Here is a 56,911-nt window from a genome sequence, read left to right as displayed (position 1 = left end):
TTCCGGCCGGCGGCAGACCCGCTGCGGGTGCTGCCGCCGTACGGACGGGACGTCGAGAAGGGCCGCACCGGGGCGCACCACAGAACCCACGGCGCAGCCGCCGGCACGACCGCCACACCACGTACGCCGGCCGGGACGCCGCCGGAAAGGCACCGTGGTACCTGCCGTCCGCGCTGTGCACGGACGCTCTCGGGGCCGCGCTGCCCGTCCTGCTGCTCTTTCAGGCCACCGGCCAGCCCCGGCCGGTGGCCGCCGCGGCCGTCGCGGCCGGGACCTGGCTCGGCGTCCAGGCGGCCCACCGCCGCTACACCCGGCGCACCCTGGGCGAGTCCCGCGGCCTGCTCGCCGTGGTGCACGACTGGCTGATCCTGCTCGGCCTGCTCGCCGTGTTCCGGGTCTTCACCGGGGAGAGCTCGGCCCCGGCGTACGCCCTGCTGGCGCTGGTGCCCGCGCCGCTGCTCGCCGGGCTCTGCCGGGTCCTGACGCACCGGCACCTGACCGCCGAACGACGGGAGGCTCACGCGGTCTGCCGGGTGCTGGTGGTCGGCGAGGCCGGCCCGCTGGACGAGGTCGTCGACCAGCTCGCGGCACGTACGGACCATCCCTACGTGGTCATCGGCGCCGTCACCGTCGGCGGTGCCGAGCCGCGCAGCGGGGTGCAGCGAACCGGTGTGCTGGAGGCGCCGGCCGGTGCCGCACTGCCGGGCGGCGGCTCCACAGCGGACGGCCGGGCCGGCCAGACCGGCCCCGCGCACCCCGCCCCTCCGGACGACGGCCCGGCGGTGCTGGAGGCGGCCCGTCGGACGCGGGCCGAGATGGTGCTGGTCGCCCCGGGCGCCGCGCTCACCGGGGAACGGCTGCGGCGGCTGACCTGGTCCGTGCAGGACGCGGGGCTGTCCCTGGCGCTGGCCTCCGGGCTGGCCGGGGTGGCGCTGCGCCGGATACACCCGGCCAGCGTGGGCGGTCTCAACCTGCTCCATGTGGCGGCGCCCACCCGGCGGGGGCCCCAGCACGCGCTCAAGACGGTGCTGGACCGGGTGGGCGCGGCCCTGGGCCTGGTGCTGCTGGCACCGGTGTTCGCGCTGCTGGCCGCGGTGATACGGCTGGACTCGCCCGGCCCCGCTCTGTACCGGCAGACCCGGACCGGACTCGACGGCCGGCCGTTCACGATGTGGAAGTTCCGCTCGATGGTGACCGACGCGGACCGGATCCGCCCGCTGCTGGCCGCCGCGGACGAGCAGGACGGGCCCACCTTCAAGATCCGCCGCGATCCGCGGGTGACCCGGGTCGGCCGGGTCCTGCGCCGGACCTCGCTGGACGAACTGCCCCAGCTCCTCAACGTGGTGCGCGGCGAGATGTCCCTGGTGGGCCCGCGCCCGCCGCTGCCGGACGAGGTCGCCGCGTACGACTCCGTGGCGCTCCGGCGCCTCCGCGTCCGGCCCGGCCTGACCGGCCCCTGGCAGGTGGGCGGGCGGTCGGACCTGTCCTGGGACGAGAGCCTGGCACTGGACCTGTCCTATGCCGACAACTGGTCCCTGACCACCGACCTGGACGTCCTGGCGCGGACGTTCCGGGCGGTGGTCGACGGCCGGGGCGCGTACTAGGGGGTGGGGGCGTCGTGAGCCGGGGTCCGCTGTCTCAGCCACCACGTGTAGGTCTCCCGGATGCCCTCGGCGAGCGGGATGCGGGGGGCGAAGCCCAGCGCCCGCAGCCGGGAGACGTCCAGCAGCTTCCGCGGGGTGCCGTCCGGCTTGCCGGTGTCCCAGGCGATACGGCCGGTGAACCCGGTGACCTCCCGTACGGTACCGGCGAGTTCCCGGATGGTCAGGTCCTCACCGCAGCCGACGTTCACCGGGGACTCCTCGTCGTAGTGACGCAACAGCAGCACACAGGCCCGCGCGAGGTCGTCCACGTGCAGGAACTCCCGGCGCGGGCTGCCGCTGCCCCAGAGCACGACCTCCTCCCGTCCCTCCTCCCGGGCTTCGTGGAAGCGGCGGATCAGGGCGGGCAGGACGTGCGAGGTCTCCAGGTCGAAGCTGTCGCCGGGGCCGTAGAGGTTGGTCGGCATCGCGGAGATCCAGGCCGCGCCGTACTGCCGCCGGTAGCCGCGGATCTGCGCGATGCCGGCGATCTTGGCGAGCGCGTAGGGCTCGTTGGTGGGCTCCAGCGGGCCGGTGAGCAGGGCGTCCTCGGTGATGGGCTGGGGCGCGTGCTTGGGGTAGATGCAGGACGACCCGAGGAAGAGCAGCCGGGGCACGCCGGCGGCGTGGGCGCCGGCGAGCACGCTGAGCTGGATCCGGAGGTTGTCCTCCAGGAAGGGCACCGGGAGGCTCTGGTTCGCCAGGATGCCTCCCACCCGGGCCGCCGCGAGCACCACCGCGTCCGGCCGGGTCTCGCGCAGGAACCTCTCGGTCGGCTCCGCCTCGCGGAGATCCAGCGCCGAGCGGTCGCGGGTGAGCACCTCGTGGCCCTCGACGTGCAGACGGCGGGTGACCGCGGAGCCGACCAGGCCCCGGTGTCCCGCGACGAATATCCGGGCACGGGACGGCAGCAGGTGCTCGTGTGGCGTCATGTCGCACGATTCTGCCATTTCCCGGTCGTTTCCGGGGCAGAACGCATCCGCGGACGTCTCCAGGGGGGCCTCACATGACCAAGAGCGCACTGATCACCGGCATCACCGGGCAGGACGGCTCGTACCTCGCCGAACTGCTGCTGTCGAAGGGCTACACGGTGCACGGGCTGCTCCGCCGCTCCTCGTCCTTCAACACCGGGCGGCTGGACCACGTCTACCAGGACCCGCACGAGGCGGAGCGCTCGCTCTTCCTGCACCACGCCGATCTCACCGACGGCGTCGCCCTGGTGAACCTGCTGCGGGACCTGACGCCCGACGAGGTCTACAACCTCGGGGCCCAGTCGCACGTGCGGGTCTCCTTCGACTCCCCGCTCTACACCGGGGACGTGACCGGCATGGGCACCGTGCGGCTGCTGGAGGCGATCCGGGCCGCCGGCATCGACACCCGGATCTACCAGGCGTCGTCCTCGGAGATGTTCGGCTCCGCCCCGCCGCCGCAGCACGAGGGGACGCCGTTCCACCCGCGGAGCCCGTACGGCTGCGCCAAGGTGTTCGGCTACTGGTCGGCCGTCAACTACCGGGAGTCGTACGACCTGTTCGCCGTGAACGGCATTCTCTTCAACCACGAGTCGCCGCGCCGCGGCGAGACCTTCGTGACCCGCAAGATCACCCGGGCCGTCGCGCGCATCCGGGCGGGGCTGCAGCACCACCTCTATCTGGGCAACCTCGACGCGGTGCGCGACTGGGGCTACGCGCCGGAGTACGTGGACGCCATGTGGCGGATGCTCCAGCACGACCACCCGGACGACTACGTGGTGGCGACCGGCGAGGCGGCCTCCGTACGGGACTTCCTCGGTGCCGCGTTCTCGGCGGCCGGGCTGGACTGGCGGGAGCACGTGCGGTTCGACCCCAAGTACGAACGTCCCGCCGAGGTGGACGCGCTGATCGGCGACGCCGCCAAGGCCGAGGAGACGCTCGGCTGGAAGCCACGGGTCCGCTGGCCGGAACTGGCGCGGATCATGGTCGAGGCCGACATCGACGCGCTGGACGCGGAGCTGTCGGGGGCCTCGGTACGCATCGACCGCTGACGCGGCCGGTGCGCACCCGCTGCGGGGAGGCGGCGGGAGGAACGGCCGGCGCGCGGGCGCCGGTGCACAGGGAACAGAAGAACGAGGTGCGGTTCGATGGGCAGTGGCATGGCACGACTGATCAGACGCCCGGGGAGACCCCCGGGCAGGCGTGGACGAGGACGACGAGCGGCGGCGCTGGGCGCCGCCCTCACCCTGGCCGTCACCGCGTGGACGGGGGCCCAGGTGGGCTCCGCCCCCGAGGCGGCGGCGACGACACCGCCCGTCGGCTTCACCGCCGACGACCTGCCGACCTGGCAGACGAACGGCGTGGTCTGGGCGCTGGCCCAGTCCGACGGCGTGGTCTTCGCCGGCGGCACCTTCTCGGCGATCCGGCCGCCCGGTGCGGAGGCCGGCACCGACGAGGACCCGGCGCTCAACTTCGCCGCCTTCGACGCCGCCACCGGGCAGCCGACCGGCTGCTCGCTGGACTTCACGGTCGGCAGCGGCACGGCCACGGTGCGGGCGCTGGCCGTCTCGCCGGACGGCGGCACCCTGTACGCGGGCGGCCGGTTCGGCGCGGTCAACGGCACCGGGGTGAGCAACCTCGCCGCCATCGACCTCGCCGACTGCTCGGTCGACACCGGCTTCCGGGTGGCCGTCTCGGCGACCGTGCGGGCCCTTGACGTCACCGCCGACACCGTCTACCTCGGGGGTGACTTCACGACCGTGGAGGGCGAGAGCCGCGGCCGGTTCGCCGCGGTGGGCACCGACGGCACCCTCAAGCCCTGGGACCCGCGGGCGGACAAGCCCGGCCGCGCCCTGGAGGTCACGCCGGACGGCGAGGACGTCATCCTGGGCGGCGACTTCGACTACCTGGGCTGGTCCTACTCGCACGCGCTGGCCGTGGTGGACGCCGGCGACGCCTCGCTGACCAAGCGCTACGGCTGGGGGTTCATCGACCGCACCTCGGTGGTCAAGGGCCTGGCGACCGACGCCACCGGCTTCTACACCGCCAACGAGGGCACCGGCGGCGGCGTGTTCGACGGGAGGATCGCCCTCGACCTGGACGACTTCGGGCAGCGCTGGCGGGACACCTGCCTGGGCGCCACCCAGGACGTCGAGGTCCACGGCTCCGTCCTCTACAGCGCCTCGCACGCGCACAACTGCCGCAGCATGGGCCAGTTCCCCGAGCTCAACGAGCGGCAGCACCTGCTCGCGGAGCACGTGGACGACCCGACCCCGCTGCTGAGCTGGTTCCCGGACACCGACGACGGCCCGTCCGGCACCGAGCAGATCGGCCCCCGGGCGATGGTCGCCTCCGCCAAGGGCGGCACCGACTACATGTGGGTCGGCGGCGAGTTCACCCGGATCGTGACACACGGCAACATGAAGCAGCAGGGGCTGGTGCGGTTCGCCGGCGGCCCGGACACCGGCGACCCGTCCGTGCCGGACCAGGTGACCGCCGCCAACGTCAGCGGCGGGGTGAAGGTGAGCTGGCGCGCCTCGATCGACGAGGACGACAGCAGGCTCACCTACCGGGTCTACCGCAACGGCTCCGGCACGCCGGTGCACACCATGACCGCCGACTCCCTCTTCTGGGACCGGCCCACGCTGAGCTTCACCGACACCACCGTGGACGGCGGCACCGACTACACCTACCGGATCACGGCGAGCGACGCCGGGGACGCGAACACCAGCAGTCAGTCGGACGGCGCCTCGGTCACCACACCGGGCACGCCCTCGCAGACCACCGTGGAACGCGAACCGGTCGCCGACGCCTATGTGAACGGCGCCGCCACCTCCGCCACCTACGGCACCCACCAGCAGCTCGCGGTGCGCGGCAGCTCGGCCTACGAGAGCTACCTGCGCTACGAACTGCCCGCGGCGCCCGGCGGCATGACGCTGACCGAGGCGAAGCTCACCCTCACCACCAGCGGCGAGTCCTACGCGGGCTCCGCCGACAGCCACCGGGTGGTGCCGGTGACCGGGAGCTGGTCCGAGCCGGACGTCACCTACGCCACCCGGCCGTCGCTGGGCGGCACGGTGCTGGGCACCCTGCCCGAGGCCCCCGCGCTGAACACCGCGTACACGGTGGAGCTGGACACCGCGGCGGTCGCCGCCGCGCTGAACGGCGACTACGACATCGCGCTGACCAGCGAGGGCACCGACAGCCTCTGGCTGTGGGCGCACGAGGCGGGCTCCTCGCGCAGCCCGAAGCTCTCCCTCACCTTCGAGGCGCCGTGAGCAGCCGGATCACCCGGCTCGCCGTGGCGGCCGTCGCTCTGACGGCCGCCACGGCCCTCACGGCCGGATGCAGCAGCGGCGGCGACGAGTCCGGCGCCGCCCGGAAGCCGGACGGGACGCGGACGGCGAGCGCCGCGCCGCAGGAAGCCCCGGGCGACGACCGCGGGTCCGGGAAGCCGGACCGGGACGGGGCGTCCCCGGCGGGGCAGGAGAGCCCGCAGCGGCCGGGGAAGAAGGAGCGCGGTGGGGCGGACGACGGCACGGCCGGCGGAGGCCCGAAGGTGCCCAGAGCCGAACTCACCCCGGCCACCGGCACCTTCAGCAAGCCGCAGAAGGAGTACCTGGTGGACCGGGTGCCGCGGGGCATGGACCCGGCCGCCGTGCTGGAGGCGGGCCAGGCCGCCTGCGACCGCATCAGGCAGACCGCGGACGTGGACCGGAAGGCCGCGGTCAGCGCGCTGCGGGGCGGGGAGATCCCGCACGCCGAGGACGCGGTGCGGCATCTGTGCCCGCGCTTCGCACCGCTGCTGAAGGAAGCGGGCCTGGACGGCTGACCGGGCCGCCGCCGAAGACCGACCGAAGGACACCGGGAGAGAACGCTTGACCAGACTGCCCATCGTCGTCGCGATACCGACCAAGGACGAGGCGGAGAACATCACGACGACCGTACGTTCCGTCATCGACCACTTCCGGGCGGTCGTCGTGGTGGACTCGGACAGCACGGACGACACCCGCGCCCTCGCCGGGGCGGAGGGCGCGGAGGTCGTCCCCTACACCTGGGACGGCCGCTACCCGAAGAAGAAACAGTGGTGCCTGGAGCACGTGCACCCGGACACCGACTGGCTGCTCTTCCTCGACGGCGACGAGACCCCCAGCCCCGAACTCCTCGACGAGCTGCGGCGGATCTTCACGCCGCCGCCGGGGAGGACCGTGCGCCCGGCGGCGTTCGACATCCCGCTGGGCTACTGGTTCGGCGGCCGGCGGCTGCGGCACGGGCACACCATCGTCAAGCGCGCGCTGCTCGACCGTACGCGCTGCCGGTTCCCGGCGCCGGACGACCTGGAGGCACCGGGCATGGGCGAGCAGGAGGGGCACTACCAGCCGCTGGCCGACCCGGTCGTCCGGCTGAGCGCCCCCATCGAGCACCGGGACCTGGACCCGGTGCGCACCTGGTTCGACCGGCACAACCGCTACTCGGACTGGGAGGCGTGGCTGGAGGTGCACCCCGAGGTCCGCGAGCAGATCCGGCAGGCGAAGACCCGGCAGGGGCAGCTCTTCCACCGGGCGCCGTGGAAGCCGCTGGTCTCCTTCGCCTACGCCTACCTCTACCGGCGCGGCTTCCTGGACGGCCGCGCCGGCTTCGACTACGCGCTGGCGATGAGCTTCTACCGCTGGCAGATCGCGCTCAAGGCGCGGGAACTGCGGCAGGCAGACCCCGGGCGGCCATGACCTCGCGGTAGACGCCCAGCAGCGTCTCCGTCACCGCCTCCAGGGTGAACCGCCGCTGGATCAGTGCGTGGGCCGCCGCCGACGCCTCGGCGTTGGCGGCGGGGTCCAGCAGCTCCAGCACGGCCTGGCCCACCAGCGGGCCGTTGTCGGCGTCCGGGCGGCTGTCCACCACCCGCCCGGCGCCGGCCTCCGCCACGTCCGGCGAGAGCCCCCCGGTCCGGGTCACCACCACCGGGAGGCCGACCGACATCGCCTCCAGCACCGAGACCGCGAACGGCTCCACCACGGCGGGCAGCACATAGACGTCCGAGCCGCGCAGCCGCTCCAGCACGGCCGCGTGGTCCAGCGGACCGGCGTACTCCACCGCGTGCCCGGCACCGAGCCGCCGGGCGAGCGCCAGCATGTCGTCCGCCATGGCCCCGGTGTCCGGCCCGGCCAGCACGAAGCGGGCGTCCGGGTGCTTGGCCAGCACCGTGGGGACGGCGGAGACGAAGTCCTGCGGGCGCTTCCGCTCCTGCACCCGTGCCAGGTAGAGCACCGTGGGCGGCCGGTCCCCGGCGGCGGGGCGGCGCTCCTGCGGCGTCACGCCGTTCACCAGCCGGTAGGCGGGGGCCATGGGCTCCGGCGCCACCACCGCGGCGGTGTCCCGGCGTTCCTGCTCCGTCAGGTGCAGGACGGCGTCCGCCCGCTTCAGCACCCGGCGCAGCCCCAGCACGTCCACGAGCTGCGCGACGCGCTTCGCGGTGGGGTCGATCATGCCGTGGGTCTGGAGCACCAGGGGACGGCCGCACTGCAGGGCCATCAGCGCCATCGGCAGGGTGACCAGATCCCGCATCAGATGGACGTGCACCACGTCGGCGGAGCGCACCAGGCGCCGGGCGCGGGCCAGCAGGGCCGGCGAGGTGATGCCGCTGACCTCGAACCGCGGCAGCACGTGCCGGGCCTGGAAGAGCCGCGACGGCACCCCGTCCACCTCGCGCGGCAACGGCCCGTCGAAGCCGTCGCCCAGCGCCACCATCGCGGAACGCACGCCGCGGGCCCGCAGGCCGCGCGAGAGATTCAGCGCCACGCGGGTGGGCCCGCCGAAGTCGTGGGTGGGCGTGTGCAGCGTGACCACGTGCAGAACCTTCACCGTGTCCCCTCCCCGGCGCACCTCCCCGAGCGCGCCGGTACCAGGGTATCCGCGGCCGTACGGCGGCGTCCGGCACTCGCTAGACTGCGGGAGGCCGCGACGGCCGGCGAGGGGAGGGCGACGCCGCCATGACGACGCCGCGATGACGACGACCACGCACGTCCGTCCCGGCTCCCGCGGCCGCGCCGAAGGCCCCGGCGTGGCGCAGCCGCCGGACCCCGCCGCTCCGCGCCTGGCGCTCTCCCGCGCGCTCAGCGTGCCGTTCGTGCTGGCCATGGTGGCCGTGCTGCCCGGCTGGGTGGCCACCCAGCCGGGGCCGGGTGCCCGGGACGCGGTCTTCTGGCTCCAGCTCACGCTCTGCTGCTACGCCGGGGCGCGGCTGAGCGCCATGGTGCTGACGGCACGACGGCGCCTGATCCAGGGCTCGTTCTGGCTCTTCGTCTACATCGCCATGGGCATCGCCCCGCTGGCACAGGCGGTGCTGGACCGGGTGCCGACGCCCGTGGTGGGCCCGCGCTCCGACACGGTGCTCGCCACCGCCCTGGTGCTGCTGGGCGTGGTGGCCTTCGACGTGGGCGCGCTGCTGGCCCGGCACCGGCCCGCACCCCGCGGCCGTTCCCGCACCGCGACGGTGCACCGCACCCGGCTGTACGTGCTGATCGCCTTCGCCTTCGCGGCGAGCGCCCTGATGGTCGTGCAACTGGGCGGCCTCGGGGTGTTCTTCAGCAGCCGCCAGGAGATCAGCGCCAGCGTCGCGGACGCCACCGGCACGACCGGCGCCGGGGCCGCCGCCTCGCAGGCCGGTTCCGCCTTCCTGCGCGGCTTCGGGACCGTGCCGGCGCTGATCGCGCTGCTCTTCACGACCCGCTGGCTGGTCACCTCGCGGGTGGCCCGCCGCAGGCCGCTGGTACTGGCGCTGTGGACGGGGCTGCTGGCGCTCAACGCCGTGGTCAACAACCCGGTGTCCAATCCGCGCTACTGGTTCCTCACGGTGCTCTTCGCGCTGCTCTTCACGGCCTTCCCGCGGAGCCCGGTGATGTACCGGAACGCGCTGGCGCTCGGCGCGGTGATCGCGCTGGTGGTGTTCCCCTTCGCGGACCGCTTCCGCTACGCGGAGGACGGCGGCCCGGACCACCAGACGGAGTCGGTGCTGGTGCCGCTGACGCTCAAGGACTACGACCAGATCGGCATGTTCGCCAACACCGTCTCCTTCGCCGAGGCGGGCGAGGGCCACACCTACGGCCGCCAGCTCTCCGGCACCCTGCTGTTCTTCGTGCCGCGCTCGGTGTGGGACGGCAAGCCCGAGGACTCCGGAGTGCGGGTGGGGAAGTGGATGGGCATGCGGAACACCAACCTCTCCTCCCCGCTGTGGGCGGAGCTCTGGCTGGACTTCGGGCCGCTGGGCATGGCGGCCGGGCTGGCCGGGGCGGGCTATCTCGCGGCGCGCGCGGACCGCCGCTACGTGCGCCGGACCGTGGACGACACCGGCCCGGGCAACGTGCTCGCCGTCGTCGTGCCCATGGTGGCCGGCTACAGCTTCATCCTGCTGCGCGGGCCGCTGCTGCAGGCGACCGGACGCATCGCGATCGCGGCCCTCTGCCTGGCGCTGGTCACGACGTTCCGCCCGGATCCCCGGAAGCTGTTGCGCTGACCGGCGGCTGCGGAACGGGAGCGCGGGCCGCCCGGGCCGCCCGCAGCCAGCTCGCCGCCGCCTTGCAGCCGGAGCCCGCACAGAGGCCCCAGGCGGCGCCCAGGACTCCGCCGGCCGCGTACCCCAGGAGCAGGCAGCAGACCGAGAACAGCGAGAAGACGAGCTGGAGCGGGAGCGTGCTGCGCGGGGCCAGCACCCGCAGTGTGAGCAGCGCGCAGGTCCCGAACGCCATCAGCACGTACTGGCTTCCGGTGGCGGGCAGCAGCCCGGAGGCGGCCGCCCAGGTGTCGCCCAGCAGTTCCCGCCCCCAGTGGGCGGGCAGCAGCACCAGCACGGCCGCCCATCCCCCGGCGACACCGGCGAGCACCCCGCCCGCCAGGGCCGCGGTCCGTGCCGTACGGGCCGGGCCGCCGGCCCGGGTCAGCAGCGGCGGACCGAACCCGGTGGCCGCGTTGAACAGCACGTTCAGCGGTCCGAAGAGGGTGGTGGCACCGCGCAGCGCGCCCACGGCCAGCGGGCTGGCCCACACCCCGAGGCCGATCACGGCGAGCTGGGTCCCGGCGTTGCCGACGGAGAACTCCACAGCGAACCGCCGCCCCAGGTGGCCGCGGCGCAGCAGCCGGACCGGCTCGGTACGGGCGTCCCGGAGCAGCGGGGCGAGCAGCGCCAGCCCCAGCAGCAGCGCCGGCAGCGCGGAGAGGCCCCAGACGACGACCAGCCGGGCGGGGCCGGTGCCGGCCGGCTGGAGGGCGAGGGCGGTGGCCGCGACGGCCAGCCGCACCAGGTCGGCGGCGAGCGCCCGGTGCGGCTGCCGCAGCACCGAGCAGACGTACCGCAGACAGTCCTGGGTGAGCAGCACCGGCAGCACCAGGCCCAGGGCGGCCAGCCCCGCGGCGAGTGCGCCGTCCGCGCCGGGGACGGCGGCCGCCACGGCGGCCGCGAGCAGCCCGGCCCCGGCCGCGGCGCAGGCGGTGAAGGCCACCGCGGACCGGCAGGCGGTGCGTACGGCCCGGGGGGCGCCCTTCTCCAGCACCAGAGCCTGGCCGACATGGGCGGTGCAGAGCCCGAGCAGTACCGCGAAGACCGTGTAGACCACGGAGAACACCGCGAAGCCGGCCGCGGTGGACTGCCGGGCCGCCACCAGCACCACCACGATGTTGGTGAGCGCCGCCACGCCCTGGTCCAGGACGGAGCAGAGCACGGCGGTGCGGGTGCGCAGGGGACGCGGCTCCCGCGGCGGGCGCGGTGGGCGTGCCGCCCGCGGCGGGCGGGTCACGGCCGGACCGGGCGGTCTTCGATCTCCTCCGGGTCGACGATGCGCAGACCCAGCGTCTCCGAGCCCACATCACGGTGCGGCACCGGCTCCGCCGCGCCGGCCCGCTCACCGGCCGCGGTCTCCTCGCCCTCCGCGTCCCGGGCCGCCGGGATCTCGGCCGGCCGCTCCGGCGCGGCGGTGCGGCGCGCCCGGCGGCGCCCGTCCCCGCCGTCGCCCTGCGTGTGCAGCACGGCGCCGAGCAGCACGCCGCCCGCGCCGACCACCAGTTCCCGGATGCGGCTCAGGTCGTCACGGTGCACCTCGCGCGGGTCGCAGACCACCAGGACGCCGTCGACCCGGTCGGTGAGCGCTATGGCGTCGGCGTAGGAGAGGACCGGCGGGGCCAGCACGACGACCACCGCGTTGCGCGCGTCCGCCTGGGACACCAGTTGAGTGGCGGCGGGTGAGGTGAGCGCGCGCGGCACGTTCCGCACCCGGCGGCCCGGCACCAGGTCGAACACGCCGGACTCCCCGGCGTCGATGGGCACCCGGCGGCCGGTCGGCCAACCGCTGTCGCCCTGCTCCGGGGTGCGGGCCCACTTGGGGCGCACCCCGTCGGCGTGGTGCAGCACGTCGGTGAGCGTGGGGGTGCGCAGGTCCGCCTCGACCAGCAGGACGTCCTTGCCCATCTCCGCGAACGACGCCGACAGGTTGACGGCGGTGGCGAGCGCCGTCGCGATGCTGCCGCGCGGCGCGCACACCAGGACGCGGCGGCGCTGCGCGAACCACTCGTCGTAGGCGAGCCGGAAGGCCACCGAGCGGTACTCCTCGGCGAGCCGGCCCTCGGCCAGCAGTGCGTCCGGGTGGCTGCGCCGGGTGCGCGGCAGGGTGCCCAGCACCGGGGCGCGCAGCGCCCGTACCACGTCGCCCGGTGAACGGACCGTGGGGTCGAACACCAGGCGCACCCAGGCGGCGAGCATGCCCAGGCCGACACCGACCGCGGCGCCGAGGCCGAGCAGCAGCACCGTGCCCGGTCCGTCCGGGGAGACCGGCGGCTCGGCGGCCGAGACGACGCTGCCGGGCGTGGTGTCCAGCGCCTCCAGCTTGCTGATGTTGCTGTTGACCTCGGCGATCCGGCTGACGATGGAGGCGTGCGCGGAGAGCGCCGCGTCCAGGGCCCGGCCCTCGGGCAGGGAGGCCATCTCCTCGTTCAGCCGGTCGCGTTCCTCGACCAGCGGCTCGCGCTGCTTGGTGTAGGAGCCGACCATGTGGTCGATGAGGTCCTCGGTGTTCTTCCGCCGGTTGGCGAGATAGGCCTCGGCGAAGGCGTTGGCACGTCGGGCCGCCGTGCCCGGGTCGGCGGCGGTGTAGGAGAAGCGCAGCAGCACCGTGTTCGGCGGGTTGGTGACCTGGAGGTCCTTGGCGAGCGTGCGCGCCTCGCCGGGGGCGTCCAGCGCCCGCGCCGCTCGCTTGGCGACGACCTTGCTGAGCGCCGTCCGGCGCTCGGAGCCCATGCTGATGTCGTCCTCGCCGCCGGACTCCGCGAGCGGGTCGGCGGTCGCGGTGCGCAGCGTCACCTCGGTGGCGGCGGTGTAGGTGTCGCCGCGGGAGAGCGCGAGCCAGCCGCCGCCGAGCATGCCCGCCACGAGGCCCAGCACCAGGAGCAGCCGGTAGCGGAGGAGCTGGCGGAACTGCTCGCGGAGCAGGTCCGGTTCGTCGTACGTCGGGGTGCCGCGGGTGTCCTCGCGTGCCGTCCCGTCCCTCATGCTCCGGCCCTCCTCGGCCCCTGGTGATGCGCCAGTGCCTCGTCCAGCAGCGCGGTGTGGCGGGCCAGCCCGGCGGCGCGGCCGAGCTCCCGCTCCGCGTAGACCGGTCCCACCGCGCCCAGCGCCGCGGCCCGCTCCGGGTCCGCGGCGAGTGCGTGTACGGCCGCCAGCAGCGCACCGGGGTCCTCCGCGGGCACCACGACGCCCGCGCCGCTGCGGCGCACCTCCTCGGCGGTGCCGCCGCCGTCGGCGACCGAGGCCACCACGGGGCGGCCGGCGGCGAAGTAGGAGGTGAGCTTCGAGGGCACGCTCATGTCGAGCACCGACGCCCGCTGGGTGACCGCCAGCACGTCGGCGGCGGCCAGCACCTCGGGGAAGTCGGCCTGGTCCGCGGGCGGCAGGAAGTCCACGTTGGGCAGCCCGGCGGCCAGCTCGTGCAACCGTTCCCGCTGGTTGCCGTCGCCCATCAGCACCACCAGCAGCTCCGGGTCCCGTCGCGCCGTCTCCACCAGCACCTCCAGGCCCTGTTTGAGGCCCATGTTCCCGGAGTGCAGCAGCACGGTGCGCCGCGGCGACCAGCCCAGGCCCTCCCGGGTCGCGGCGCGCGGGCGCCGCGGCGCCGCCACATGCGACCAGTTGGGCACCAGCCGGACGCGGTCGCGGGGCACGCCCATCGCGGCCACCCGCTCCACGAAGGTCCGGTGGATGACGCCCACCAGCGCGGCGCTGCGCAGCACCCGGCGCTCCACGGCGGCCGCGGCGGCCGCCGCCCGGTCGCCGCCGCTGATGCCGCTCTGCGCGGCGGCGGCGCCCATCAGGTCCTGCACCACGGGCACGAAGGGCACCCCGTGCCGGCGGGCCAGCCGGGCGCCGAGCACGCCGCCGGCCAGGCTGGGGAGCTGGGCGAAGACGGCGTCCGGGCGCCCGGTGCGGGGCGGTGCCAGCAGCCCGTGCGTCAGGACCGACGCCTCGAACAGGGCGCGGCGCACCGCCGTCTGCCGGGGCGGCACGGTGTGGCGGCGCCGGTGCACCCGTACGCCGTTGTGCCGCTCCTCGGTCCGCCACACCCGCCGGTACGCCGGGTCGAGCCGCCAGGCCGGATAGTGCGGCAGCCCCGCCAGCACATGCACCTCCGTACCGGGCAGGGCGGCCCAGTGCTCGGCGATCTGGGTGGCGTACGGCCCGATCCCGGCCTGCTCCGGCGCGTAGTTGGTGGACACCATCAGCAGGCGCCGCGCCGTGTGGTCCTCCGGCTGCCCCGGCATCGCCTCAACCCCTTCCCCCACAAGCCCCCGTCACTTCCCCGCGGCAGCACCTTAGCCGTGATGAGCACATCATCCGCACAATACGGCCCCGATCCCTTCGCGTTGTGGTTGTATCGGGACGGCGCCGCGGGCGGTGCCCCGGCGGGGCGGCCGGTGCAGGCCGCCCGGGAACAGTCGTGGGGGGAGCACGCATGACACACACCGTGGGGTACGCGCCGGGCGCGTACGACCTGTTCCACGTGGGCCATCTCAATCTGCTGCGGCACGCCCGCAACCACTGCGACTACCTGGTCGCCGGGGTGGTGTCCGACGAGATGGCGGAGCGGGCGAAGGGCCGCCCGCCGGTGGTGCCGCTGGTGGAGCGGCTGGAGATCGTACGCAGCATCCGCTTCGTGGACGCCGCCTTCGTGGAGACCGTGCCGGACAAGCTGGAGACCTGGCGGCAGATCCGCTTCCACGTGCTCTTCAAGGGCGACGACTGGCGGGGCACGCCCAAGGGCGACCGGCTGGAGGCGGACTTCCGCACCGTCGGCGTGGAGGTGGTGTACTTCCCGTACACCGTGCACACCTCCAGCACCCAGCTCCGCCGGGCCCTGGACGCGCTGACCGGACCGCCGGCGCCGGCGGTCAGCCGGCGGGCCGGGCGGCCAGCTCCCGGTACCACCTGATCAGGAAACCCGCCAGGAAGACGAGGTGGGCGGCGAAGAGGAGCGCGTACGCCCAGCGGAACGTCTCTGCGCCGCCCAGCAGCAGGAAGACCAGGCAGAAGACGCCGTAGTCGACCGGCAGCAGGGCGACGGCGCGCACCCGGGACGGCGGTGCCGCGGCGGCTCCGGGCGCCGCGGCGGCGTCCCGGGGCCGGAGCTTGTCGGTGAGCAGCCCGCCGAAGAAGATCAGCACCGCCGCGAGCTGGAAGCCGAGGGGCAGCAGCAGCCACCCCTCGGAGGGAAGCTGGGCGAAGCGGTGGAAGGAGACCAGCACGGCGGCATGCAACGCGGTGATCTTGGCGCAGTCCACCACGTGGTCCAGCCACTCCCCGGCCGCGCTGCTGCGGCGCAGCAGCCGGGCGAGCTGCCCGTCGGCGGAGTCGAAGGCGAAGCCGGCGGCGAGCGCCGCCCACACCGCCGCCCCCAGCGCCCAGGACGGCGGCATCGCGGCCAGCAGGCCGACGCCGGTGAAGGTGAAGCCCGCGCTGATCAGCGTGACCTGATCCGGCGTCAGGTCCAGCCGGTACGCCGCCGCGGCCAGCACCCGGCCGGCCGGCCGGTTGACGTACCGGGAGTAGAGCGAGACGCCCCTGGCCTTCTTCTGTGCGCCGCGCAGCTCCCGCAGTGCCGCCCGGAAGGCGAGACGGCGCCCTGCCGCCCGGTCCGCGGTGCTGCCGTGCGGGCCGCCCGCGCCGTGGGCGTCGTCGGCACCTTGGGTTCCGCCGGTTCCGGCGGCGCCGTCCGGCGTGGTCGTCCGTGTCATGAGAGCCCCCCTGGGATCCGCCCCCGCTGCCGCCGCATGATGCCACAGCCGGGCCCGCGGGCCGGTGCGTTCCCCGCAGCGGTAGGGTGCCGCCTGCGAAGGCCGTGGATGGGGAGGACTCAGGATGAGGGCCCGGGTGCTGGCGGCGACGACCGCTGCGGTGCTGGCGACGACACTGTCCGGATGCATCACCGTGCACGGCGAGACGGCCGTGGTCCCGGCGGTCGCGAAGGCTGAGGCCGAGAAGGTCCTGAAGCGCTTCCAGCGGGTCAACAACAAGGCCACCGAGGCCTACGACGCGAAGCTCAACGCCACCGTGGAGGCCGGCTCCCTGGGCGCGATCGACCAGGCCGGGCTGCGCGCCCGTAAGAAGGTGCACCCGGAGGGGGACGAGGACCACACGCCGCTGCGGCTGACCGACGCCCGCTTCCTCATCCCGGAACAGGCGGGCTGGCCGAAGTTCTTCGTCGCCGACGCCGAGAGCAACCGCAGCGACGGCCGCTGGCTCCTCGTCTTCTCCCGCAGCGGTGTGGAGGAACGGTGGAAGGCCACCTACCTGGCCGTCGTGGCGGAGGAGGAGATCCCGGAGATCTCCGTCGGCGAGGACGGCCTCGCCGAGGCGGTGCCCCCCGGCAAGCAGGCCGGGCTGACCGTGGCACCGGGAGAACTGAGCGAGCGGTACACGGACTATCTCCAGGAGGGCGGCGAGGGCTTCGCCCCGGGCCCGCACACCAGCGACTGGCGCGAGCAGCGCGCGGAGAACGCGGAGAAGCCGGGCGTACGGACCGAGTGGGCCGACCTGCCGGCGGAGCCGCCGCAGTACCCGTCCTTCGCGCTCCGTACGGAGGACGGCGGGGCCCTGGCGTTCTTCACCACCCACCACCACAAGAAGCAGACCGTGGCCAAGGGCTACACGCCGCAGGTCGACGACCCGTATGTGAAGGCGCTGCTGACCGGCACGCCGGAGAAGTCGGTGACGTATGTGCGGATCTCCGGGCAGGCCGTGACGGTGCCGCCGCGCGCGGGCGGTGATGGTGGCGGCGGGGAGGCCACGCAGACCACCTTCCTCAGCCGCAACTCCGGGCTGACCTCGGCGAAGGGGGAGTGACGCCGGCGGGCGGGCAGGGCGGCTCCCACAGGCGCTCGAACGGGCCGGATTCCGGAGGTCCCGCCGCCGGGCTCCGGCCCGGGCTCAGCGGGAGCGCCACCGCCGGGGCCACCCCGCGGACAGGCCACCCGGCGGGGCGGCCCACAGAGGCCGACCACCCGGCCCGGCAGGCCCCCGGCACCCCGGGGCCGCTCGGCGGACCGGCGATCCCCGCAGCTACCCGTCAGCGGGCAGGCCAGGGAGCGGAGGGCTCGTGGTCCGCGGCGTCGCCCACATGCGCCGCGCAGGCGTCCGTCAGCGCCTCCAGCAGCGTCAGCGGCTCCGGCAGCGTCTCCCCCGGCACCGGCGGCCGCAGCCAGCGCACCTCCGTGTCCGGCCCCTCGCCGGGCAGGGTCGCGGGCGGCACCAGCACATAGCTGCCGCGGCAGTGCCAGCGCAGCCCGGGGTGCTCGTCCATGGTCTCCGGGTGGCAGTCCAGCTCGCACGGCCACCACTCGTCCTCGTCGTCGGGCGTGCCGCGGGTGGCGGTGAAGAAGAACATCCGGTCGCTCTCGGCGACCGCGACCGGGCCGGTGACGACACCCTCGGCGTCCAGCCGGTCCAGCGCCGCCCGGCCCGCTTCCAGCGGCACGTCCAGCACGTCGTGGTTGCGTCCGGTGGCGGTGACGAAGTTGGCCCGGGGCTCGCCCTGCGCCCAGCGGGCCACCTGGTCGGGGTCGGTGGTGGCCTGCGTCTGCCAGGCGAAGGAGACCGGGTGCCGGCCGGGCGTGGGACAGCCGATACGGACGCAGGAGCAGCCGTACCCCTCGGGGTGGGCGGCGGGCGCGAGCGGGAAGCCCGCCTCGGCGGCGGCCCGCAGCAGATCCTCGCGGGCCTGTGCACCGCCCGCCCCCGAGGCGTCGCCCGATCGGGGGCGCCGGCGCAGCCACCGGGGGAATCTGCTCGCGCGTTCCATCTACCGCCTCACTCTCACGACCGTGGCTCCTGGACTCACTGGCCCGCCGGGCACCGGAGGTCTCGCCGTCCGGCGGTGCGCGCGCACGACCCGACACCGTCGAGGGTACGAGGCGACGCACCGTCACAGGACCGCATCCGGGGATGACGGGTGTCCCCGCACCCCACACGGCCCCCCTCCATCCTCCCCCGGAGACCCCGGTGGCGCGCACCCGGGGTGGCCCCGCGGCGAATCCGCGGGAACTTCTCCGCCGGAAACCCGGCAGAAGCGGCTCCGGGAAGGGACCATGAGCTCACCCTGTCCACGGCGATCCCGTGAGGAGCACGCGTTGTTCAGAGCCCGTCGCTACCTGATGTGCCCACCCGTGCACTTTCGTGTCACCTACTCCATCAACCCCTGGATGGACCCGGAGAAACCGGTCGACCTGCCACTCGCGATCACCCAGTGGGAGGACCTGCGGGACCGCTACCGGTCGCTCGGCCACACCGTGGAGGAGCTGGAGCCGGACCCGGACCTGCCGGACATGGTGTACGCCGCCAACGGCGCCACCGTGGTCGACGGGCGCGTGCTCGGGGCCCGCTTCGCCCACCCGGAGCGCGCCGCCGAGGCCGCGGCCCACCTGGCCTGGTACCGGGAGCACGGCTTCACCCGGGTGCGTGAGCCGGAGCACATCAACGAGGGCGAGGGGGACTTCGCCGTCACCGCCTCCTGGCTGCTCGCCGGGCGCGGGTTCCGCAGCAGCCCGCTGTCGCACGGTGAGGTGCAGGAGTTCTTCGGCCGCCCGGTGATCGGTCTCGACCTGGTCGACCCGCACTTCTACCACCTGGACACGGCACTGTGCGTGCTGGACGACGCCGTCGACGGGGAGGTCATGTACTACCCCGGCGCCTTCTCCCCCGGCAGCCGGGCCGTGCTGGAGCGGCTCTTCCCCGACGCACTGCTGGCCGGCGAGGAGGACGCCCGCGCCTTCGGGCTGAACGCGGTCAGCGACGGGCACCACGTGCTGCTGCCGCAGGCCGCCGTCGGGCTCTTCGAGCCGCTGCGGGCCCGCGGGTACGAGCCGGTGGGGATCGACCTCGGGGAGCTGCTGAAGGGCGGCGGCAGTGTGAAGTGCTGCACCGCGGAACTGCGCGCCTGAGCCGGAAGGGCCGGGCCCCGGCTCGGGGCCCGGCTCTGCGGCCGTCAGGCCCCCTCGCCCTCCGGGGGCCAGGCGTCGCCCCAGGAGGTGTCGCGGGCGGCGCGGTAGCGGGGGCCCTGCCGCTTGCTGACCGTGGTGCGCCGCAGCCCGTCCTCCCGGGTGCACAGGTCGAGCAGCACCTGTCCCTTGCGGAGCTGCGGCTTCCGTACCACCCGGGAGGGCGCGGGAGCGCCGTCCGCGGTCAGGGCGGGGGCGACGGCGGCGACGTAGGAGAACTTCTCGTCCTCGTACGGCAGCGAGCCTCCCTTGACCTGCCGGTGCACCGAGGAGCGGGCCACCCGGGCCGCGACGTGGCACCAGTCCTCCCCGGGCACGATCGGGCAGCGCGCGGAGTGCGGGCAGGGCGCGAGCACCGTCAGTCCCGCCTCCGTGAGCTGGTCGCGCGCCTCCCGGATGCGCAGATACCCGTCCGGGGTGCCCGGTTCGATCAGCACCACCGCGTCGCCCGCCCGGGCGGTGGCGGTGACCAGCGCCCGGCGGTCGTCCGCGGGGAGCTCGCCCAGCAGGTAGGAGGCGGTGACCAGGTCCGCCGGGGGCAGGGCGGGGGCGGGCCCGTCACCGGTGGCGCCCCCGTGGCCGGACGTACGGACGTCACCGGCTCCACCGGAGGCACCGGCTCCGTGGCCCCCGGTCAGCCGTGCGCACCGCCATGCGGCGGCGCGGAGCGCGGGCCCGCCGGAGGCTGCGGCGAGCTCGCCGCCGAGGGCCAGCGCGGGCTCGGAGCGATCCAGCACGGTGGTCGCCCGGGTCGCCCCTCCGGGGCCGTCGCCCCACACCGCCTCGGCGGCCCAGACGGCGGTACCGGTGCCGCCGCCCACGTCCAGATGGACCGCGGGCGACCAGCCGGGCAGCCGGGTGGCGAGCGCGCCGAGCGCCGCGGCGGCCGCGGCGAAGGTGGCCGGCATCCGGTAGGCGGCGTAGGCGACCACGTCGGCGCGGTCACGCAGGATCGGGGCGGTGCCGGTGATGACGCCGGCGTCGGTGCTCGTGCCGCGGTAGTGGGCGATCAGCCGGTCCACGGCTGCCGCCGCCCGGCGCGGAGGCAGTCCGTCGACGAGGGCGCCGAGGGACTGCCGCAGACGCTCGCCGGCCGGCGCGGGGCTCGTGGGGTGGTGCACCGCGGCAGTCTACGGCCTCCGCCCGCGGCGACCGGCCGCCCCGGGGCGCCCCGCGAGCGCGCGGGCGCCATCCCGGCGACCGCCCGGGAAGCGCCGGCCCGGGGCGACCAGCCCCCCGGGGGCTCGGTCCGGCGGCCGTCCTGCGGGCCCGGCTACCGGCGGGTGGGGCGGGCGCGGACGTGCATCCGTTCGCCCTGCGGCCCGAAGAGGCTGAGCAGCTCCACGGGCCGCCCGTCCGCGCTGCCGAACCAGTGCGGCAGCCGGGTGTCGAACTCGGCCGCCTCCCCCGCCTTCAGCACCAGGTCGTGGTCGGCCAGCAGCACCCGCAGCCGCCCGCTGAGCACGTAGAACCACTCGTACCCCTCGTGGGTCTTGAGGTCGGGCGGCCGCTGCTCCCCGGAGAGCACGAGCTTGAACGCCTGGAGGGAACCGGGCTGCCGGGTCAGCGGGAGCACCGTCATGCCGTTCACCCGGCGCGGCTCGGCGCGGACCCGCGGGTCCCCGGTCGGCGGTGCGCCGACCAGTTCGTCCAGCGCGATCCCGTGCGCCCGGGCGATCGGCAGCAGCAGCTCCAGGCTGGGGCGGCGCTGCCCGGACTCCAGCCGGGAGAGGGTGCTGGTCGAGATCCCGGTGGCGCCGGAGAGCGTCGCGAGGGTGACGCCGCGCTCGTTGCGCACCCGCCTGAGCCGGGGGCCGACCCCGGCCAGGACCTCGCTGAGCTCCGGCGTGTGTTCCACCCCGTCATTGCACCGTCGCCCCGGCATGGCGGCAACCGCCGTTGCCGTTCCGGCAACAGCCGGCCCGCCCGGCCGCCCGGGCGGTCAGCGCACCGCACGGGCCACATGGGTGGCCGCCACCGCCCGCGGGCGGGAGTCGGCGGGCCGGCGCACCGGGTGCACGGTGTTCGCGAGCAGGACGAGGAAGGTGTCCGTGGCGGGGTCCAGCACCAGGCTGGTGCCGGTGAAGCCGGTGTGCCCGGCCGCGCGCCCCGCGCTCGGCGGCCCCGCCAGCTCGCCCATGAACCAGGGCTGGTCGACGGCGAAGCCCAGCCCGGGCGGCGTCAGCAGCAGGGCGACCGAGGAGGGCGCGAGGATGCGGGCCTGCCCGTAGGAGCCGCCGGTGAGCAGGGTGCGGCAGAGCACCGCGAGGTCGCCGGCGGTGGAGAAGAGCCCGGCGTGCCCGGCGACGCCGCCCAGCGCGTAGGCGTTCTCGTCGTGCACCTCGCCGTGCAGCGGGCCGCGGTCCAGCTTGGCCCAGGGGCGGCGCTGGTCCTCGGTGGCGGCGATCTGCCGCCGCCAGCCGCGCGGCGGCCGGTAGCGGGTGCGGGTCATGCCCAGCGGCCGGGTGATGCCGTCCCGCACGAGCACGTCCAGGGGCCGCCCGGCGACGCTCTCCAGCACCTGCTGGGCCAGCAGCAGGTTCAGGTCGGAGTAGCGGTGGGCGCTGCCGGGCGGGGTGCCCGGCCGCTCGGCCCAGAGCAGGTCCAGGCGCTCCTGCCGCCCGGCGCACCGGTAGAGGGGCAGCTCGGGACGGAGCCCGGAGGTGTGGGCGAGGAGCTGCCGCACGGTGATGCCGTGGTCCGGGACCTCCCGGCCGCCGCCCGCCCCGCCCGTGGTGCGGGCGCCGCGCCGGCCGCGCTCCCGCACGTACCCGGCGATCGGCGCGTCCAGGTCCAGCGTGCCGCGCTCGACCTGCTGGAGCACGGCGATCGCCGTGAAGAGCTTGCTCAGCGAGGCCAGGTCGAACACGGTGTCGGCCCGGGCCGGTGTCCAGCGGTTCCGGGGCAGCTCCCGCCCGGCGTCCCGCACCGGGTCGTACGCCGCGTAGCGCACCGCCCAGCCGGTGGCGTGCTCGACCACCAGATAGGGGCCGCGCCCCACCAGCACCACGGCCCCGGCGCACCACGTCCCCGGGAGGGTGTCGACGTCGTGCACCAGGGCGCTGAGCTCGGCGGCCCGCAGACCCGCGCGGCCGGGCGAGGCGGTCCGCCTCAGTCTCGGGTACGCCACGGCCGGCACAGCCCGAGGAAGCTCACTGCGGCGACGAGAAGCGCGCCGAGCTGGACGACGGCCATCGGCACCGCGGTGTCCTCCCCGGCGACGCCCACCAGCGGGGAGGCCACCGCGCCGACGAGGAACTGCGAGGTGCCCAGCAGCGCGGAGGCGGAGCCCGCCGCGTGCGGGGTCCGCATGAGCGCCTGGGAATTGGCGTTGGGCAGGATCAGCGCCATGCCGGACATCAGGGCGAACAGGCCGCTCGCCACCGGCACCAGCCCGACCCTCCCCAGGACGCCGCTGGTCATCAGCAGCAGCCCGGCGGCCGCGATGAGCACCAGGCCCAGTCCGGCGCCCATCACCTTGTCCAGGGCGACGCGGCCGACCAGCAGCCTCCCGTTGACCTGGCCGACGGCGACCAGGCCGACGGAGTTGGTCATGAAGAGCAGGCTGAAGGTCTGCGGCGAGGCTCCGTAGATCTCCTGCATCACGAAGGGCGAGGCGGCCACGTAGGCGAAGAGGCCCGCGAAGCCGAAGCTGCCGGTCAGCAGGTACCCGGTGAAGACCCGGTCGGCGAAGAGCCCCCGCATGGTCCGCAGCGCCTGGGGGACGCCGCCGCCGTGCCGGCGCTGCGGGGGCAGCGTCTCCGGGAGCTTGAGCAGCAGCACCACCATCAGCACCGCGCCCACCCCGGCGAGCACCAGGAAGACCCCGCGCCAGTCGGTGAAGCGCAGCACCTGGCCGCCGAGTACCGGCGCGAAGACCGGGGCCGCGCCGGAGATCAGCATCAGAGTGGAGAAGAAACGGGCCATGGCCAGCCCGTCGTAGAGGTCGCGGACCACCGCGCGGGCGATGACGATGCCGGCGGCGCCGGTGAGCCCCTGCACCAGGCGGAAGGCGGTCAGCGCCTCGACCGTGGGGGCGACCGCGCAGGCCGCGCTGGCCAGCACGTATCCGGCCATGCCGATGACCAGCGGACGGCGCCGCCCGAAGCGGTCGCTCATCGGGCCGACGAGGAGCTGCCCGACGGCCAGGCCCAGCAGGCAGGTGGTCAGGGTGAGCTGGACGCCGGCGGCCGGGGTGTCCAGCGCGCCGGCGACCTCGGGCAGTGCCGGGAGGTACATGTCCATCGACAGCGCGGGCAGAGCGGTGAGGCTGCCGAGGATGAGCGTGAAGAGGAGCCCGGCCCGCTCCCTGCGGGTCGGTGGCGCGGGGTCCGCGGCGACCGGCGGGGCGGGCTCGGGCTCGGGGTGGTGGGCGGGGCGGGCGGCGGCGGGTATGGCGCCCGGGGACGGGCGGCCGGGGTCGGTCATGCACCTCTCCAGGAGAATGTCAACGGCGGACACATTCTCCCAGGGATCCCGTCCCCGGCCCAGCGGGTTCCGGTGGACCGCGTCAGGTGCGGCCGCGACAGGCGGCCGCACCGGGCCGCCGGGACGCCGCCGGGCGGGCCGCCCGTACGGCCGCGTCAGAGCCTGACCAGGCCGGGGCGGCCGGCGTGGGAGACGAAGCTGGCCGCGGTGCTCACGGTGCCGCCCGGCGAGGTGACATGCGACACCGTGCGGTAGTCCGCGCGCAGCCGGGTGCGGTCGAGGGTGACCACCACATAGCCGCGGCGGCCGTCGTAGAACTTCAGATGCGGGTTGGCGGCGAGCATCAGCTCCCAGTTGCCGGGGTGCTCGGCGCCGTCCCGGCCGCTGGAGACGGAGCTGGTGACGAGTTCCACACCGATCGTCCGGGAGCCGGGGTCGTCGTAGTCCTCCTTCAGGTCCAGCGCGTAGTGCACGTGGACGTCGCCGGTGAGGACGACGAGGTTGGCCACCTCCGCGGAGCGGGCGCCCGCCACGATCCGCTGCCGGGAGGCCGGGTAGCCGTCCCAGGCGTCCATGGAGACCGGGAAGGGCCCCTCGGTGCGGTTCCGGCGGCGGGCGAAGACGACCTGCTGCGGCACCACGTTCCACACGGCCCGGGACGTGGCCCAGCCGTCCAGCAGCCACCGCTCCTGGGCCTCGCCGGTCATGGAGCGGGCCCGGTCCTCGGATTCGGGGGTGGGGATCTGCCAGCCGTCGCCGTTGGCCTGGTTGTCCCGGTACTGGCGGGTGTCCAGCACGTCGAACTGCGCCAGCCGGCCGTAGTGCAGCCGGCGGTAGAGGGGGAGGTCCGGTCCCTGCGGGCGCTGGGGACGGCGCAGCGGCATGTTCTCGTAGTACGCGCGGTAGGCGGCGGCGCGGCGGACCAGGAAGTCCTCCGGGGGGACACCGTCCTCGGAGACGTCGTCCGCGTAGTTGTTCTCGGTCTCGTGGTCGTCCCAGGTGACGACCCAGGGGTGGGCGGCGTGCGCGGCCTTCAGGTCGGGGTCGCTCTTGTAGAGCGAGTAACGCAGCCGGTAGTCCTCCAGGGTGACCGTCTCGCGGTCGAAGTGGTCCGGGAGGACGGTGTCGGTGTAGCGGCGGTCGCCGCCCGCGGAGTCGACCGGGTACTCGTAGAGGTAGTCGCCGAGGTGGAAGACCAGGTCCAGGTCGTCCTCCCGGGCCAGGTGCCGGAGCGGGGTGAAGTAGCCCTGGTGGTACGCCTGGCAGGCCACCAGGGCGAAGCGCAGGCTGCCGGGGTCGGCGTCGGCGGCGGGGGCGGTCCGGGTGCGGCCGACCGGGCTGGTCCAGTCGCCCACGCGGAACCGGTAGTGGTAGCGGGTGCGGGCCCGGAGGCCGTCCACCTCGGCGTGTACGGCGTGGTGGAACTCCGGGTGCGCGGTCACCTCGCCGCGCGCGGCCGGCCTGCGGAAGTCCGGGTCGCGACTGATCTCCCAGGTGACGGTGACGGGCTCGGCAGGGAGGCCGCTGTCGGCCCGGAACGGCTCGGGGGCGAGCCGGGTCCACAGGACGACCGAGTCCGGCCGGGGGTCGCCGGAGGCCACGCCGAGCGTGAAGGGGTCCCGGCGGATTCTCAGGGGGTCGAGTGCGGGCACAGCGTGGGCGGTGTGGGGCAGGTTCGTCCCGAAGGCCAGTGCGAACGCGGCGCCGGTGACGGTCAGGAACCTGCGGCGGCTCAGGTGACGGGCCGCGGACCGCAGTTCGCGGTCTGCACTCGCTGTGTGCGTCATGGGGACGAGTGCACCGCCCCCGGGCGGCCTGGCGTCGGCGCGTACGCGACAGTCGCATGACGACCGGGTGGCCGGTGCCGCGCTGCCGGGCGTCCCGTACGCTGCGCCCATGGCGACCTCCCCCGACGCCCCCGGGCCCGGCGCTCCGGCGGCCCGTACCGCGCTGGTCACCGGCGCGGGCTCCGGCATCGGACGCGCGGTCTCGCTGGCCCTGGCGGAGGCCGGCTGGTCCCTGGCCCTGGCCGGGCGGCGGGCGGAAGCGCTCGAGGAGACCGCCGCGCGCACCGGCCGCCCCGCCGCACAGGTGGTCGTCGTTCCCACGGATGTCACTGATCCAGCATCAGTCGATGCTCTCTTCGCCGCGATTCGCGATTCGTACGGACGGCTGGATCTGCTCTTCAACAACGCGGGCGCCTTCGGCCCCGCGAAGCCCCTGGAGGAGCTCACGGCGGCGGAATGGCGGGCCGTGGTGGACGTGAACCTCACCGGAGCCTTCCTCTGCGCCCAGTCCGCCTTCCGGGTGATGAAGGATCAGCGTCCGCGCGGCGGACGCATCATCAACAACGGGTCGGTCTCCGCCCATGCGCCCCGCCCTCACTCGATCGCCTACACCGCGACCAAGCACGCCATGACGGGACTGACCAGGTCGCTGTCGCTGGACGGACGCGCGTACGGCATCGCCTGCGGCCAGATCGACGTCGGCAACGCCGCCACCGAGATGACGGAGCGGATGCGCACCGGCATCCTCCAGGCGAACGGCACCACGGCGGTGGAGCCGGTGATGGACGCGGCGGACGTGGCCCGCACCGTGGTGCAGATGGCCGCGCTGCCGCTGGAGGCGAACGTGCAGTTCGCCACCGTGATGGCGACGGCCATGCCGTACGTCGGCCGCGGGTGACGCCGCCCGGGTGAGGCCGTCCGCGCGACGGGCCCGGGCACGGCCGGCCGGGCGACGCGGTCCGCGCGACGGCGGAATACCGTGACAGGCGTGTGAGGTTTGCACGGTCATGACGACACAGACCGGGCAGCCCGCGATCCTCCGCTACACCGCCTTCTCCGGCTCCCCCGAGGGCGGCAATCCCGCCGGGGTCGTGCTGGACGCCGACGGCCTCTCCGACGCGGAGATGCTGCGGATCGCCGCGGAGGTGGGCTATTCGGAGACGGCCTTCCTCACCCCGCCCCCGGCGGAGCCGGTACCCGCCGTGCCGCCGGGCCGGGCCTTCACCATCCGCTACTTCAGCCCCCTGGCGGAGGTGGTGTTCTGCGGCCACGCGACCGTGGCGACGGCCGTCGCCCTGGGCGAGCGTCTGGGCCCGGGCGAGCTGCTCTTCCGCTCCCCGGCGGGCCCCATCCCGGTGACCGTCGCCGAGCGGGACGGCGTGCTGCGCGCGACCCTGACCAGCGTCGAGCCCCACTCCCGTCCGGTGGCCGCGGCGGACCTCGCGGAGGCGCTGGCCGCGCTGGGCTGGAGCGCCGGGGAGCTGGACCCCGCGATCCCGCCGCGCATCGCCTTCGCCGGCAACGACCATCTCGTCCTCGCCGCCGCGACCCGGGAGCGCCTGGCGGACCTGGACTACGACACCGGACGGCTGAAGGACCACATGCTCCGGCTCGGCCTCACCACGCTCCAGCTCGTGTGGCGCGAGCCCGCCGGGGAGCCGGAGGCGGGCTCCCCGCCCTCCCGCGCCGTCTTCCACGTGCGCGACCCGTTCCCCGTCGGCGGCGTGGTGGAGGACCCGGCGACCGGCGCGGCGGCGGCCGCCTTCGGCGGCTACGCCCGGGAACTCGGGCTGGTCGCCCCGGACGCTACGCTCACCCTGCACCAGGGCGAGGACATGGGCCGCCCGGGCGTGCTGACCGTCGCCCTCCGCTCCGGCGATCCGCGCGTGCACGTCAGCGGTACGGCGGCCCGCATCCGCTGAGCCGGGCCCGGCCCGGCTCCCGTACGGACGGAGGCACTGCGCATGAGCGAGCCCGGCCCGGGCGCACCCGGCTTCGGCAACTACCAGAACGAGATCTACCTGCACGGCCTGGAGGACCGGCTGCCGCCGTTCACCACGGACCTCACCGCGCTGGAGGAGGCCGCGCGGGGGCGCCTGGAGGAGGGGCCGTTCGGGTACGTCGCCGGGGCCGCCGGCTCCGGCGCGACCGCGCGCGCCAACCGGGAGGCGTTCGACCGGTGCCGTCTGGTGCCGCGGATGCTGACCGGCGCCACCGCGCGCGACCTGCGCACCACGGTGCTGGGCGAGGAGCTGCCGGCGCCGGTGCTGACGGCGCCCGTCGGGGTGCAGTCGATCGTCCATCCGGACGGCGAACTCGCCACCGCGCGGGCCGCGGCCGCGCTGGGCCTGCCGATGGTGCTCTCCACCGCCTCCTCTCACACGATCGAGCAGGTCGCGGAGGCGGGCGGCGCCGGACCGCGCTGGTTCCAGCTCTACTGGCCGGCCGACGACGAGGTGTGCGTGAGCATCCTGGAGCGGGCCCGGGCGGCCGGTTTCCGCACCCTGGTGGTCACCCTGGACACCTGGACGCTGGCCTGGCGGCCGCGGGACCTGGACCGCGCCTACCTCCCGTTCATCCGCGGCGTCGGGACGGCGATCCCGTTCTCCGACCCGGCGTTCCGCGCGGGGCTGGCGAAGCCCCCGGAGGAGGACCTGATCGCCGCGGTGCTGCGCTGGGTGCCGATGTTCACCGGCACGGACCGCACCTGGGACCGGCTGCCGTTCCTGCGCGAGCACTGGGACGGCCCGCTGGTGCTGAAGGGCGTGCTGCATCCGGACGACGCACGCCGGGCGGCCGCCGCGGGGGTGGACGGCGTGGTCGTCTCCAACCACGGCGGGCGCCAGGTGGACGGCGCGGTGGCGGCGCTGGACGCCCTGCCGGCCGTCGCGGAGGCCGCGGGCGGGGAGCTGGAGGTGCTCTTCGACTCCGGGGTCCGCACGGGTGCGGACGTGCTGAAGGCGCTGGCGCTGGGCGCGCGTGCGGTGCTGCTCGGGCGGCCGTACGTCTACGGGCTGGGACTCGGCGGCGAGGACGGGGTGCTGCACGTGCTGCGCAGCCTGCTGGCCGATCTGGAGCTGACGCTCGGGCTCTCCGGGCACCGCACCCTCGCGGATCTCGGCCCGGGGTCGCTGCACAGGCCCTGACCCCGGGCCGTACGGTGCCGGGCGCCGGCACCCGGCACCGTACGGCGGTGCGCCTTGCCCACCGCCGCACACCCTCTGGCGGGAGGGGCGGGGAACACGGCATCATGACCGTGCTCCAACCGCATCACTGCGACGGCACCGCCCGGTCCGTATCTCTGCGGAGTGTCCTCCCCGTCCCCACGGCGGGGCGCAGCGCACGGCACGGATTGTCATGCACTCGTCAAGAACGCGTGCACGACAAGGACACCCCCACGAAGGGAGCGCACCACCATGGCATGCGGATCCACCTATCTGTGGCGCGGAGAGACCACCTGGTTCTGCTGCGGCAGCGCCTGGGGCCCCTGCGGTTCCGCGGGCGGCGGCGCCTGCGGCAACTGCCGCTCGGCGTCGAACCACGGCGCCTGGCCGTACGCCTCCGGCGCCTGCTACGACATCACCCGGCCCGACCTCTGCGGCGAGGGCAACATCCCCCGCAGAGGCTGCGGCTCCGTGATGAACGTCCGTCACCAGTGCACCGGCGCCACCGTCTGCATCACCATCACCGACTGCGGGCCCCGCACCAAGAGCTTCTGCGGCGAGCAGACCTGCTGCGGCGGCCAGTGCCGGGTCAACCGCATCCTCGACCTGACCCCCGCCGCGTTCTCGGCCATCGGCAGCCTCAGCTCCGGCAAGCTGCCCGTCTGGATCTACGAGTGAGGAGGAGACCCGGCATGACCGCACCGCACACCCCCGACAACGGCCCCGGCGTCGGCCGCCGCCGCTTCCTCACCGGTGCCGCCCTCGGCGGCGCCACCATCGTCGGCGCCTCCGCGCTGGGCGGACTGGACCCGGACGCCGCGTTCGCCGCCCCCACGCCCCCGCTGGACCCGGCCGTCCAGGAGAGCTCCTTCGCCGAGGGCCGGGTCGCCGGCCGCAACGGCTCGATGCTGGAGGTCGCCGGCTCGCACGGCGAGCACCACCGCATCCAGCTCACCAACGCCACCAGCATCTGGAAGGTCCGCCCCACCACCGCCGACGCCGTCAAGCCCGGCGACGGACTCTACGCCCGCGGCGTGCGGATGCCCGACGGCAGCATCGCCGCCGACGCCGTCTGGGTGAACATCGTCAACCTCACCTGCACCCTGCGCGGCATCGGCCGCGACCGGCTGCACCTGTCGCACGGCGGGCACGAGATCACCGGCCGGGTCGTCCGGGACACCACCGCGGCGTCCTACGCGGGCGGGGCGCTCACCTCCGACCTGTCCCGGCTGCGCATCGGCCAGGAGGCGCAGATCCTGGGCGCCTGGCGGCCGAGCGACGACTCGGTCGACGTCGTCCGCGTCACCGTCGGGCACTGAGCGGGAGGCGGGCACCGGATGATGTCGACGGCACTGGCCACCGCGCTCGCCCCGCTCGCCCTCGGGGCGCTGCTGGCCTGGAGCGGCGCGGTGAAGCTCACCGCCCGCTCCCCCGAACGGCAGGCCGCGGGCACCGCTCTGGAGCGCGCCTTCGGCGGGCTCCCCGGGGCCGTACGGGCGCTGCGCGCGGTCGGCGCGGCGGAACTGCTGGTCGCCGCCGGGCTGCTGGCCGCACCCGGACGGGCGGTCACCGGCGGGGCGGCGGTCGCGCTCGGCGCGGGCTTCACGGGCTACCTGGTGTGGGCCAAGCGGACCGCCCCCGAGTCGTCCTGCGGCTGCACCGCGCGGGACGACGCTCCCATCGGCCCGCGCGCGTTCCTGCGGGCCGGCACGGTGGTGGTGGGGGGCGGCGCGGCCGCGACCGGTGAACCGTGGTGGTCGGCCGCCGCCGCGCGCCCCGCGGCGGCCCTGGCGCTGCTCGCGCTCTACGCCGCCGTACTGGCGCTGCTCTCCACCGACCCGGACCGCTATCTGCTGCCGCTGCGCCGGCTGCGGCTGCGGGCCCTCGGCCACCCGCTGGCCGGGGCGCCGGGGCAGGTGCCGCCGGAGGCGTCGGTCGAGCTGCTGGAACGGTCCCTCGCCTGGGAGGCGGCCTCCGGCCTGGTGCGCTCCGGACTGCGGGAGCACTGGGACGAGGACGGCTGGCGGGTGCTGCGCTACTCGGGCGTACGGGCGGTGGCGGGCGCACAGCGCCCGGTCTCCGTGCTCTTCGCCCTGGACGCGCGGGCGACGGTGGACAACACCGCGACCCCCGCGGTGCGGGTCACCGTCGTGGACGACGCCACGGAGCAGGTCGTGCCGGACGCGCTGCCCGCCCTCCCGGAGCACCGGCCGCTCCCGCTGGTCACCTGACGGGGCCCCGGGCCACCGGCGTTCCGGGCCCCGGGGCCGCCCCGGAGAACCCCGGAACCCTGTGGGCCGGACGCCGGGCGGAGCCCTCACCCCACCGAGACGCGTTCCGCCAGCCGGGGGTAGTGCACCACGAAGCCCTCCCGGTCGAGGGTGAGGTCGCTGCGGAAGTCCCCGGAGGCGAACCGCACCACCGCGCCTCCCGGCGCGCGGGACACGTGGGTGTACCGCTGCCGGGAGGCGCGTACCACCAGCTCCGGGACGGCGATCCAGGCCGTCACGACGTCGTGCTCCCCCGGGGCCCGGTGCAGCCGGTGGCGGAGCACCGGCATGGCGTTGGTGAGCGGCGAGCGGCCCAGGTCGCAGTCGAGCGCCTCCGCCAGGCCGGCCAGCGGCTCGCCGTCCGCCGTCCAGCCGCCGTCCGCCCCGCGCTCCAGCTCCAGGTTCCGCACCGAGCTCTCCGCCTCCACGGAGACCCGAATCCGCCGGGTCGCCCAGTGCTCACCGGTCTCCAGCTCGTACGTCAGCCAGTACGGCGCCGGGGACAGCCCGAACGCCCGGCCGTGCGCGCGGAACGAGGACGGACCGGAGGGCTCGGCCCAGGCCGTCTCGTAGCCGGTCCGGTCGGTGGTCCGCCAGGTCAGCACACGCCGCCGAGCGTTCATGGCTCTCCTCGGAAGGCCGGTTCTCCGGGCAGGATACGGCGCCGCTCCCCGGCCGGCACCGGGTCAGTACACCGTCGCCCCGTACCGCTCCAGGGCCTCGGTCACCGGCTGGAAGAAGGTGATGCCTCCGGAGGTGCAGTCGCCGCTGCCGCCGGAGGTGAGCCCGAACGCGGTGGAACCGGCGTACAGCGGGCCGCCGCTGTCGCCCGGCTCGGCGCAGACGTCGGTGCGGATCAGGCCGTGCACGACCTTGCCGCTCCCGTAGTTGACGGTCGCGTCGAGAGCGGTCACCTTGCCCCCGTGGGTGCCCGTGGTGCTGCCGGTGCGCTGCACGCGCTGCCCGACCGAGGGGTCGTCCGCCCGGGTGATGTCCTGACCGGCGACCACACCCGGACGGTCCACCGCGCCGTCGTAGCGGACGAGGCCGAAGTCGTCGCCGGGGAAGCTGGAGTCCACGGTGCTCCCGAGGCGGTTCCCGGAGCCGTCCGACCACCGCGCGTTGTCCTTGGTGCAGTGCCCGGCGGTCAGGAAGTACTCGCTGCCGCCGCGGCGTACGTTGAACCCGAGCGAGCAGCGTGCGCCGCCGTCCGCGTGGACGGCGTCCCCGCCCTCGATGTACGGGGTGAAGCGCCCGGGGGTCCGCTGGATCTCCAGCGCTCCGGACAGCGAGCCCGCGGACCGCCGGATGGATGCGATGCCGTCCTCGCGGACGCTGCTGTCGGCGGTGACGACGACGCTGTGGGTCTCCGCGTCGACGTGCCAGGCGGTGCCCGCGACGTCCGCCCGCAGCACGGCGTCGCTCACCTGGGAGAGTTCGGCCGGGTTGAACGGGCCGGGGTTGTCGGCACGGGCGGTCGCGGGCAGGGCGAGGGCCGCGGCCGCCGCCATGACGACGGCCCCCGCGAGCGCCGTGGCACGTCCGGACACGCCACGACGGGCGGTGCTGCGCATGTTGCTCACTGCTTCCTCCAACACGGTCGGTGGCCCTCGACGGGGCCCGCACTCCGACCCTCGCCCGGACCGCTGCCGGAGGGAGACTTCAGTTGGTGCGGACGGGTTACGCCCCGCGTCCACGCCTGCACCAGGGGCGACGGCCGCACCGGGCCGCTCCCGGCCGTGGCCGGCGACCGGCCGTCCCCGGAGACCGTGCCACCACCGGCCTCACGGGCCTTTGTATCCGGTTTGTATGCCCGCCTCCTTGAATCGCCGGGTCACCGACGACAAGGAGAGGGATCATGCCCCGACGTTTCCGTCGGCTTGCGGCCGTCGCGGCGGCGACCGCCGCCCTCACATGCGCAGCCCCGGCCGCTGTCGCGGCACCGCAGGCAGGCTCGTCAGCAACAACGGTGCTGAGCGACCGGCCCGTCTTCAAGATGCCGTTCCTCTGCGGGCAGCGCTGGCTCGGCAGCAACTGGCGGGGCCACTCGCCGCCGCACTCGATCGACTGGAACCACTACAACGCCAGTGGCAGCCCGGACGACTACGGCCGACGGGTGTTCGCCAGCGCCGGCGGCACGGTGCTGCGCTCGTACTACTCCCAGTCGACCGGCTACGGCAACACCGTCGTGATCGGGCACGGCAACGGCTGGCGGACGCGGTACGCGCACCTGAAGACCCGCGCCGGCCTGGAGCGTGGCGACAAGGTCCGGCGCGGCCAGAAGATCGGACGGGTCGGCAAGTCGTCCGCGCTCTACAACCTCTCCCCGCACCTGCACTACGAACAGATACACAACGGGGAGGTCGTCGTCGCCCGCGTCCAGGGCGTCCGGTGGTACGACTACCTGAAGCGCTACCAGACCAGCAAGAACAGATGCGGCTGAGCGAGGACGCCGGAGACACCGTTTCCCGGGCGTTCCTGCGCGTCCGCTGACGCCGGCCGGCAGCCGGGCGCAGGTCGCGCGCACGCCGGGCGGGTACGGAGGCCCCTCGTCCGTACCCGCCCGGCCGGGCCGCGGCTCACCGCAGCGACCGCAGCTTGGCGTCCACCAGCGCGGCCTGGTCGCGCACGTCGAGCCGGCGCCACGTCGACAGCGAACGGTGGAAGTAGCGCCGCGCGGTCCGGTCCCGGCCGGTCTCGTGGTGCAGCTCGCCCAGCAGGCAGGCGACGCGTGCCTCCGCGCGCCGGTCACCGAGTTGCTGCTGCACGGCGAGGGCGCCGACCAGCAGTGCCGACGCCTGCCCCGCGTCGCCCTGGCGCAGGCACAGCTCCCCGATGCTCTGCTGCACGTAGGCCGCGCAGTGGGTGTCGGCCAGGTCGTCGAGGATGCCGAGCGCGCCGTCCAGCTCCGCCCGCGCGGCGCGCGGCGCGCCGCGCAGCTCGTGCAGCACGGCGATCCGGCGGCGTACCTGCGCCTCCCGGTGGCGGTCGCCGACCTCGCGGGACAGCTCCAGGGCGCCGTCCAGCCACGGTGCCGCGGCCTCCGGGTCCCGCCGCTCCAGCCACACCGACGCGATGGCGTTGTGCGCCACCGCCTCACCGTGCCGGTCGCCGGACTCGGCGAAGCGGTGCAGCGCGTCGGTGAACGCCTTCAGCGCGACGTCGAGGGCGCCCACGACCCGGTGCACCGATCCGGCTCCCACCGCGGCCACCGCCTCGCCGTACGCGTGCCCGAGCTCGGCGAAGAGGGCCCGGGAGGTGTCGAACGCCAGTAGCGCGTCGCCGTACCGGTCCTGGTAGAGGTGGAGCTGGCCGAGGTTGCGGAGCAGCGCCGCGGCCCGGGTGCCGGTCAGGGCCGGCATCGCGTCGAGCACCCGCTGATGCGTCCGCAGCCAGTCGCCGTAGTAGCCGCGCATGTCGAAGAAGCTCGCCAGTTCGATCGCGAGATCGGCGGCCCGGGAGACGCTGCCGAGCCGTAGCGCGGACTCCACCGCCGCGACGAGGATCCGGCGTTCCGTCTCGAACCACTCGACGGGCTGGTCGCGTACCGTGCGCGTGAGTTCGGCAGCCGGCCCGGCGGGCTGCACCGGCTCGCCGAGCACACCGAGGAAGCGCGTCGGCATCGCCGCGTTCGCGGTGCGGGCGAGCGCGGTCAGGGCGTCGACGACCTGGAGCCGGCGGCGGAGGCGCACGCCGGCCGGTTCCGTCTCGGCCAGTTCCCGGGCGTAGCAGCGGAGCAGGTCGTGCATGCGGTAGCGCGGCAGCCCGAGGCGGTCGGTACCGACCACCTCGACGAGGTGTTCGTCGAGCAGCGTCTCCAGCTCTCCGGGAACCTCCGCGGCCTGGCCCGTCGCCACCGCGACGAGCCAGCCCGGCACCGCCTCACCGGCCAGCCGGCCGAAGGCACGGAAGGCGGTCGCCGCCGGCTCCGGCAGGTGCCGGTAGCTCAGCTCCGCGCTCGCCCGTACCTCCATCTCGCCGGTCTGGAGCTGATCCAGCCGCCCGCGTTCGTCGTGCAGGAAGTCGGCCAGGAGGCCGGGGGTCCACCCGGGCCGGTTCGCCAGCCGGGCGCCGGCGATCCGTACGGCCAGCGGCAGCAGGCCGCAGCCGGAGAGCACCCGGTCGGCGTCGGTTCCCGCCTCCTGCAACCGGTCGGGTCCGGCGATCGTGCCCAGGAGTTCCCGCGCCTCGTCCCGCTTCATCATGCCGAGGGGGACGTGGCGGGCCGGCAGCCCCGGCATCCGGCGGCGGGAACTGACGAGCACCGCCGAGCCGCCGGTGCCGGGCAGCAGCGGACGCACCTGGGCGCCGCCGGCGGCGTCGTCGAGGACGAGGAGGAACCGCCGCTGCGCCAGGCGCGAGCGGAACAGCGCGGCCCGCTCGCTCAGCTCACCGGGGATGCCGCTGTCGATGACGCCGAGGCCGCGCAGGATCTCGGCCAGCACGTCGGCCGGCTGGCGCGGCTGGTCGCTCATCCCGCCCAGGTCGAGGAAGAGCTGCCCGTCGGGGAAGGCGTCGCGTACCCGGTGCGCCACATGGACAGCCAGCGTGGACTTCCCCGATCCGGGTGGCCCGGACACGACGGCGACGACCGGCTGCCGGCCGGCCGCCGACAACGCCCCTTCCAGTGCCTCGATCTCCTCGGCGCGACCGGTGAAGTCCGGCACGTCCATCGGAAGCTGACAGACCGGCTCGGGCGTCCTGGCGGTGCGGCGCGGGCCGGCGTACCCGTGGATCTCGGCGCCGAGAGCGCGCAGCGGCACGCCCGGCTCGATGCCGAGTTCGGCGGCCAGGATCCGCTCGGCCTCGGCGTACGCCGCCCGGGCCTCGGTGGAGCGGCCGGAACCGTGCAGCGCGCGCACGAGCATCTGCCACAGGTCTTCCCGCAACGGGTCCTCGAACAGCCGCAGTCGCAGCTCCGCGACCAGCGGGGCGTAGTCTCCCAGGCGCAGCCGCACGTCGAGGCATTCGTCCACGGCGACCGCCCGCAGCTCCTCGATCCGGGTGATCGCCGGGTCCCACACCACGCTGGACGGCACGTCCTGCAACACGCTGCCCCGCCAGAGGCCCAAGGCCGCTTCGTACCGGCGCAGAGCGGTGGCGGCGTCTCCGTGGTCGCGCTCGGCGCGGGCCCGCTCCAGCCGCTGTTCGAAGAGGAGCAGGTCCACCTCGCCGGGTGGGACGTCGAGTGCGTAGCCCGACGGCTGGGTGCGTAACCCGCCGGTGGTGACCCCTGCCGCGGACAGGGCCCGCCGCAGTGTCCGCACATACGTGCGGACGTTGGCGACGGCGGAACGGGGGGCGCCTCCCGGCCACAGGACCTCCGTCAGCAGGTCCAGCGAGACGAAGCCGCCGGGCTGCAACAACAGCGTGGCGAGCACCGCTCTCGGCTTGGGGCCGCCGATGTGCACCGGAGCACCGGCCACCCGCACCTGGAGTCGCCCCAGCACCCCGAACGTCGGCTCCCCCATGCACGCGCCTCCGTGAGAGTCCGTGGCTGCGGGCACAGCGTACTGGTGTACGAACACGTCAGACAGGGGTCTGCACGCGGTCCGCGCCGTCCACCGGCAGGCGCCTCCGCCCGGGCCGGCCCGGCGGCGCGCCCGTGGCAACCCGCCGCGTGCGGGCGGAGCGGGTCCGTGCCCCGCGGCGGGTCTGGGATGCCGCCGTGCGGGCGGCACCCCAGCTCTCCCCCGGAAGGCCGGGCCACCGCACCGGGAGATGAAGGGTGCGGGCCCGGCTCCGTGTCGGTCGGCCCCGGAGGGCCGGTTGCCTCCGACTACCAGGAGTGTCACGGCCGAAGCTGATCGTTTACTAGGAGCCGCACTAACCGGTAATACACTTGCCGGTAGTTCGCTGCACCGCCCGGTGCACCCTCGTGGACCGGGGCCGTGGGCAGGGGCCCTGAGGAGGGGGAGGCATTGCTCAGCAGAGCGGACCGGAAGCGGGCGCTGCGGGAGTTCCTGCGCGCCCGTCGCGCGGCCATCCTGCCGGAGGAGCGCGGCCTGGAGCAGCGGCACGGCCGGGGCCGCCGCGCCCCCGGCCTGACACAGGCTCACATGGACCAGTTGCTCGGCTGCCCCCTGACCGGCACCTACGCCCGGCTGGAGACCGGACGGACGGACCGCCCCGAGGCGTGGCTGCTGCGCGGCGTGGCCGAGGTGCTGCGCTGCAACGAGGGCGAGTGGCGGACCCTGTGGGCGCTCGCCCTCGGCGACGAACCGCCGCACGCCCTCGACCACCGGGTGCCCACCGCCCTGCTCGCCTCCTGGCAGCGCGTGCTGGACGACGTGGACTGCATGGCCTACATCACCGACGGCTCCTGGAACCTGCTGGCCCACAACCAGGCGTTCGCCGAGATGTTCGAGTCCGGGGTGCCGCCGGCGAACACCATGCGGTACATGGTCCTCACCGAGGAGGCCCGCCGGACGCTGGCGGACTGGGAGCGCTGCTGGGCGCCCCCGGTGCTGGCGCAGCTCCGCGCGGCCGCCGCCGCACACCCGCGCGACCCCACCCTGGAGCGCCTGGTGGCGGAGGTCCGGGCGGACCCGGCGGCCGGGCCCGTCTTCACCGGGGACACCCGGGCCATGGTCAACCCCGACGGCAACACCCGGCCGTTCCGCCATCCCCGCCTCGGCCCGGGACGGGCCGAGCTGAACGCCGCCCTGCTGGGCGGCTCCCCCGAGGCCCGGCTCATCTTCGTCCGCTTCGTACCCGGCGACTGAGGCGCCCGCGGCGCCCGCAGCCCGGGGGCACACCCGGCGCCGTCCGGGCCTCCGGTCGCCCGGCGACCCGTCGAACCGGTGTGGCACCCGTCACACGCGGGTTGTGCACCGCGCCCGGGCCGGAATGATTGTCTCCCATGGAAAGATCACCGACGAGACTGGTCAGACTGACCGACGGCGTGCACCTGTGGGCCCCGGACGGCCGCGGCACCTGGGGGTGGGCCAACTGCGTCCTGATCTCCTCGGACCGGGAGGCGCTGCTGCTGGACACCCCGTACAACGCCCCGCTGACCCGCCGGCTCCGGGAGGCGGCCGCCGAGGTGCTCCCCCCGGGCGCGCGGATCGGCACCGTCGTCAACACCCACGCCAACGGCGACCACTCCTTCGGCAACGCCCTCTTCCCCGAGGCCGAGGTGGTCAGCACGGAGGCCAACCTCGCGGGCGCCGAGGAGGAGCCCGGACCGGAGGAGATGCACCATCTGGTGCACGGCACCGACCCCGGCTCCGCGCTCGGCTGGTACGCCCGCCGGCACTTCCCGCACGACTACTCCGGGCTCACCAAGCGCCTGCCCGACCGCACCTTCTCCGGCCGTCTCTCGCTGGACGTCGGCGGGCTGACGGTCGATCTGTACGACGTGGGGCCCGCGCACACCCACGGCGACCTGATCGCGCACCTCCCGGAGCGCGGGGTGGTGTGCGCCGGCGACGTGCTCTTCGTCGGGGACCACCCGGTGCACTGGGCCGGCCCCATGGACCGCATCCTGGCCGCCTGCGACCGCATCGCCGCCCTCTCCCCCGAGTTCGTGGTCCCCGGCCACGGTCCCGTGATCGGCCTGGACGACCTCGCCACCCACCAGGACTACCTCCGCGACGTCCGCGACCGCATCCACGCGCTGCACGCCCGCGGACTCGACGCGGCCGCCGCGGCCGACGCATTGCACCGCACCCACGGCTATCCGGAACTCGGCCTGTCGGAGCGGCTGGTCATCCTCACCGCGATGGAGTACCGGCACCTCAACGGTGCGACGGCCGCCCCGAACGCGGTGGAACTGGTGACCGCGGCCGCCCGTACGGCCCTGGAGAGCCACCGGCGCTCCGGCATCCCGCCGGCCCGGGCCTCCTGGACCGCCGAGGAGGTCCCCACCCCGCACTCCTGACCCCGCGCCCTGACCCTGAGCCGCCCTGCCCCCGGAGGCGTCGTGACCGTCCACCTCACCCGGCCGGAACTCTCCTTCCCCCCGCACGAGATCACCACCGAGGAGATCGTCGCCGACATCGAGGCCCGGCACGCCGGACATCCGCGGCTGGCAGCCGTCCGCCGCGCGCTGAGCCATGTGGGTGTCGAACGGCGCCGCATGATGCGGCCGCTGGACGCGGCCACCGTCTCCGGCACGGCCGGGATCACCGAGCGCAACCGCGCCGCGTTCGCCGACGCCACGGAGCACGCCGCCACGGCCGCCACCGGACTGCTGCGACGCACCGGCCTGGCCCCGGCGGACGTGGACGCGGTCGTCACCAGCCACACCACCTCCTGGTCCAGCCCGAACCTGGACGTCGCGCTGGCCAACCGGCTCGGGCTGCGCCCCGACGTACGCCGCCTCCCGCTGAGCAGCCTCGGCTGCGCCGGCGGGGCGCACGCCCTGGCCAAGGCAGCCGACCACCTCGCCGCCCGCCCCGGGGACCGGGTGCTCGTGGTGGTGGCCGAGACCCTCAGCACGGTCTACAGTCACCACGACACCTCCCTGGAGAGCATGATCTACAAGGCGCTCTTCGGGGACAGCGCCGCGGCCGTGCTCGTCACCGCCGCCCCGCTGGAGCCGGCGGGCTTCGCCGCCGGCGACACCTGGGAGTTCCTCCTCCCGGACAGCGCCGACCGCTACCGCGGGCGGCTGGACGACGCCGGGCTGCACTTCGACTCCACCCGCCGCGCGCTGGCCGGCGTGGACGACGTCCTGCCCCACCTGCACACCTGGCTCGACCGCACCGGGCACAAACCGCACTGGGCGGTGATCCACCCCGGCGGCCCGCGCATCCTGGACGACACCGCCGCCGGCCTGGACCTCACCGGCGGGGACCTGCGCCACTCCTGGGACAGCCTCCGGGAACGCGGGAACCTCGGCGGTGCCGCCGTGCTGGACGTCCTCGCCCGCACCCACAGCGACCCGCCCACTCCCGGCACCCCCGGCCTCCTCCTCGGCCTCGGCCCCGGCTTCGCCGCCACCGCCCTCTCCGGCACCTGGCGCGACGACCGCCCGCACCAGCCGTAGGGAAGCCGCGGCGGACGCGGGCCCGGGGTGCACCGGGCCCGCGCGCCGGGCCCGCGCGCCGGGGCTCAGCCGCCGGGCTCAGGCGTCCGCGACGAACTCCAGGAAACGCGTCCACTCCTCGCGCCCGACCGCGAAGTGGGGCCGCGCCACGTCCTTGGAGTCGCGGACGCAGACGCCCTGCCCGGTGACGGCGACCTCGATGCAGTCGTCGCCCTGGCTACCGCTGTAGCTGGACTTGAACCAGACGAAGTCCGTGCTCATAGCTCTCCTCGCAGTCGCTCCAGCAGGCTCCGGGAATCGGTGGGGGTCAGGGCCTGCGAGCGCAGTGTGACATAGCGCTGGTACAGCAAGCTGGCCTCTTTCGCGTCAGTGATCAGACGCCCGTTCTGCTGCCCCTCCGCGTACCCGAACCGCCGCCCGTCGGCCGTCTCCAGCAGCCGCACGGGCCCGTCCAGGCAGGCGTGCAGACCGGCCTCCAGCGGCACGATCTGCAGCGTCACGTGCCGTGGCGCGGTGAGTTCCAGCACCCGGTCGAGCATCCCCCGCAACTGCGCCGGGCCGCCGAACCGGCGCCGGAAGACGTGCTCCTCGACGATGAAGCTGAACGGCACGGTCGGCCGCTCCCAGAGCGTCCGCTGCCGCTCCATGCGGGCCGCGACCAGCGCCTCCAGCCGCTCGTCCGGGACCACCGGGATGGTGCCCTCGAACACCGCCCGCGCGTACGCCTCCGACTGCAACAGCCCCGGCACCAGCCGGCACTCGTACGTGCACAGGCCGGCCGCCACCTTCTCCAGCCGCGCCCACTGCCGGAACCACGCCGCCAGCCCCGCGTCGCCGCGGGAGAGGAAGCGGGCGGAGCGGCGCAGCGCGCCGACGTTCCCCAGCACCTCCTCCGCCCGTTCCACGAAGGACTCGTCGGGCATGCGCCGCCCCAGCTCCACGGAGGCCACGGTGTGCTTGGAGAACCGGACCCGTTCGCCGAACTCCGCGCGGCTGAAGCCGGCGTGTTCCCGCATCGCCTGGAGGACGGCCCCGAAGGTCCGGAGGCTGTCCGAGGGATCGGGCTCCCGTTCCGGGAGGTCGTCCACCCGGTCCGTCTCGCCGTCCGTCAGGGCGAGGCTGCTGTCCGTGCCGTCGGCCATCCGCGGCCACCTCCGGTGCGTGCGTACCGTGCCGTGCCGGCGCTGCTCTCCCGCGACCGGCGCACTCAGCGTGACGGAACACACACGCACCGTCCACCGGCAGGCCACGTACGCTGCCGCACCGTACGCGGCGCGCTCCCCGGAATCGCGCCGCGCGCCCGCCACTTCGGAGCGACCAGCGACCGGCACACCCGGCGCTTCCTTGATCTCGCCGTGACACCACCGAGATGTGACGGTGACGATCCCTGCCGTCTCACCGCCGTACCTGCACCGTTCATCCACCTCGCACGAAAGGTCCATGTGGCGCTCCTACGTTCGAGCCCGATCGAGCGACGCACCGGTCGGCCGACGCCGAGCGGACACTTCCGGAAGAGGTCAGTTGTGAAGGGCTTTCCCCTCAAGCGCATGGTCGCCCTCCCCGCAGTGGCGGCCCTGGCATTCGGCCTGGCCGCCTGCGGCTCGGAGAACGAGTCGGGTGGCGACGACGGTGACTCCACGAAGGAGGGCACGCAGCTCTCCGGCACCCTGTCCGGCGCGGGCGCCAGCTCCCAGGACGCCGCGCAGCAGGCCTGGTCGGCCGGGTTCCTCGAGAAGCACCCCGATGTGACGGTCAACTACGACCCGATCGGCTCCGGCGGCGGCCGTGAGCAGTTCACCCAGGGCGGCACCGACTTCGGCGGCACCGACGCCGCGCTGGAGGGCGAGGAGCTGGAGGCCGCCACGAAGCGCTGCGGCAAGGTCGTCGAGGTTCCCACCTACATCTCCCCGATCGCCCTGATCTTCAAGGTCGAGGGGGTCGACGAGCTGAACCTGAAGCCGGACACCATCGCCAAGATCTTCAACCAGAAGATCACCAAGTGGAACGACCCGGAGATCGCGAAGACCAACCCGGACGCGAAGCTCCCGGACACCGCCATCACCCCGGTCAACCGCTCCGACGAGTCCGGCACCACCGAGAACTTCGTCGAGTACCTCTCCGCCGTCGCCCCGGACGCGTGGCCGCACGAGGTCAGCGGCGACTGGCCGGTCAAGGGCGGCGAGGCCGCACAGGGCACCTCCGGCGTCGTCCAGGCCGTCAAGAACGGCTCCGGCACCATCGGCTACGCGGACGCCAGCCAGGCCGGCGACCTCGCGACCGTCAAGGTCGGCGTGGGCGAGGAGTTCACCGCCTACTCCCCCGAGGCCGCCGCCAAGATCGTCGAGGTCTCGGAGCGCGTCGAGGGCCGTGGCGAGTACGACTTCGCCTACGACCTGGCGCGCGACACCACCGAGTCCGGCGCCTACCCGATCGTGCTGGTGTCCTACGCCATGGCGTGCGCCGAGTACGACGACAAGAAGACCGCCGACCTGGTGAAGGCCTACCTCTCCTACATGGTCAGCGAGGACGGCCAGGCCGCGGCCGCCGAGTCCGCGGGCTCCGCGCCGCTCTCGGACGCCCTGCGCAAGCAGGTGACGCCCGCGATCGAGGCGATCTCCGCCGGCTGACCTCCCGGCACGGCCGGGAGTCCCATGGCCGTCCGCTGAGGGCCGCCACCGCGGGGCCGGGCCCGGGCCGCCGTCATCGGCCGCCCGGGCCGCCGGCCGTACCGGCACGGCCGGAAGGCCCCGGTGCACGCCACGCCCCGCCGGCCGAGCCCCGCCGAACCGCCCGTACGAGAAGGGGAACAACAGTGGCTACCACCACCGACCAGAGGCGCCCGAGGACGCCCGTGCGGCGGGGAGACCGGCTCTTCGCCGGGTCGTCCACCGGTGCCGGGGTGACCATCCTCGTGGTCCTCGCCGGTGTCGCGGCCTTCCTGCTGGTGGAGGCCTGGCCGGCGCTCACCGCGCCGGCCGAGGAGACACCGGGGGGTGAGGGAGTGGCCCTGTACGTCTGGCCGTTGCTCTTCGGCACGCTGCTCTCCTCCCTCTTCGCGCTGCTGATCGCGGCGCCGCTGGCGGTGGCCATCGCCCTCTTCCTCACCCGGTACGCCCACCGCCGGGTGGCCGCCACCCTCGGCTACGTCATCGACCTGCTCGCCGCCGTGCCGAGCATCATCTTCGGCCTCTGGGGACTCTCCCAGCTCGCGCCGCTGACGGTGGAACCGACCGGCTGGCTCGCGGAGAACCTGGGCTTCATCCCCTTCTTCGAGGGACCGGCCTCGTCCACCGGACGCACCATGCTGACCACGTCCCTGGTGCTCGCCATCATGATCCTGCCCATCAGCACCGCGGTGATCCGTGAGGCGTTCGTCCAGACCCCGCGGCTGCACGAGGAGGCTGCGTGGGCGCTGGGGGCGACCCGCTTCGAGATGATCCGGATGGCGGTGCTGCCCTACGGCAGGTCGGCGATCGTCGGCGGCTCCATGCTCGGCCTCGGCCGGGCGCTCGGCGAGACGATGGCGGTCGCCATCGTCCTCTCGCCCTCCGGCGGCGTCACCTTCAACCTGATCAGCAACGGCAACCCCTCCACCATCGCGGCCAACATCGCGCTGCAGTTCCCGGAGTCCACCGGGCTCGACATCAACACGCTGATCGCCACCGGCCTCGTCCTCTTCGCCGTCACCCTCGCGGTCAACATGGCGGCCCGGGCCGTGATCAACCGGCGGCGCGAATTCTCCGGAGCCAACTGATGTCCGACACCCAGACCACGCTCGACAAGCCGGAACCGGCCGCTCCCGGCCAGGACCTTCCGCTGACACACGGCACGCTGCCCCGGCGGGCGGCGCCGCTGACCCTGGCGGCCTTCCTGCTGCTCGGCACCGGACTCCTGCTGGCCGACTGGAACCCGGCGCTGTGCGGGACCGTCGCCGCCGCCGGCTACACCGCGGTGATCTACACCTGGTCACGGGTGGTGGAGGACTCCCGTTCGGCGTCCGACCGGCTGGTCACCGCCGTGGTCGCGGCCGCCTTCTGCCTGGCGATGCTGCCGCTGGTCTCGGTGCTGGCGACGGTGCTCACCCGGGGGCTCCCCCGGTTCGACGCGGAGTTCTTCACCCACTCCATGCGGGGAGTGGTCGGCGAGGGCGGCGGCGTCCACCACGCCATCATGGGCACGCTCCTCATCACCGGCCTGACCGCGCTGATCTCCGTGCCGGTGGGCCTGCTCACCGCGATCTACCTGGTCGAGTACGGCACCGGGAAGCTCGCCAAGGCGATCACCTTCTTCGTCGACGTGATGACGGGCATCCCGTCGATCGTCGCCGGCCTCTTCGCGTACGCCCTGTTCGCGCTCTTCCTCGGACCCGGGGTGCGCATGGGCGTCATGGGCGCCGTCGCGCTGAGCGTGCTCATGATCCCGGTCGTCGTACGCTCCGCGGAGGAGATGCTGAAGCTGGTGCCCAACGAACTGCGGGAGGCGTCGTACGCGCTGGCCGTGCCCAAGTGGCGCACCATCCTCAAGGTGGTGCTGCCCACCGCGCTGGCCGGCATCGCCACCGGCGTCACCCTGGCGGTCGCCCGGGTCATCGGGGAGACCGCTCCGCTGCTGATCACGGTCGGCATCACCTCCAGCGACAACTTCAACCCGTTCGACTCCCGGATGGCGACGCTCTCCGTCTTCTCCTACTACGAGTACGTCACGCCCGGCTTCCCGGCGGAGGCGTCACTCGACCGCGCCTGGGCGGCGGCCCTCGTCCTGATCATCCTCGTGATGGCGCTCAACCTGGTGGCGCGGCTGATCTCCCGGCTGTTCGCCCCCAAGGCCCGCGGCTGAACGCTCCGCCCCGGCCCGGCACGCCGCCGGCCGCACGCCCCGCCCCGACCGACAAGGAAACCCCGTGGCCAAGCAGCTCGAGGTCAGGGACCTCGACATCTCCTACGGCACCTTCCTGGCCGTGCAGAACGTGTCGATGCACATCGCCCCCCGGTCGGTGACCGCGCTGATCGGCCCGTCCGGATGCGGCAAGTCCACCTTCCTCCGGGCGCTCAACCGGATGCACGAACTCGTGCCGAAGGCCCGGGTGTCCGGCAGCGTGGTGATGGACGGGCAGGACCTGTACGCACCGGACGTCGACCCGGTGCGGGTGCGCCGCCACATCGGCATGGTCTTCCAGCGCCCCAACCCGTTCCCCACCATGTCGGTGTACGACAACGTCGCCGCGGGGCTGCGACTGAACAAGAAGCGCCGGAAGAGCTCCGAGACGGACGACCTCGTCGAGCGGGCGCTGCGCTCCGCCAACCTCTGGACGGAGGTCAAGGACCGCCTGGACCGGCCCGGTTCCGGGCTCTCCGGCGGCCAGCAGCAGCGGCTGTGCATCGCTCGTGCGATCGCCGTACAGCCCGACGTGCTGCTGATGGACGAACCCTGCTCCGCGCTCGACCCGATCTCCACCCAGGCCGTCGAGGACCTCGTGACCGAGCTGAAGGAGCAGTACACGATCGTCGTCGTCACGCACAACATGCAGCAGGCGCAGCGCGTCAGCGACACCACCGGGTTCTTCAACCTCACGGCGGTGGGGCAGCCCGGGGAACTGGTGGAGACCGGGCCGACCGCGCAGCTCTTCACCAACCCGTCCCGGCAGGCCACCGAGGACTACGTGTCGGGCCGGTTCGGCTGACCGGGCGCATGCGGCAGGAAACAGCGGGAGACGGTCGTCCGCGCCCGGCGGCCGCGGAACCGTCCCCCCGGGCGACCTCGCCGCGCGACCGGCCGGTCGGCTCCCTCCCGCTGGTCCTGCTGGCGGACGCCGACGAGGGCGTCCACCGGCCGCTCGCCGAGCAGCTCGGCGCGTACCGCATCACCGTCGTGCACTGCACGGACGGGGCGACGGCGCTCCTGGAGACGGGGGCGCTGCGGCCGGACCTGCTCCTGGTCTCGGCCGGACTGCCGGTGCTCGACGGGGTGTCGGTGCTCCGTGCGGTGCGCCAGCGGATGACCCTGCCGGTCGTCCTCGGGTTCTCGCCGCGGGAGGCCGGCCTCGTCCAGCCGGCGCTCGCGGCCGGCGCCACCGCCTGCCTGCCCCGGCCCTACCGGCCGCGCGACGTGACGCGGCTGCTGAGCCTCGTCGGCCGTACCGCCCGCACCCGGCGGCAGCCGGTGGTCTGCGGCGCACTGGCGCTCGACCCGGACTCCTACGAGGTCACGCTACGCGGGTCACGCCTTCCCCAACTGACGGTCCGCGAGTTCCGCCTGCTGGAGCTGCTGATGCGGCACCCCGGCACGGTGGTCTCCCGGGAACGCATCAGCCGGGAGGTGTGGGGAGCGCGGCCCCCGCGCCCCAACACCATCAGCGTGCACATCGCCCGCCTCCGGGAACGCCTGGCCGACGACCCGCACCGCCCGCAGATCATCCAGACCGTCCGCGGCGTCGGCTACCGCCTCCTCCCCCCGGGCCCCTGAGCGGGTCACAGTCCCGCCTCGGCCTCCGCCGCCGCGTGGATCTCCCTGATCCCCGCCATGGCCTCCAGCGGGTCCTCCTTCCCGCTGTCCACCACTTCTTCCAGGCAGCGCAGCCGTGCTGCTCGAGAGGGGTGGCGCTGAATGGCGACGAACACGCCCCAGGTATGGACGAAGGTGCGCAGCGGCGCGAGCGACTGGACCTGCTGAGCGCTGGTGGTCGCTTCCACGAGATCACGGACGAACGCCGGCATGCGGCTCGGTGTCAGCCGCTCGACGGCTGCACGCAGAGCATCGGGAGTGAGGGCGGGCATGGGAATGAGCGGCTCATCGGCCTGCGGCCGCGCGGGCACGGTTCGAGCTCCCGGTTCGGTGGCGGGAATGACTGCGCTTCCCGAACGGTACCCGCACCCGGCGACAGCGGCAGACGAGTCGTGCTGTACGCCGGGTTCTGTCTCGGCCGGGCCTCGCGGTCCGGCCGGAGGCGGTCATCCATCTAGGGCCGCCGTCGCCGACGGCCTCCAGCGGTCCACCCGCGGACTCGGGCGGGCAGCCCTCGAACATCCGCGCAGGGCCGTCGCTCCGTACGGAACGGCAGCCCCTCTTGACCTTGCTCCGGGTGGGGTTTACCGAGCCGGCCAGGTCACCCTGGTCGCTGGTGGTCTCTTACACCACCGTTTCACCCTTACCGGGTGCCTCGCGGCCCCGGCGGTCTGCTTTCTGTGGCACTTTCCCGTGGGTCACCCCAGGTAGGCGTTACCTACCACCCTGCCCTGCGGAGCCCGGACGTTCCTCGGCGGTCCCCGAGGGGACCGACGCGACCGCCCGCACGACTCGTCTGCCGTGACGACCATGGTACGGGACCGGGCGGCGCCCCCGGGACCGGTCACGGGGGGGCGCTCGCCGGGGCCGCCTGCGCGTCCGTGCCCGTGCCTCCGGGGCGCAGGCGGGAGCCGCCCGTGCTCTCCCGGCCGCGGCGGGGTCCGGACCCGCCGCCCGCCCGCGGACCGGGGAACGGGGCCGGGCGCCCGCCGGACGCCTGCGGGCCCGGGACCGGGCCGGGTCGGTGCCAGCAGGGTTCCGAACCCCGGTCCGCTCGCGGGCCCGGGCGACACGGCTCTGCGGCCCCGGAGCGGGACGTCGCTCCGGCCCCCGCCGGGACCGGCCGCCCTCACCGGGACCGGACCCGGCTGCGGACCGCGCCGGCGCGGGCGCGGAACGTGAGCACCGGCACGCCGCCGGAGGCGGCCCCGCGTCAGCGGGTGAACCAGCGCTGCGGCTCCGGGGCGGTGTTCTCGTAGATGTGCTTGGCCTGCCGGTACTCGGCCAGCCCCTCCAGGCCCAGCTCCCGGCCGATCCCGGAGTGCTTGAACCCGCCCCACTCGGCGCCCGGCAGATACGGCCCGAAGTCGTTGATCCACACCGTGCCGTGCCGCAGCCGGCGGGCCACCCGTTCGGCCCGGGCGGCGTCCCGCGTCCACACGGCACCGGCGAGGCCGTACTCGGTGTGGTTGCCGAGCTCGATCGCCCGCTCCTCGGTGGTGAAGCGCTCCACGGTGAGGATGGGTCCGAAGGTCTCCTCCTGCACGATGCGCATGTCCTCGGTGCAGTCGACGAAGACCGTCGGCCGGAAGAAGAAGCCGTTCTGCAGTGCGGGCTCCTCCGGGCGCCGGCCGCCGGCGACCAGCCGGGCGCCCTCCTGGAGGGCGATGCCGACGTAGGACTCCACCTTGTCCCGGTGCTCGGCGGAGACCAGCGGGCCGCTCTCGGTGTCCTCGTCCAGTCCGTTGCCGAGCCGGATGCGCTCGGCGCGCTCGACGAGGGCGGCGACGAAGTCGTCGTGCAGCGACTCCTCCACGATGAGCCGGGTGCCGGCCGAGCACACCTGCCCGGCGTGGAAGAAGACGGCCATCAGGGCGTAGTCGATGGCGGCTTCGAAATCGGCGTCGGCGAAGACGATGTTGGGGTTCTTGCCGCCGAGCTCCAGGGCGATGTTCTTGACCGTCCGGGCCGCGTCCCGCATGATCCGCCGCCCGGTCTCCAGGCCGCCGGTGAAGGAGACCAGGTCCACCTGCGGGCTCTCCACCAGCGCCGCCCCGGCCGTGCCGCCGGGGCCCAGCACCAGGTTCACCACTCCGGCGGGGGCGCCGGCCTCCGCGATGAGCTCCACCATCTTGATCGTGGTGAGCGGGGTGGTCTCGCTGGGCTTGATCACCAGGGTGTTGCCCGCGGCCAGGGCGGGCGCCACCTTCCAGGAGGCCTGGAGCAGCGGGTAGTTCCACGGGGTGATCAGCGCGCACACGCCGACCGGCTCGTGGACGACGCGGCTGCGCACCCGGGGGTCGCCGGCGTCCACGAGCCGTCCGGAGTCCTCCTCGGCGAGGCCGCCGTAGTAGTGGAAGACGGCGGTCACGTCGTCGACGTCGATGCCGCCCTCGGTCAGGGTCTTCCCGGTGTCCAGCGTCTCCAGCCGGGCGATCTCCGCCCGGTCCCGCTGGAGGAGGTGGCCTACCCGGTGCAGCAGCTCGGCCCGCTGCCGGGGCGTCCACGAGGGCCACTCGCCCTCGTCGAAGGCGGTGCGCGCCGCGGCGACCGCCGCCTCCGCGTCGGCACGGTCACCGTCGTCGACCGTGCGGATCACGGACTGGTCGTAGGGGTTGACGACCTCCATGGTGGCGCCGGCGGTGGCACCCACCCATTCTCCGCCGATGAAGAGCGTGGACGTGGCGCGTCCTTTCCCGGATGGGGCCGAATGCAGCCGTACCGTGATGCGCAGGGAATGGTCACTGCCTATGTTAGACCCGTCACACTGTGCTGCAACGCGACCCGAGGAGCGCGCATGGGCCGGGCAGAATACGACTTCATCATCGTCGGCGGTGGCTCCGCGGGATGCGCCCTGGCGAACCGGTTGAGCACGGACCCGGGAAACCGGGTCCTGGTGCTGGAGGCCGGGCGTCCGGACTGGAAATGGGATGTGCTCACCCACATGCCCGCCGCGCTGACGATGGTCATCGGGAACCCCCTGTACGACTGGCGCTACGTCTCCGAGCCGGAGCCGCACATGGACGGCCGTCGGGTGAGTCACGGGCGCGGTCGGCTGCTCGGCGGATCGAGTTCCATCAACGGGATGATTTTCCAGCGGGGAAATCCGATGGACCTGGAACGCTGGGCCTCCGACCCGGGCATGGAGAACTGGGACTACGCGCACTGCCTGCCGTATTTCAAGCGCATGGAGCACTGCGTCGCCGGGGCCGACGAGTGGCGCGGCCAGGACGGGCCGCTGTGGCTGGAGCGCGGCCCGGCCACCAATCCGCTCTTCTCCGCGTTCCTGGAGGCCGCGCAGCAGGCCGGATACCCGCTGACCTCGGACGTCAACGGCTACCAGCAGGAGGGCTTCGCCCGCTTCGACCGCACCATCCGGCGCGGACGGCGGTGGTCGGCGGCCCGGGCGTATCTGCACCCGGTGAAGCACCGGCCGAATCTCACGGTGAAGTGTTTCGCTCAGGCCGACCGGGTGCTTTTCGAGGGCAGGCGGGCGGTCGGCGTGGCCTATCGCCGCTGGGGCCGGGAACGCCGCCGGGTGTACGGCAGAGAGGTGATTCTGTGCGGGGGCGCCGTCAACACACCGCAGCTCCTGCAGCTCTCCGGAATCGGGAATCCGGACGAACTGCGGCCGCTGGGTGTCGAGATGGTGCATGCGCTTCCCGGGGTCGGTGAGAATCTCCAGGACCATCTGGAGGTGTACGTCCAGCATGCGTGCCGCAAGCCGGTCACCTACAATCCCGCGCTCAAGCTGCGGCACCGGCCGAGAATCGGCCTGCAGTGGCTCCTCTTCCGCTCCGGGCCGGGCGCCACGAACCACTTCGAGGCGGGTGGGTTCGTGCGCGGAAACGACGAGGTGGAATACCCCAACCTGATGTTCCATTTCCTGCCGATCGCGGTGCGGTACGACGGGACTCCGGTGGACGCCGAGCACGGCTACCAGGTGCACATCGGCCCCATGTATTCCGATGTCCGGGGCTCGGTGAAGATCACCTCGACCGATCCGCGGAAACACCCCGCGCTGCGTTTCAACTACCTCTCCACACCCAACGACCGGAAGGAGTGGGTGGAGGCGGTCCGGGTCGCCCGGGAGATCCTGCGGCAGCCCGCGCTGGCCGAGTACGACGCCGGGGAGATGTCCCCCGGACACGCGGTGGAGACGGACGAGGAGATCCTGGCGTGGGTCGCCCAGGACGCGGAGACGGCCTACCACCCGTCCTGCACCGCCCGCATGGGCACCGACGAGATGTCCGTGCTGGACCCGGAGTCCCTGCGGGTGCACGGGGTCGACGGGCTGCGCGTGGTGGACGCGTCGGCGATGCCCTACCTCACCAACGGCAACATCTACGCGCCGGTGATGATGCTGGCCGAGAAGTCCGCCGACCTGATCCTCGGCAACACTCCGCTGCCGCCGTCCACCGCCGGCTTCCACCGGCACCGCGCACAGGAGGCCTGAGACCTTGTCGACAGCCGGAGACAACGGAACAAGCGGCGAGGAGACCCCCCGGACGAAGCTCCCGACGGCGGTCACCCACCCCGGCGGCGGCATCCGGCTGAAGCCGGCCGTCTTCTTCGGGTCGTCCCTGCTGATCCTCGCCATCTCCGTCTGGGCGATCCTGACGCCGTCCGGCGCCGAGGACGCCCTCGGCGTGGCGGTGGAGAAGATCTCGTCCTGGTTCGGCTGGTACTACTTCCTCGCCGCCACGCTGTATCTGCTCTTCGTGGTGTTCGTGGGCGTGTCCCGGTACGGCGGCATCAAGCTGGGGCCGCAGCAGTCCACGCCGGACTACGGGGTGTTCGCCTGGGCGGCCATGCTGTTCGCCGCGGGCATCGGCATCGACCTGATGTTCTTCTCCGTGGCGGGGCCGGTCACCCACTATCTCGCGCCGCCCGCGGGAGAGGCCCAGACCATCGAGGCGGCCCGGCAGGCCGTGGTGTGGACGCTCTTCCACTACGGCATCACCGGCTGGGCGATGTACGCCCTGATGGGCATGGTCCTCGGCTACTTCGCCTTCCGCTACCGGCTGCCGCTGGCCATCCGCTCCGCGCTCTACCCCATCATCGGCCGGCGCATCCACGGCCGGATCGGCGACACGGTGGACCTCGCCGCCATCATCGGCACGGTCTTCGGCATCTCGGTGTCCCTGGGCATCGGCGTGGTGCAGCTCAACTACGGCCTGGACTACCTCTTCGGGGTGGACGAGGGGCTGCCCGCACAGATCGGCCTGATCATCGTGGCCGTCGTGATGGCCACGGTCTCCGCGGTGGCGGGCGTGGACAAGGGCATCCGGCGGCTGTCCCAGCTCAACGTGGTGCTCGCCATCGTGCTGATGTTCTACATCCTCTTCGTGGACAGCCCCATCCGGCTGCTGAACGCGCTGATCCTCAACATCGGCGACTACGTCAGCCGCTTCCCCTCGATGACGCTCAACACCTTCGCCTGGGACCAGCCGACCGACTGGCTCAACTCCTGGACGCTCTTCTTCTGGGCCTGGTGGATCGCCTGGGCGCCGTTCGTCGGGCTCTTCCTGGCGCGGATCTCCCGCGGCCGCACCATCCGGCAGTTCGTGGCGGCCACGCTGGTGATCCCGCTGCTGTTCACCCTGATCTTCCTCTCCGTCTTCGGCAACAGCGCGCTGGGCGTCATCCGGGACGGCAACCTCCAGTTCGGCGAGACCGCCATGGCCGCTCCCGAGCAGGGCTTCTACGGGCTGCTCGCGCAGTATCCCGGGGCCACCTTCAGCGCCGGGCTGGCCACCTTCGTCGGACTGCTGCTCTACGTCACCTCCGCGGACTCCGGCGCGCTGGTGATGGGCAACCTCAGCTCGCACCTCCCCACCCCGATCACCGACACCACGGCGTGGCTGCGGATCTTCTGGGCCTCGGCGACGGGCCTGCTCACCCTCGCCATGCTGATCGTCGGCGGCGTGGACGCACTGACCAACGCCACCATCGTGATGGGCCTGCCGTTCTCCTTCGTCATGTTCGTGATCATCGCGGGCCTCTACAAGGCGCTGCGGTTCGAACACATGCGGGAGACCGCGGTGGTCACCTCGATGCCGTCGTCGCTCTCCGGGCGGACCACGCACTACGGCGCAGTCGCGGAACGGCACTGGCGGCAGCGGCTCGCCCGGGCGATGAGCTTCCCCGGCCGCCGTACCGCCTCGCGGTTCGCGGACGAGGTGGCCCGCCCGGCGCTGGACCAGGTGGCCGGGGAACTGCGCGCCCAGGGCGCGGACGCCACGCTCGACGAGGAGCAGGTGGAGGAGCTCGAGGTCCCCGCCCTGGGGCTACGGGTGCCGATCGGCGAGGAGGAGGAGTTCTCCTACTGGCTGCGGCCGGTCGAGGTGCCCGCCCCCGCCTTCGCCACGCGTACGGTCACCGAGCACGACACCTACGTGCGGTACGAGGTCTATCTGCCGCACGGCAGCCAGGGCTACAACGTCATGGGGTACAGCCGGGAGCAGCTCATCGGTGACGTCCTCGACCACTACGAGCGGCATCTGGAGTTCCTGCGCCTGCACCGGGAGGCGGCCGAACGCTCCGCCATCCCCGGGCACCGGCCCGACACGCGGGAGGCGGAGGCGCCTCCCGAGGAGGGGTACTGAGCCTCCCGCCGGGTACGCGGCCCCGCCGGGCACGGCGCCGTGCCGCGAACCCCGGCGGGCGCGGTACCAGGCCGGAGACCCGCCGCGGCGCGGGTGCGTCACGCCGGGACGAAGAGCACCGGGCTGTGCGGCAGCGCGGCCTCGGTGAGACGCACCCGCAGCGGCTCGTCCAGCGGCAGCGGCGGCCCGCCGGCCGGCGCCTCCAGGCGGCCCGCGACGGCGGGGGCGGCGAGCTGCACCGTGCCCTGGTGCGGGCGGTCCTCCCGGCGGTCGACGACGCGGGCGCCGAAGACCTCGCCGACGCGGTCCCGAAGCACGGCCGTCGCCACCGTGTCCAGGCAGGCGCGTTCCGCGGCGTGGTGGCGGCGGTCGCCGGCGGCCATGGTGGCGGGCAGCCCGGCGAGCGCGTCGCGCGCCCACTCCGGCGGCTCCCGGCCGGCCGCCGCGGCCAGGCACAGTTCGCCGGTGTAGCGGTCCACGACCCGTTGCAGGGGCTCGGTGCAGTGCGCGTACGCGGCGGCGACGGCCGCGTGCCGGGCCTCCTGGCGGGAGGGGCGGTCGCCGTCGAACACGGTGTACCCCGCGCCGTGGAAGAGCGCGGTGCACTCCTGGAGGAAGGCGGCGTGCGCGGCGCGGGCGGGGTCGAGGGAGCGCACGACCACGTCGTACGGGGTGTGGTGCGGCCACTCGACGTCCAGCGCGTGGGCCACCCGGCGCAGCCGGGCGACGGCGCCGTCCGGGGCGGCGGGCACGGTGCGCAGCACTCCCACGCCGGCCCGCAGCATCAGTTCGGCCGCGGTGGTGCCGGCGAGCTGCCGGAGCTGTTCGTCCCAGCCCGCGGCGGGCGGCGCGGGACGGTGCGCGAGGGTGTAGTGCTCGCCGTCCTCGCCGCCCGGAACGATCTCCTGCTCCGGCAGGGTGAGCGAGACGCCGCCGCGCTCGCGCTCCCGTTCCTCGCGGAGCAGGCCGACCTCGCGGAGGAGCACCACCTCGTCGGCCGCGGTGCCGTCGTCCAGGGCGCGCTGCACCGCCGGGTGGCCGAACCGCGCGCGGCTGCGCACCAGGGCCCGGCGCACGTCCACGTCGACGACCGCGCCGTACGGGTCCAGGTCGATCCGCCAGAGCAGGGCGGGCCGGTCCTGCCGCGGGAGGAGCGCCGCGGCGCCCTGGGAGAGGACCGGCGGGTGCAGGGGCAGACGCCGGTCGGGGAGGCGGAGGGTCCGGGCGCGGCGGTGCGTCTCCCGGTCCAGGGCGCCGCCGGGGCGGACGAAGGCCGTGGGGTCGGCGAGCGCGTAGTAGAGGCGGAAGCCCGCCCGCCGGCGCCGCAGGTGCAGGGCACGCTCGGGGGCGGGGGCGCCGGGGCGGTCGACGGTGAAGAAGGGGACGCTGGTGGCGTCGTCGTCCGGGAGCAGCGGTGCCCGGGCGACCCGCTCGGCCTCGGCGCCGGCCTCCGCCGGGAAGTCCCCGGGCAGGGCCAGGGCCTCCCGTAGCGCGTCGAGGGCGGCGCGCAGCTCCGCGCCCCCGGTGCCGGCCACACGCAGCTGACGGGTGGGCATACAGCGAGCGTAGGCCCGTACGGGCAGGTCGGCGCGGTGAGCGGGCGTCCCGGCCGCGTAGGCTGCGGGGCGGGGCGCGACCCCGCGGAACGAACGAAAGGTGGGACACCAGGTGCTCGTGCTGCTGCCGCCGTCCGAGGGCAAGGCCACGGCGGAGTCGGGGCCGTCGCTCGACCTCGGGGCGCTCTCGCTGCCGGAGCTGGCTCCGGAGCGGGAACGGGTGCTCGACGAGCTGGTCTCGCTCTGCTCCGGCGACGAGGAGAAGGCCCGGGAGGTGCTGGGGCTCGGCGAGCGGCTGCGGGGCGAGGTCGCCCGGAACGCGGCGCTGCGCTCCGCCCCGGCGCGGCCGGCCGGCGAGGTCTACACGGGGGTGCTCTACGACGCGCTGGACCTGGCCTCGCTGAGCGCCGCGGCCGGGGAGCGGGCCGCCCGTTCCCTGCTGGTCTTCTCCGGGCTCTGGGGTGTCGTCGGCGTACGGGACCGCATCCCGGCGTACCGCTGCCCGGGCGGGGTCCGGCTGCCGGGGCTCGGCCCGCTGGGCGGGTACTGGCGGGAGCCGCTGTCCGGGGTGCTGCCGCGGGCGGCGGCCGGGGGGCTGGTGCTGGACCTGCGGTCCTCGGCCTATGCGGCGATGTGGCGGCCCGCCGGGGAGCTCGCGGGGCGTACGGCGACGGTGCGGGTGCTGCACGCGCGGACGGTGGACGGGGTGGAACGGCGGTCGGTGGTGTCGCACTTCAACAAGGCGACCAAGGGCCGGCTGGTCCGCGCGCTGCTGGAGGCGGGGGCCGTCCCGGGTTCGCCTGCGGAGCTGGTGGAGGCGGTGCGGGACCTCGGGTACGCGGTGGAGGCCGAGGAGCCGGCGCGGGCCGGGCGGCCGTGGCGGCTGGACGTGGTCGTGACGGAGCTCTGAGCCCGGCGGCAGAGGGTTGCGCAGAACGCAACGCTCGTTGCGCTGAGCGGGGTCCGCCAGCACGATGAGCCCATGAGCGCGCCGTCCACGCCCTCCGGGGCGTCCCCGCCTCCGCCCGCGGTCTCCCCGGCGGCCCCGGGCCCCGTGGCCGCGCCCGCGAGCCCGCTGGACTTGGGCCCGGTGCTTCCGGTGGCGGTGCTCGACGATCCCGCCGACGCGGTGCCGCTCGCCCGCGCGCTGGTCGCCGGCGGGCTGCGGGCGCTCGAGGTGACGCTGCGCACGGCGGCCGCGCCGGAGGCCGTCCGCGCGGTGGCCGCCGAGGTGCCGGAGGCGGTGGTGGGCGCGGGCACGGTGCTCTCCCCCGCGCAGGCCCGGGCGGCGGTGGCCGCGGGCGCGCGGTTCCTGGTGAGCCCGGGCTGGACGGACCGGCTGCTGGAGGCGGTGCGGGAGACGGGCGTGCCGTTCCTGCCGGGGGTCTCGACGGCCTCCGAGGTCCTCGGGCTGCTGGACCGCGGGATCACCGAGATGAAGTTCTTCCCGGCCGAGGCCGCCGGCGGGGTGCCCTGGCTGCGTGCCCTCGCCGGCCCGCTGCCCGGGGCCCGTTTCTGTCCCACCGGGGGCCTCACCGCGGCCTCGGCACCGGAGTATCTGGCGCTGGGAAACGTGGGGTGCGTCGGGGGCGGCTGGGTGGTGCCCGGGGACGCGCTGGCGGAGCGCGACTGGGCCCGGGTGGAGCGGCTCGCCCGCGAGGCCTCCCGCCTCGCGCCGGGCTGACTGCTGTCCCCTCCCCTGCCCCCGTCGCCCGGAACCCGGCCGCGGCACCGGGCGCCCGGGCGCTCAGGTCACCGCAGGTGACCGGTGTCGTTGAGCAGCCGCACCGACGCGTTGCCGTCCGCGAAGTACGCCACGGCGGAGAGCGAGGCCGCCGAGAGCTCCATGCGGAACAGCGCCTCCGGCGGCGCCTCCAGCGCCAGCCGTACCAGCGACTTGACGGGCGTGACGTGCGAGACCAGCAGCACCGTCTTCCCCGGGTGGCGGGCGAGGATCTTGTCCCGGGAGACCGCGACCCGCCGGGCGACCTCGGCGAAGCTCTCGCCGCCGCCGGTGGGGCGGGCCTCCGGGGAGGCGAGCCAGCGTTCCAGGTCCCCGGGGTGGCGCTGCTGCACCTCGGCGAAGGTCAGGCCCTCCCAGTCCGCGAAGTCCGTCTCGCGCAACCCCTCGTCCGTACGGACCTCCAGGCCGAGCCGGCCGGCGACCACGGCCGCGGTCTCCCGGCAGCGGCGGAGCGGCGAGCTGATCACGGCCTGCACGGTGCCGCGTGCGGCCAGCGCCGCGGCGACCGCCTCGGCCTGCCGGCGCCCGGCGGGCGAGAGTCCGGGATCGCTGCCGCCGCTGCCGGAGAACCGCTTCTGAGGGGTCAGCGCCGTCTCGCCGTGCCGGAGCAGCACCAGGGTGGTGGGCGGTCCGAGGTCGGGGCCCCAGCCCGCGGCCGGCGCGGCGGCCTCGCCCATGTCGGCCGCGTCGGCGGCGCCGGCCGGCGTGCCGGCCCGCGAGGCCTCGCGG

49 protein-coding genes and 1 other RNA gene are annotated in these 56,911 nt (G+C 74.5%); 28 read left to right on the top strand and 22 right to left on the bottom strand.

What is annotated here, in order from left to right:
- The first annotated feature begins 245 nt into the window (after positions 1 to 245).
- The gene (locus HOY81_RS02005; protein WP_308340941.1) at positions 246 to 1,604 is read left to right on the top strand and encodes a sugar transferase; all 1,359 of its coding nucleotides are present in this window, start codon (positions 246 to 248) and stop codon (positions 1,602 to 1,604) included.
- Here HOY81_RS02005 and HOY81_RS02000 read toward each other — a convergent pair.
- The gene (locus HOY81_RS02000; RefSeq protein WP_237317356.1) at positions 1,601 to 2,572 is read right to left on the bottom strand and encodes a GDP-L-fucose synthase; all 972 of its coding nucleotides are present in this window, start codon (positions 2,570 to 2,572) and stop codon (positions 1,601 to 1,603) included. The genes HOY81_RS02005 and HOY81_RS02000 overlap by 4 nt on opposite strands.
- A gap of 74 nt (positions 2,573 to 2,646) precedes the next feature.
- On the opposite strand from HOY81_RS02000, the gene gmd reads away from it, so the two are divergent.
- The 4 genes from gmd (at position 2,647) to HOY81_RS01980 (ending at position 7,335) form a co-directional block, all read left to right on the top strand.
- Positions 2,647 to 3,660, top strand: a complete 1,014-nt coding sequence (gmd, locus tag HOY81_RS01995; RefSeq protein ID WP_237317353.1) for a GDP-mannose 4,6-dehydratase — start codon at positions 2,647 to 2,649, stop codon at positions 3,658 to 3,660.
- A 108-nt stretch (positions 3,661 to 3,768) separates the two neighbouring features.
- Positions 3,769 to 5,886: a DNRLRE domain-containing protein gene (locus HOY81_RS01990; RefSeq protein ID WP_237317351.1), complete on the top strand. Its 2,118-nt coding sequence runs from the start codon at positions 3,769 to 3,771 to the stop codon at positions 5,884 to 5,886.
- A complete protein-coding gene (locus HOY81_RS01985) occupies positions 5,883 to 6,440 on the top strand; it encodes a hypothetical protein (protein WP_237317349.1) in 558 nt (185 codons plus the stop codon). The genes HOY81_RS01990 and HOY81_RS01985 overlap by 4 nt, the downstream gene beginning before the upstream one ends.
- A 46-nt stretch (positions 6,441 to 6,486) precedes the next feature.
- Positions 6,487 to 7,335, top strand: coding sequence for a glycosyltransferase family 2 protein (locus HOY81_RS01980; protein ID WP_237317347.1), 849 nt, complete (start codon positions 6,487 to 6,489; stop codon positions 7,333 to 7,335).
- Here HOY81_RS01980 and HOY81_RS01975 read toward each other — a convergent pair.
- Entirely contained in the window at positions 7,292 to 8,467 is a 1,176-nt protein-coding gene (locus HOY81_RS01975; RefSeq protein ID WP_237317345.1) for a glycosyltransferase, read from the bottom strand. The two genes, HOY81_RS01980 and HOY81_RS01975, sit on opposite strands and share 44 nt — an antisense overlap.
- Before the next feature lie 142 nt (positions 8,468 to 8,609).
- On the opposite strand from HOY81_RS01975, the gene HOY81_RS01970 reads away from it, so the two are divergent.
- Entirely contained in the window at positions 8,610 to 10,118 is a 1,509-nt protein-coding gene (locus HOY81_RS01970) for a hypothetical protein (RefSeq protein ID WP_237317343.1), read from the top strand.
- On the opposite strand, the gene HOY81_RS01965 is transcribed toward HOY81_RS01970, so the two are convergent.
- From HOY81_RS01965 to HOY81_RS01955, 3 genes are read right to left on the bottom strand one after another with little or no spacing between them, the layout of a single operon-like run.
- Positions 10,078 to 11,337, bottom strand: coding sequence for a hypothetical protein (locus HOY81_RS01965; protein ID WP_237317537.1), 1,260 nt, complete (start codon positions 11,335 to 11,337; stop codon positions 10,078 to 10,080). The genes HOY81_RS01970 and HOY81_RS01965 overlap by 41 nt on opposite strands.
- Positions 11,338 to 11,390: 53 nt before the next feature.
- The gene (locus tag HOY81_RS01960; RefSeq protein WP_237317341.1) at positions 11,391 to 13,139 is read right to left on the bottom strand and encodes a lipopolysaccharide biosynthesis protein; all 1,749 of its coding nucleotides are present in this window, start codon (positions 13,137 to 13,139) and stop codon (positions 11,391 to 11,393) included.
- Positions 13,136 to 14,362, bottom strand: a complete 1,227-nt coding sequence (locus HOY81_RS01955) for a glycosyltransferase (protein WP_237317535.1) — start codon at positions 14,360 to 14,362, stop codon at positions 13,136 to 13,138. Before HOY81_RS01955 ends, HOY81_RS01960 begins: the two co-directional genes overlap by 4 nt.
- Positions 14,363 to 14,595: 233 nt before the next feature.
- Between HOY81_RS01955 and HOY81_RS01950 the strand changes: the two genes are divergently transcribed.
- Positions 14,596 to 15,072 (top strand): adenylyltransferase/cytidyltransferase family protein, encoded by a 477-nt coding sequence (locus HOY81_RS01950; protein ID WP_237317338.1) that lies wholly within the window; start codon positions 14,596 to 14,598, stop codon positions 15,070 to 15,072.
- Here the strand turns inward: HOY81_RS01950 and HOY81_RS01945 are convergent.
- A complete protein-coding gene (locus HOY81_RS01945; RefSeq protein ID WP_237317336.1) occupies positions 15,032 to 15,874 on the bottom strand; it encodes a CDP-alcohol phosphatidyltransferase family protein in 843 nt (280 codons plus the stop codon). The genes HOY81_RS01950 and HOY81_RS01945 overlap by 41 nt on opposite strands.
- Positions 15,875 to 15,998: 124 nt before the next feature.
- Between HOY81_RS01945 and HOY81_RS01940 the strand changes: the two genes are divergently transcribed.
- Positions 15,999 to 16,982, top strand: coding sequence for a hypothetical protein (locus HOY81_RS01940; protein ID WP_237317334.1), 984 nt, complete (start codon positions 15,999 to 16,001; stop codon positions 16,980 to 16,982).
- A 223-nt stretch (positions 16,983 to 17,205) separates the two neighbouring features.
- Here the strand turns inward: HOY81_RS01940 and HOY81_RS01935 are convergent, their stop codons facing one another.
- Positions 17,206 to 17,937 (bottom strand): bifunctional DNA primase/polymerase, encoded by a 732-nt coding sequence (locus HOY81_RS01935; protein ID WP_237317332.1) that lies wholly within the window; start codon positions 17,935 to 17,937, stop codon positions 17,206 to 17,208.
- Between the two features lie 328 nt (positions 17,938 to 18,265).
- On the opposite strand from HOY81_RS01935, the gene ddaH reads away from it, so the two are divergent.
- Complete coding sequence (gene ddaH, locus HOY81_RS01930; RefSeq protein ID WP_368857733.1) at positions 18,266 to 19,075, top strand: dimethylargininase; 810 nt, start codon at positions 18,266 to 18,268, stop codon at positions 19,073 to 19,075.
- A gap of 44 nt (positions 19,076 to 19,119) precedes the next feature.
- On the opposite strand, the gene HOY81_RS01925 is transcribed toward ddaH, so the two are convergent.
- The 5 genes from HOY81_RS01925 to HOY81_RS01905 form a co-directional block, all read right to left on the bottom strand.
- Positions 19,120 to 20,253, bottom strand: a complete 1,134-nt coding sequence (locus tag HOY81_RS01925; RefSeq protein WP_237317331.1) for a small ribosomal subunit Rsm22 family protein — start codon at positions 20,251 to 20,253, stop codon at positions 19,120 to 19,122.
- Positions 20,254 to 20,405: 152 nt separating this feature from the next.
- Positions 20,406 to 21,017 carry a helix-turn-helix domain-containing protein gene (locus HOY81_RS01920; RefSeq protein WP_237317329.1) on the bottom strand — a complete coding sequence of 204 codons (612 nt, stop codon included), beginning with the start codon at positions 21,015 to 21,017 and terminating at the stop codon, positions 20,406 to 20,408.
- A gap of 57 nt (positions 21,018 to 21,074) precedes the next feature.
- On the bottom strand, positions 21,075 to 22,271 hold the full coding sequence (locus HOY81_RS01915; protein ID WP_237317327.1) for a serine hydrolase: 1,197 nt from the start codon (positions 22,269 to 22,271) through the stop codon (positions 21,075 to 21,077).
- Positions 22,244 to 23,560 carry a multidrug effflux MFS transporter gene (locus HOY81_RS01910; RefSeq protein WP_237317325.1) on the bottom strand — a complete coding sequence of 439 codons (1,317 nt, stop codon included), beginning with the start codon at positions 23,558 to 23,560 and terminating at the stop codon, positions 22,244 to 22,246. Before HOY81_RS01910 ends, HOY81_RS01915 begins: the two co-directional genes overlap by 28 nt.
- Positions 23,561 to 23,715: 155 nt before the next feature.
- Positions 23,716 to 25,347: an alkaline phosphatase gene (locus tag HOY81_RS01905; RefSeq protein ID WP_237317323.1), complete on the bottom strand. Its 1,632-nt coding sequence runs from the start codon at positions 25,345 to 25,347 to the stop codon at positions 23,716 to 23,718.
- A gap of 109 nt (positions 25,348 to 25,456) precedes the next feature.
- On the opposite strand from HOY81_RS01905, the gene HOY81_RS01900 reads away from it, so the two are divergent.
- The 6 genes from HOY81_RS01900 to HOY81_RS01875 all read left to right on the top strand — a co-directional run bounded on the left by HOY81_RS01900 (position 25,457) and on the right by HOY81_RS01875 (position 30,742).
- Positions 25,457 to 26,245, top strand: a complete 789-nt coding sequence (locus tag HOY81_RS01900) for an SDR family oxidoreductase (protein ID WP_237317321.1) — start codon at positions 25,457 to 25,459, stop codon at positions 26,243 to 26,245.
- A 109-nt stretch (positions 26,246 to 26,354) separates the two neighbouring features.
- Positions 26,355 to 27,269 carry a PhzF family phenazine biosynthesis protein gene (locus tag HOY81_RS01895; RefSeq protein WP_237317319.1) on the top strand — a complete coding sequence of 305 codons (915 nt, stop codon included), beginning with the start codon at positions 26,355 to 26,357 and terminating at the stop codon, positions 27,267 to 27,269.
- A 42-nt stretch (positions 27,270 to 27,311) separates the two neighbouring features.
- Positions 27,312 to 28,493, top strand: coding sequence for an alpha-hydroxy-acid oxidizing protein (locus HOY81_RS01890; protein WP_237317317.1), 1,182 nt, complete (start codon positions 27,312 to 27,314; stop codon positions 28,491 to 28,493).
- Between the two features lie 270 nt (positions 28,494 to 28,763).
- Positions 28,764 to 29,189: a septal ring lytic transglycosylase RlpA family protein gene (locus HOY81_RS01885; protein ID WP_237317315.1), complete on the top strand. Its 426-nt coding sequence runs from the start codon at positions 28,764 to 28,766 to the stop codon at positions 29,187 to 29,189.
- 14 nt (positions 29,190 to 29,203) lie between these two features.
- Positions 29,204 to 29,830, top strand: a complete 627-nt coding sequence (locus tag HOY81_RS01880; RefSeq protein WP_237317313.1) for a cell wall protein — start codon at positions 29,204 to 29,206, stop codon at positions 29,828 to 29,830.
- Between the two features lie 18 nt (positions 29,831 to 29,848).
- Positions 29,849 to 30,742, top strand: coding sequence for a MauE/DoxX family redox-associated membrane protein (locus tag HOY81_RS01875; protein ID WP_237317310.1), 894 nt, complete (start codon positions 29,849 to 29,851; stop codon positions 30,740 to 30,742).
- 86 nt (positions 30,743 to 30,828) lie between these two features.
- Here the strand turns inward: HOY81_RS01875 and HOY81_RS01870 are convergent, their stop codons facing one another.
- Together HOY81_RS01870 and HOY81_RS01865 are read right to left on the bottom strand one after the other, a co-directional pair.
- Positions 30,829 to 31,404, bottom strand: a complete 576-nt coding sequence (locus HOY81_RS01870; RefSeq protein ID WP_237317308.1) for a putative glycolipid-binding domain-containing protein — start codon at positions 31,402 to 31,404, stop codon at positions 30,829 to 30,831.
- Positions 31,405 to 31,467: 63 nt separating this feature from the next.
- Positions 31,468 to 32,364, bottom strand: a complete 897-nt coding sequence (locus tag HOY81_RS01865) for a S1 family peptidase (RefSeq protein WP_237317306.1) — start codon at positions 32,362 to 32,364, stop codon at positions 31,468 to 31,470.
- A gap of 275 nt (positions 32,365 to 32,639) precedes the next feature.
- Here HOY81_RS01865 and HOY81_RS01860 point away from each other — a divergent pair, with 275 nt between their 5' ends.
- On the top strand, positions 32,640 to 33,224 hold the full coding sequence (locus HOY81_RS01860) for a M23 family metallopeptidase (protein ID WP_237317304.1): 585 nt from the start codon (positions 32,640 to 32,642) through the stop codon (positions 33,222 to 33,224).
- 136 nt (positions 33,225 to 33,360) lie between these two features.
- On the opposite strand, the gene HOY81_RS01855 is transcribed toward HOY81_RS01860, so the two are convergent.
- Entirely contained in the window at positions 33,361 to 36,252 is a 2,892-nt protein-coding gene (locus HOY81_RS01855; RefSeq protein WP_237317302.1) for a BTAD domain-containing putative transcriptional regulator, read from the bottom strand.
- 450 nt (positions 36,253 to 36,702) lie between these two features.
- Here HOY81_RS01855 and HOY81_RS01850 point away from each other — a divergent pair, with 450 nt between their 5' ends.
- From HOY81_RS01850 to HOY81_RS01840, 3 genes are all read left to right on the top strand, one after another.
- A complete protein-coding gene (locus tag HOY81_RS01850) occupies positions 36,703 to 37,506 on the top strand; it encodes an XRE family transcriptional regulator (protein WP_237317300.1) in 804 nt (267 codons plus the stop codon).
- A gap of 137 nt (positions 37,507 to 37,643) precedes the next feature.
- Positions 37,644 to 38,663, top strand: coding sequence for an MBL fold metallo-hydrolase (locus tag HOY81_RS01845; RefSeq protein ID WP_237317298.1), 1,020 nt, complete (start codon positions 37,644 to 37,646; stop codon positions 38,661 to 38,663).
- A gap of 42 nt (positions 38,664 to 38,705) precedes the next feature.
- Positions 38,706 to 39,773, top strand: a complete 1,068-nt coding sequence (locus HOY81_RS01840; RefSeq protein WP_237317296.1) for a PhlD — start codon at positions 38,706 to 38,708, stop codon at positions 39,771 to 39,773.
- Positions 39,774 to 39,851: 78 nt separating this feature from the next.
- On the opposite strand, the gene HOY81_RS01835 is transcribed toward HOY81_RS01840, so the two are convergent.
- Together HOY81_RS01835 and HOY81_RS01830 are read right to left on the bottom strand one after the other, a co-directional pair.
- Entirely contained in the window at positions 39,852 to 40,034 is a 183-nt protein-coding gene (locus HOY81_RS01835) for a DUF397 domain-containing protein (RefSeq protein WP_237317294.1), read from the bottom strand.
- The gene (locus HOY81_RS01830; RefSeq protein ID WP_237317292.1) at positions 40,031 to 40,915 is read right to left on the bottom strand and encodes a helix-turn-helix transcriptional regulator; all 885 of its coding nucleotides are present in this window, start codon (positions 40,913 to 40,915) and stop codon (positions 40,031 to 40,033) included. Before HOY81_RS01830 ends, HOY81_RS01835 begins: the two co-directional genes overlap by 4 nt.
- A 381-nt stretch (positions 40,916 to 41,296) precedes the next feature.
- On the opposite strand from HOY81_RS01830, the gene pstS reads away from it, so the two are divergent.
- From pstS to HOY81_RS01800, 5 genes are all read left to right on the top strand, one after another.
- On the top strand, positions 41,297 to 42,400 hold the full coding sequence (gene pstS, locus HOY81_RS01825) for a phosphate ABC transporter substrate-binding protein PstS (RefSeq protein ID WP_237317290.1): 1,104 nt from the start codon (positions 41,297 to 41,299) through the stop codon (positions 42,398 to 42,400).
- A gap of 185 nt (positions 42,401 to 42,585) precedes the next feature.
- Positions 42,586 to 43,527, top strand: a complete 942-nt coding sequence (gene pstC, locus HOY81_RS01815) for a phosphate ABC transporter permease subunit PstC (protein WP_237317287.1) — start codon at positions 42,586 to 42,588, stop codon at positions 43,525 to 43,527.
- A complete protein-coding gene (pstA, locus tag HOY81_RS01810) occupies positions 43,527 to 44,609 on the top strand; it encodes a phosphate ABC transporter permease PstA (protein WP_237317285.1) in 1,083 nt (360 codons plus the stop codon). Before pstC ends, pstA begins: the two co-directional genes overlap by 1 nt.
- Before the next feature lie 64 nt (positions 44,610 to 44,673).
- Entirely contained in the window at positions 44,674 to 45,453 is a 780-nt protein-coding gene (gene pstB, locus HOY81_RS01805) for a phosphate ABC transporter ATP-binding protein PstB (protein WP_237317280.1), read from the top strand.
- A gap of 8 nt (positions 45,454 to 45,461) precedes the next feature.
- Positions 45,462 to 46,235 (top strand): response regulator transcription factor, encoded by a 774-nt coding sequence (locus HOY81_RS01800; RefSeq protein WP_237317278.1) that lies wholly within the window; start codon positions 45,462 to 45,464, stop codon positions 46,233 to 46,235.
- A gap of 5 nt (positions 46,236 to 46,240) precedes the next feature.
- Here the strand turns inward: HOY81_RS01800 and HOY81_RS01795 are convergent, their stop codons facing one another.
- The 3 genes from HOY81_RS01795 to HOY81_RS01785 form a co-directional block, all read right to left on the bottom strand.
- On the bottom strand, positions 46,241 to 46,546 hold the full coding sequence (locus HOY81_RS01795) for a DUF6247 family protein (RefSeq protein WP_237317531.1): 306 nt from the start codon (positions 46,544 to 46,546) through the stop codon (positions 46,241 to 46,243).
- Between the two features lie 110 nt (positions 46,547 to 46,656).
- Positions 46,657 to 47,069: RNase P RNA component class A (gene rnpB, locus HOY81_RS01790), an RNA gene on the bottom strand.
- Positions 47,070 to 47,487: 418 nt separating this feature from the next.
- A complete protein-coding gene (locus tag HOY81_RS01785) occupies positions 47,488 to 48,927 on the bottom strand; it encodes an aldehyde dehydrogenase family protein (RefSeq protein ID WP_308340940.1) in 1,440 nt (479 codons plus the stop codon).
- A gap of 144 nt (positions 48,928 to 49,071) precedes the next feature.
- On the opposite strand from HOY81_RS01785, the gene betA reads away from it, so the two are divergent.
- Together betA and betT are read left to right on the top strand one after the other, a co-directional pair.
- The gene (gene betA, locus HOY81_RS01780; protein WP_237317276.1) at positions 49,072 to 50,730 is read left to right on the top strand and encodes a choline dehydrogenase; all 1,659 of its coding nucleotides are present in this window, start codon (positions 49,072 to 49,074) and stop codon (positions 50,728 to 50,730) included.
- A gap of 91 nt (positions 50,731 to 50,821) precedes the next feature.
- On the top strand, positions 50,822 to 52,882 hold the full coding sequence (gene betT, locus HOY81_RS01775) for a choline BCCT transporter BetT (protein WP_237317526.1): 2,061 nt from the start codon (positions 50,822 to 50,824) through the stop codon (positions 52,880 to 52,882).
- 98 nt (positions 52,883 to 52,980) lie between these two features.
- Here the strand turns inward: betT and HOY81_RS01770 are convergent, their stop codons facing one another.
- Positions 52,981 to 54,438 (bottom strand): RNB domain-containing ribonuclease, encoded by a 1,458-nt coding sequence (locus HOY81_RS01770; protein WP_237317273.1) that lies wholly within the window; start codon positions 54,436 to 54,438, stop codon positions 52,981 to 52,983.
- A 112-nt stretch (positions 54,439 to 54,550) separates the two neighbouring features.
- Between HOY81_RS01770 and yaaA the strand changes: the two genes are divergently transcribed.
- Both yaaA and eda read left to right on the top strand, forming a co-directional pair.
- Positions 54,551 to 55,348, top strand: a complete 798-nt coding sequence (gene yaaA, locus HOY81_RS01765) for a peroxide stress protein YaaA (RefSeq protein WP_237317524.1) — start codon at positions 54,551 to 54,553, stop codon at positions 55,346 to 55,348.
- A 72-nt stretch (positions 55,349 to 55,420) separates the two neighbouring features.
- Positions 55,421 to 56,122: a bifunctional 4-hydroxy-2-oxoglutarate aldolase/2-dehydro-3-deoxy-phosphogluconate aldolase gene (gene eda / locus HOY81_RS01760; RefSeq protein ID WP_237317271.1), complete on the top strand. Its 702-nt coding sequence runs from the start codon at positions 55,421 to 55,423 to the stop codon at positions 56,120 to 56,122.
- A gap of 68 nt (positions 56,123 to 56,190) precedes the next feature.
- On the opposite strand, the gene HOY81_RS01755 is transcribed toward eda, so the two are convergent.
- Positions 56,191 to 56,911, bottom strand: a 721-nt coding sequence (locus HOY81_RS01755) for a histidine phosphatase family protein (protein WP_237317268.1), incomplete at its 5' end; no start/stop codon positions are given.

Source organism: Streptomyces sp. JJ36, assembly GCF_021696945.1.
Classification (GTDB): Bacteria; Actinomycetota; Actinomycetes; order Streptomycetales; family Streptomycetaceae; genus Streptomyces.
Note: the sequence above shows the minus strand (reverse complement) of the source record. Positions and strands in the feature narration are given on the sequence as shown.

Coding starts and splice junctions, on each gene's coding strand:
- HOY81_RS01835 (WP_237317294.1), bottom strand. CDS start 40,034: ATGAGCACGGACTTCGTCTGGTTCAAGTCCAGCTACAGCGGTAGCCAG.
- HOY81_RS01860 (WP_237317304.1), top strand. CDS start 32,640: ATGCCCCGACGTTTCCGTCGGCTTGCGGCCGTCGCGGCGGCGACCGCC.
- HOY81_RS01880 (WP_237317313.1), top strand. CDS start 29,204: ATGACCGCACCGCACACCCCCGACAACGGCCCCGGCGTCGGCCGCCGC.
- HOY81_RS01935 (WP_237317332.1), bottom strand. CDS start 17,937: ATGGAACGCGCGAGCAGATTCCCCCGGTGGCTGCGCCGGCGCCCCCGA.
- HOY81_RS01990 (WP_237317351.1), top strand. CDS start 3,769: ATGGCACGACTGATCAGACGCCCGGGGAGACCCCCGGGCAGGCGTGGA.
- HOY81_RS01955 (WP_237317535.1), bottom strand. CDS start 14,362: ATGGTGTCCACCAACTACGCGCCGGAGCAGGCCGGGATCGGGCCGTAC.
- HOY81_RS01970 (WP_237317343.1), top strand. CDS start 8,610: ATGACGACGACCACGCACGTCCGTCCCGGCTCCCGCGGCCGCGCCGAA.
- HOY81_RS01770 (WP_237317273.1), bottom strand. CDS start 54,438: ATGCCCACCCGTCAGCTGCGTGTGGCCGGCACCGGGGGCGCGGAGCTG.
- HOY81_RS01890 (WP_237317317.1), top strand. CDS start 27,312: ATGAGCGAGCCCGGCCCGGGCGCACCCGGCTTCGGCAACTACCAGAAC.
- HOY81_RS02000 (WP_237317356.1), bottom strand. CDS start 2,572: ATGACGCCACACGAGCACCTGCTGCCGTCCCGTGCCCGGATATTCGTC.
- pstA (WP_237317285.1), top strand. CDS start 43,527: ATGTCCGACACCCAGACCACGCTCGACAAGCCGGAACCGGCCGCTCCC.
- HOY81_RS01910 (WP_237317325.1), bottom strand. CDS start 23,560: ATGACCGACCCCGGCCGCCCGTCCCCGGGCGCCATACCCGCCGCCGCC.
- HOY81_RS01900 (WP_237317321.1), top strand. CDS start 25,457: ATGGCGACCTCCCCCGACGCCCCCGGGCCCGGCGCTCCGGCGGCCCGT.
- HOY81_RS01905 (WP_237317323.1), bottom strand. CDS start 25,347: ATGACGCACACAGCGAGTGCAGACCGCGAACTGCGGTCCGCGGCCCGT.
- eda (WP_237317271.1), top strand. CDS start 55,421: ATGAGCGCGCCGTCCACGCCCTCCGGGGCGTCCCCGCCTCCGCCCGCG.
- HOY81_RS01830 (WP_237317292.1), bottom strand. CDS start 40,915: ATGGCCGACGGCACGGACAGCAGCCTCGCCCTGACGGACGGCGAGACG.
- HOY81_RS01945 (WP_237317336.1), bottom strand. CDS start 15,874: ATGACACGGACGACCACGCCGGACGGCGCCGCCGGAACCGGCGGAACC.
- gmd (WP_237317353.1), top strand. CDS start 2,647: ATGACCAAGAGCGCACTGATCACCGGCATCACCGGGCAGGACGGCTCG.
- HOY81_RS01940 (WP_237317334.1), top strand. CDS start 15,999: ATGAGGGCCCGGGTGCTGGCGGCGACGACCGCTGCGGTGCTGGCGACG.
- HOY81_RS01885 (WP_237317315.1), top strand. CDS start 28,764: ATGGCATGCGGATCCACCTATCTGTGGCGCGGAGAGACCACCTGGTTC.
- betA (WP_237317276.1), top strand. CDS start 49,072: ATGGGCCGGGCAGAATACGACTTCATCATCGTCGGCGGTGGCTCCGCG.
- HOY81_RS01800 (WP_237317278.1), top strand. CDS start 45,462: ATGCGGCAGGAAACAGCGGGAGACGGTCGTCCGCGCCCGGCGGCCGCG.
- HOY81_RS01950 (WP_237317338.1), top strand. CDS start 14,596: ATGACACACACCGTGGGGTACGCGCCGGGCGCGTACGACCTGTTCCAC.
- HOY81_RS01795 (WP_237317531.1), bottom strand. CDS start 46,546: ATGCCCGCCCTCACTCCCGATGCTCTGCGTGCAGCCGTCGAGCGGCTG.
- HOY81_RS01870 (WP_237317308.1), bottom strand. CDS start 31,404: ATGAACGCTCGGCGGCGTGTGCTGACCTGGCGGACCACCGACCGGACC.
- HOY81_RS01875 (WP_237317310.1), top strand. CDS start 29,849: ATGATGTCGACGGCACTGGCCACCGCGCTCGCCCCGCTCGCCCTCGGG.
- HOY81_RS01845 (WP_237317298.1), top strand. CDS start 37,644: ATGGAAAGATCACCGACGAGACTGGTCAGACTGACCGACGGCGTGCAC.
- HOY81_RS01920 (WP_237317329.1), bottom strand. CDS start 21,017: ATGCCGGGGCGACGGTGCAATGACGGGGTGGAACACACGCCGGAGCTC.
- HOY81_RS01855 (WP_237317302.1), bottom strand. CDS start 36,252: ATGGGGGAGCCGACGTTCGGGGTGCTGGGGCGACTCCAGGTGCGGGTG.
- HOY81_RS01960 (WP_237317341.1), bottom strand. CDS start 13,139: ATGAGGGACGGGACGGCACGCGAGGACACCCGCGGCACCCCGACGTAC.
- HOY81_RS01895 (WP_237317319.1), top strand. CDS start 26,355: ATGACGACACAGACCGGGCAGCCCGCGATCCTCCGCTACACCGCCTTC.